The organism is Ignatzschineria sp. RMDPL8A (assembly GCF_029815055.1).
In the GTDB taxonomy this organism is placed as follows: domain Bacteria; phylum Pseudomonadota; class Gammaproteobacteria; order Cardiobacteriales; family Wohlfahrtiimonadaceae; genus CALZBJ01.
Genome location: NZ_JAPPWA010000002.1, coordinates 980,413 through 1,038,083, shown reverse-complemented (window position 1 = coordinate 1,038,083; position 57,671 = coordinate 980,413). Strand labels below are relative to the sequence as shown.

General features: G+C 45.1%; 59 protein-coding genes (2 of these 59 only partly in view). 16 read left to right on the top strand and 43 right to left on the bottom strand.

What is annotated here, in order from left to right; translation table 11 throughout:
* Positions 1 to 2, top strand: a 2-nt sliver of a protein-coding gene (locus OXI21_RS06275) for a nitrilase-related carbon-nitrogen hydrolase (RefSeq protein WP_279618707.1). 1,606 nt of this gene lie to the left of the window's left edge; just 2 of its 1,608 coding nucleotides fall inside the window; its start codon lies beyond the left edge, outside the window; the stop codon is cut by the window's left edge — 2 of its three bases fall inside, at positions 1 to 2.
* A 116-nt stretch (positions 3 to 118) separates the two neighbouring features.
* Here the strand turns inward: OXI21_RS06275 and OXI21_RS06270 are convergent, their stop codons facing one another.
* From OXI21_RS06270 to arcC, 21 genes are all read right to left on the bottom strand, one after another.
* The gene (locus OXI21_RS06270; RefSeq protein WP_279618706.1) at positions 119 to 1,015 is read right to left on the bottom strand and encodes a hypothetical protein; all 897 of its coding nucleotides are present in this window, start codon (positions 1,013 to 1,015) and stop codon (positions 119 to 121) included.
* A gap of 17 nt (positions 1,016 to 1,032) precedes the next feature.
* Complete coding sequence (locus OXI21_RS06265; RefSeq protein ID WP_279618705.1) at positions 1,033 to 1,674, bottom strand: Maf family protein; 642 nt, start codon at positions 1,672 to 1,674, stop codon at positions 1,033 to 1,035.
* Complete coding sequence (kdsA, locus tag OXI21_RS06260) at positions 1,675 to 2,487, bottom strand: 3-deoxy-8-phosphooctulonate synthase (protein ID WP_279618704.1); 813 nt, start codon at positions 2,485 to 2,487, stop codon at positions 1,675 to 1,677.
* A gap of 42 nt (positions 2,488 to 2,529) precedes the next feature.
* Positions 2,530 to 2,829 carry a hypothetical protein gene (locus OXI21_RS06255; protein WP_279618703.1) on the bottom strand — a complete coding sequence of 100 codons (300 nt, stop codon included), beginning with the start codon at positions 2,827 to 2,829 and terminating at the stop codon, positions 2,530 to 2,532.
* A gap of 15 nt (positions 2,830 to 2,844) precedes the next feature.
* A complete protein-coding gene (bamE, locus tag OXI21_RS06250; RefSeq protein WP_279618702.1) occupies positions 2,845 to 3,171 on the bottom strand; it encodes an outer membrane protein assembly factor BamE in 327 nt (108 codons plus the stop codon).
* Positions 3,172 to 3,190: 19 nt separating this feature from the next.
* Positions 3,191 to 5,116 carry an ATP-binding cassette domain-containing protein gene (locus OXI21_RS06245; RefSeq protein ID WP_279618701.1) on the bottom strand — a complete coding sequence of 642 codons (1,926 nt, stop codon included), beginning with the start codon at positions 5,114 to 5,116 and terminating at the stop codon, positions 3,191 to 3,193.
* 15 nt (positions 5,117 to 5,131) lie between these two features.
* Complete coding sequence (locus OXI21_RS06240; protein WP_279618700.1) at positions 5,132 to 6,589, bottom strand: AAA family ATPase; 1,458 nt, start codon at positions 6,587 to 6,589, stop codon at positions 5,132 to 5,134.
* The gene (gene aroB, locus OXI21_RS06235; RefSeq protein ID WP_279618699.1) at positions 6,589 to 7,665 is read right to left on the bottom strand and encodes a 3-dehydroquinate synthase; all 1,077 of its coding nucleotides are present in this window, start codon (positions 7,663 to 7,665) and stop codon (positions 6,589 to 6,591) included. The genes OXI21_RS06240 and aroB overlap by 1 nt, the downstream gene beginning before the upstream one ends.
* Positions 7,662 to 8,183, bottom strand: coding sequence for a shikimate kinase (locus OXI21_RS06230; protein WP_347815492.1), 522 nt, complete (start codon positions 8,181 to 8,183; stop codon positions 7,662 to 7,664). Before OXI21_RS06230 ends, aroB begins: the two co-directional genes overlap by 4 nt.
* A gap of 68 nt (positions 8,184 to 8,251) precedes the next feature.
* The gene (gene pilQ, locus OXI21_RS06225; RefSeq protein ID WP_279618698.1) at positions 8,252 to 10,294 is read right to left on the bottom strand and encodes a type IV pilus secretin PilQ; all 2,043 of its coding nucleotides are present in this window, start codon (positions 10,292 to 10,294) and stop codon (positions 8,252 to 8,254) included.
* 28 nt (positions 10,295 to 10,322) lie between these two features.
* Positions 10,323 to 10,913, bottom strand: coding sequence for a pilus assembly protein PilP (locus tag OXI21_RS06220; protein ID WP_279618697.1), 591 nt, complete (start codon positions 10,911 to 10,913; stop codon positions 10,323 to 10,325).
* A gap of 18 nt (positions 10,914 to 10,931) precedes the next feature.
* Entirely contained in the window at positions 10,932 to 11,591 is a 660-nt protein-coding gene (gene pilO / locus OXI21_RS06215; protein WP_279618696.1) for a type 4a pilus biogenesis protein PilO, read from the bottom strand.
* A gap of 3 nt (positions 11,592 to 11,594) precedes the next feature.
* Positions 11,595 to 12,167, bottom strand: a complete 573-nt coding sequence (locus OXI21_RS06210; protein WP_279618695.1) for a hypothetical protein — start codon at positions 12,165 to 12,167, stop codon at positions 11,595 to 11,597.
* Positions 12,167 to 13,198, bottom strand: a complete 1,032-nt coding sequence (gene pilM / locus OXI21_RS06205) for a type IV pilus assembly protein PilM (RefSeq protein ID WP_279618694.1) — start codon at positions 13,196 to 13,198, stop codon at positions 12,167 to 12,169. Before pilM ends, OXI21_RS06210 begins: the two co-directional genes overlap by 1 nt.
* Before the next feature lie 174 nt (positions 13,199 to 13,372).
* Positions 13,373 to 15,271 carry a DNA topoisomerase IV subunit B gene (gene parE, locus OXI21_RS06200; protein WP_279618693.1) on the bottom strand — a complete coding sequence of 633 codons (1,899 nt, stop codon included), beginning with the start codon at positions 15,269 to 15,271 and terminating at the stop codon, positions 13,373 to 13,375.
* 100 nt (positions 15,272 to 15,371) lie between these two features.
* Positions 15,372 to 16,256, bottom strand: a complete 885-nt coding sequence (rdgC, locus tag OXI21_RS06195; protein WP_279618692.1) for a recombination-associated protein RdgC — start codon at positions 16,254 to 16,256, stop codon at positions 15,372 to 15,374.
* A gap of 2 nt (positions 16,257 to 16,258) precedes the next feature.
* Positions 16,259 to 17,608, bottom strand: coding sequence for a 23S rRNA (uracil(1939)-C(5))-methyltransferase RlmD (gene rlmD / locus OXI21_RS06190; protein ID WP_279618691.1), 1,350 nt, complete (start codon positions 17,606 to 17,608; stop codon positions 16,259 to 16,261).
* 98 nt (positions 17,609 to 17,706) lie between these two features.
* Positions 17,707 to 18,123 carry a hypothetical protein gene (locus OXI21_RS06185; protein WP_279618690.1) on the bottom strand — a complete coding sequence of 139 codons (417 nt, stop codon included), beginning with the start codon at positions 18,121 to 18,123 and terminating at the stop codon, positions 17,707 to 17,709.
* A 63-nt stretch (positions 18,124 to 18,186) separates the two neighbouring features.
* Positions 18,187 to 18,741, bottom strand: coding sequence for a VUT family protein (locus OXI21_RS06180; protein ID WP_279618689.1), 555 nt, complete (start codon positions 18,739 to 18,741; stop codon positions 18,187 to 18,189).
* A 118-nt stretch (positions 18,742 to 18,859) separates the two neighbouring features.
* Positions 18,860 to 19,393: a Smr/MutS family protein gene (locus OXI21_RS06175; protein WP_279618688.1), complete on the bottom strand. Its 534-nt coding sequence runs from the start codon at positions 19,391 to 19,393 to the stop codon at positions 18,860 to 18,862.
* Between the two features lie 170 nt (positions 19,394 to 19,563).
* Positions 19,564 to 20,487 carry a carbamate kinase gene (gene arcC / locus OXI21_RS06170; RefSeq protein ID WP_279618687.1) on the bottom strand — a complete coding sequence of 308 codons (924 nt, stop codon included), beginning with the start codon at positions 20,485 to 20,487 and terminating at the stop codon, positions 19,564 to 19,566.
* Positions 20,488 to 20,804: 317 nt separating this feature from the next.
* Between arcC and mscL the strand changes: the two genes are divergently transcribed.
* Genes mscL through OXI21_RS06155 form a run of 3 tightly spaced genes read left to right on the top strand, consistent with a single transcriptional unit; the run spans position 20,805 to position 22,490 of the window.
* The gene (gene mscL, locus OXI21_RS06165; RefSeq protein ID WP_279618686.1) at positions 20,805 to 21,224 is read left to right on the top strand and encodes a large-conductance mechanosensitive channel protein MscL; all 420 of its coding nucleotides are present in this window, start codon (positions 20,805 to 20,807) and stop codon (positions 21,222 to 21,224) included.
* A 27-nt stretch (positions 21,225 to 21,251) separates the two neighbouring features.
* Complete coding sequence (locus OXI21_RS06160; RefSeq protein WP_279618685.1) at positions 21,252 to 22,187, top strand: glyoxylate/hydroxypyruvate reductase A; 936 nt, start codon at positions 21,252 to 21,254, stop codon at positions 22,185 to 22,187.
* A gap of 51 nt (positions 22,188 to 22,238) precedes the next feature.
* Positions 22,239 to 22,490 carry a hypothetical protein gene (locus tag OXI21_RS06155; RefSeq protein ID WP_279618684.1) on the top strand — a complete coding sequence of 84 codons (252 nt, stop codon included), beginning with the start codon at positions 22,239 to 22,241 and terminating at the stop codon, positions 22,488 to 22,490.
* A gap of 163 nt (positions 22,491 to 22,653) precedes the next feature.
* Here the strand turns inward: OXI21_RS06155 and rlmB are convergent, their stop codons facing one another.
* The 3 genes from rlmB to OXI21_RS06140 all read right to left on the bottom strand — a co-directional run bounded on the left by rlmB (position 22,654) and on the right by OXI21_RS06140 (position 26,086).
* Positions 22,654 to 23,397, bottom strand: a complete 744-nt coding sequence (gene rlmB, locus OXI21_RS06150) for a 23S rRNA (guanosine(2251)-2'-O)-methyltransferase RlmB (protein ID WP_279618683.1) — start codon at positions 23,395 to 23,397, stop codon at positions 22,654 to 22,656.
* 109 nt (positions 23,398 to 23,506) lie between these two features.
* Positions 23,507 to 24,583, bottom strand: coding sequence for a class II fructose-bisphosphate aldolase (gene fbaA / locus OXI21_RS06145; RefSeq protein WP_279618682.1), 1,077 nt, complete (start codon positions 24,581 to 24,583; stop codon positions 23,507 to 23,509).
* Between the two features lie 300 nt (positions 24,584 to 24,883).
* Positions 24,884 to 26,086, bottom strand: a complete 1,203-nt coding sequence (locus OXI21_RS06140) for an aminotransferase class I/II-fold pyridoxal phosphate-dependent enzyme (RefSeq protein WP_279618681.1) — start codon at positions 26,084 to 26,086, stop codon at positions 24,884 to 24,886.
* 179 nt (positions 26,087 to 26,265) lie between these two features.
* Between OXI21_RS06140 and typA the strand changes: the two genes are divergently transcribed.
* Positions 26,266 to 28,092 carry a translational GTPase TypA gene (typA, locus tag OXI21_RS06135; RefSeq protein ID WP_279618680.1) on the top strand — a complete coding sequence of 609 codons (1,827 nt, stop codon included), beginning with the start codon at positions 26,266 to 26,268 and terminating at the stop codon, positions 28,090 to 28,092.
* Positions 28,093 to 28,289: 197 nt separating this feature from the next.
* Positions 28,290 to 28,685 carry a hypothetical protein gene (locus OXI21_RS06130; protein ID WP_279618679.1) on the top strand — a complete coding sequence of 132 codons (396 nt, stop codon included), beginning with the start codon at positions 28,290 to 28,292 and terminating at the stop codon, positions 28,683 to 28,685.
* A 73-nt stretch (positions 28,686 to 28,758) separates the two neighbouring features.
* Here the strand turns inward: OXI21_RS06130 and nagZ are convergent, their stop codons facing one another.
* Genes nagZ through OXI21_RS06100 form a run of 6 tightly spaced genes read right to left on the bottom strand, consistent with a single transcriptional unit; the run spans position 28,759 to position 34,961 of the window.
* The gene (gene nagZ / locus OXI21_RS06125) at positions 28,759 to 29,667 is read right to left on the bottom strand and encodes a beta-N-acetylhexosaminidase (RefSeq protein WP_279618678.1); all 909 of its coding nucleotides are present in this window, start codon (positions 29,665 to 29,667) and stop codon (positions 28,759 to 28,761) included.
* A gap of 37 nt (positions 29,668 to 29,704) precedes the next feature.
* Positions 29,705 to 30,511, bottom strand: coding sequence for a ferritin-like domain-containing protein (locus tag OXI21_RS06120; protein ID WP_279618677.1), 807 nt, complete (start codon positions 30,509 to 30,511; stop codon positions 29,705 to 29,707).
* Between the two features lie 31 nt (positions 30,512 to 30,542).
* Positions 30,543 to 31,553 (bottom strand): Holliday junction branch migration DNA helicase RuvB, encoded by a 1,011-nt coding sequence (gene ruvB, locus OXI21_RS06115; protein ID WP_279618676.1) that lies wholly within the window; start codon positions 31,551 to 31,553, stop codon positions 30,543 to 30,545.
* Between the two features lie 17 nt (positions 31,554 to 31,570).
* Complete coding sequence (folE2, locus tag OXI21_RS06110) at positions 31,571 to 32,350, bottom strand: GTP cyclohydrolase FolE2 (RefSeq protein WP_279618675.1); 780 nt, start codon at positions 32,348 to 32,350, stop codon at positions 31,571 to 31,573.
* Between the two features lie 25 nt (positions 32,351 to 32,375).
* On the bottom strand, positions 32,376 to 32,903 hold the full coding sequence (lptE, locus tag OXI21_RS06105) for an LPS assembly lipoprotein LptE (protein ID WP_279618674.1): 528 nt from the start codon (positions 32,901 to 32,903) through the stop codon (positions 32,376 to 32,378).
* 3 nt (positions 32,904 to 32,906) lie between these two features.
* Positions 32,907 to 34,961 carry an EAL domain-containing protein gene (locus OXI21_RS06100; RefSeq protein WP_279618673.1) on the bottom strand — a complete coding sequence of 685 codons (2,055 nt, stop codon included), beginning with the start codon at positions 34,959 to 34,961 and terminating at the stop codon, positions 32,907 to 32,909.
* A 284-nt stretch (positions 34,962 to 35,245) separates the two neighbouring features.
* On the opposite strand from OXI21_RS06100, the gene lpxL reads away from it, so the two are divergent.
* From lpxL to rimO, 4 genes are all read left to right on the top strand, one after another.
* A complete protein-coding gene (gene lpxL / locus OXI21_RS06095; protein ID WP_279618672.1) occupies positions 35,246 to 36,151 on the top strand; it encodes an LpxL/LpxP family Kdo(2)-lipid IV(A) lauroyl/palmitoleoyl acyltransferase in 906 nt (301 codons plus the stop codon).
* A 255-nt stretch (positions 36,152 to 36,406) separates the two neighbouring features.
* Positions 36,407 to 36,922: a 3-hydroxyacyl-[acyl-carrier-protein] dehydratase FabA gene (gene fabA, locus OXI21_RS06090; RefSeq protein WP_279618671.1), complete on the top strand. Its 516-nt coding sequence runs from the start codon at positions 36,407 to 36,409 to the stop codon at positions 36,920 to 36,922.
* A 22-nt stretch (positions 36,923 to 36,944) separates the two neighbouring features.
* Positions 36,945 to 38,165 (top strand): beta-ketoacyl-ACP synthase I, encoded by a 1,221-nt coding sequence (fabB, locus tag OXI21_RS06085; protein WP_279618670.1) that lies wholly within the window; start codon positions 36,945 to 36,947, stop codon positions 38,163 to 38,165.
* 135 nt (positions 38,166 to 38,300) lie between these two features.
* Positions 38,301 to 39,629 (top strand): 30S ribosomal protein S12 methylthiotransferase RimO, encoded by a 1,329-nt coding sequence (gene rimO / locus OXI21_RS06080; protein ID WP_279618669.1) that lies wholly within the window; start codon positions 38,301 to 38,303, stop codon positions 39,627 to 39,629.
* A 123-nt stretch (positions 39,630 to 39,752) separates the two neighbouring features.
* Here the strand turns inward: rimO and rlmH are convergent, their stop codons facing one another.
* Together rlmH and rsfS are read right to left on the bottom strand one after the other, a co-directional pair.
* Positions 39,753 to 40,223 (bottom strand): 23S rRNA (pseudouridine(1915)-N(3))-methyltransferase RlmH, encoded by a 471-nt coding sequence (rlmH, locus tag OXI21_RS06075; RefSeq protein WP_279618668.1) that lies wholly within the window; start codon positions 40,221 to 40,223, stop codon positions 39,753 to 39,755.
* Complete coding sequence (gene rsfS / locus OXI21_RS06070; RefSeq protein ID WP_279618667.1) at positions 40,223 to 40,543, bottom strand: ribosome silencing factor; 321 nt, start codon at positions 40,541 to 40,543, stop codon at positions 40,223 to 40,225. Before rsfS ends, rlmH begins: the two co-directional genes overlap by 1 nt.
* 128 nt (positions 40,544 to 40,671) lie before the next feature.
* Between rsfS and hemL the strand changes: the two genes are divergently transcribed.
* From hemL to OXI21_RS06040, 6 genes are all read left to right on the top strand, one after another.
* Positions 40,672 to 41,949, top strand: a complete 1,278-nt coding sequence (gene hemL / locus OXI21_RS06065) for a glutamate-1-semialdehyde 2,1-aminomutase (RefSeq protein WP_279618666.1) — start codon at positions 40,672 to 40,674, stop codon at positions 41,947 to 41,949.
* A 25-nt stretch (positions 41,950 to 41,974) separates the two neighbouring features.
* Positions 41,975 to 42,646 carry a ribulose-phosphate 3-epimerase gene (gene rpe / locus OXI21_RS06060; RefSeq protein WP_347815517.1) on the top strand — a complete coding sequence of 224 codons (672 nt, stop codon included), beginning with the start codon at positions 41,975 to 41,977 and terminating at the stop codon, positions 42,644 to 42,646.
* Positions 42,647 to 42,845: 199 nt separating this feature from the next.
* The gene (locus OXI21_RS06055; protein ID WP_279618664.1) at positions 42,846 to 43,892 is read left to right on the top strand and encodes a type IV pilus twitching motility protein PilT; all 1,047 of its coding nucleotides are present in this window, start codon (positions 42,846 to 42,848) and stop codon (positions 43,890 to 43,892) included.
* 111 nt (positions 43,893 to 44,003) lie between these two features.
* On the top strand, positions 44,004 to 44,240 hold the full coding sequence (rpmB, locus tag OXI21_RS06050) for a 50S ribosomal protein L28 (protein ID WP_279618663.1): 237 nt from the start codon (positions 44,004 to 44,006) through the stop codon (positions 44,238 to 44,240).
* Between the two features lie 10 nt (positions 44,241 to 44,250).
* A complete protein-coding gene (rpmG, locus tag OXI21_RS06045; RefSeq protein ID WP_279618662.1) occupies positions 44,251 to 44,406 on the top strand; it encodes a 50S ribosomal protein L33 in 156 nt (51 codons plus the stop codon).
* Between the two features lie 159 nt (positions 44,407 to 44,565).
* Positions 44,566 to 47,319 (top strand): valine--tRNA ligase, encoded by a 2,754-nt coding sequence (locus OXI21_RS06040; RefSeq protein ID WP_279618661.1) that lies wholly within the window; start codon positions 44,566 to 44,568, stop codon positions 47,317 to 47,319.
* 76 nt (positions 47,320 to 47,395) lie between these two features.
* On the opposite strand, the gene OXI21_RS06035 is transcribed toward OXI21_RS06040, so the two are convergent.
* The 11 genes from OXI21_RS06035 to OXI21_RS05985 all read right to left on the bottom strand — a co-directional run.
* Positions 47,396 to 48,235, bottom strand: coding sequence for a carbon-nitrogen hydrolase family protein (locus tag OXI21_RS06035; RefSeq protein WP_279618660.1), 840 nt, complete (start codon positions 48,233 to 48,235; stop codon positions 47,396 to 47,398).
* Between the two features lie 93 nt (positions 48,236 to 48,328).
* A complete protein-coding gene (coaBC, locus tag OXI21_RS06030) occupies positions 48,329 to 49,540 on the bottom strand; it encodes a bifunctional phosphopantothenoylcysteine decarboxylase/phosphopantothenate--cysteine ligase CoaBC (protein ID WP_279618659.1) in 1,212 nt (403 codons plus the stop codon).
* A 106-nt stretch (positions 49,541 to 49,646) separates the two neighbouring features.
* Positions 49,647 to 51,149 (bottom strand): ribonuclease G, encoded by a 1,503-nt coding sequence (gene rng, locus OXI21_RS06025; RefSeq protein WP_279618658.1) that lies wholly within the window; start codon positions 51,147 to 51,149, stop codon positions 49,647 to 49,649.
* A 6-nt stretch (positions 51,150 to 51,155) separates the two neighbouring features.
* Positions 51,156 to 52,331, bottom strand: coding sequence for a phosphoglycerate kinase (locus tag OXI21_RS06020; RefSeq protein WP_279618657.1), 1,176 nt, complete (start codon positions 52,329 to 52,331; stop codon positions 51,156 to 51,158).
* Positions 52,332 to 52,352: 21 nt separating this feature from the next.
* Positions 52,353 to 53,306, bottom strand: a complete 954-nt coding sequence (gene trxB / locus OXI21_RS06015; RefSeq protein WP_279618656.1) for a thioredoxin-disulfide reductase — start codon at positions 53,304 to 53,306, stop codon at positions 52,353 to 52,355.
* A gap of 111 nt (positions 53,307 to 53,417) precedes the next feature.
* Positions 53,418 to 53,780, bottom strand: coding sequence for a roadblock/LC7 domain-containing protein (locus tag OXI21_RS06010; RefSeq protein ID WP_279618655.1), 363 nt, complete (start codon positions 53,778 to 53,780; stop codon positions 53,418 to 53,420).
* A gap of 44 nt (positions 53,781 to 53,824) precedes the next feature.
* On the bottom strand, positions 53,825 to 54,460 hold the full coding sequence (locus OXI21_RS06005; protein ID WP_279618654.1) for a hypothetical protein: 636 nt from the start codon (positions 54,458 to 54,460) through the stop codon (positions 53,825 to 53,827).
* A gap of 3 nt (positions 54,461 to 54,463) precedes the next feature.
* The gene (locus OXI21_RS06000) at positions 54,464 to 54,988 is read right to left on the bottom strand and encodes an ATP/GTP-binding protein (RefSeq protein ID WP_279618653.1); all 525 of its coding nucleotides are present in this window, start codon (positions 54,986 to 54,988) and stop codon (positions 54,464 to 54,466) included.
* 17 nt (positions 54,989 to 55,005) lie between these two features.
* Positions 55,006 to 56,490 carry a hypothetical protein gene (locus tag OXI21_RS05995; protein ID WP_279618652.1) on the bottom strand — a complete coding sequence of 495 codons (1,485 nt, stop codon included), beginning with the start codon at positions 56,488 to 56,490 and terminating at the stop codon, positions 55,006 to 55,008.
* A gap of 15 nt (positions 56,491 to 56,505) precedes the next feature.
* Complete coding sequence (locus OXI21_RS05990; protein ID WP_279618651.1) at positions 56,506 to 56,877, bottom strand: hypothetical protein; 372 nt, start codon at positions 56,875 to 56,877, stop codon at positions 56,506 to 56,508.
* A gap of 411 nt (positions 56,878 to 57,288) precedes the next feature.
* On the bottom strand, positions 57,289 to 57,671 hold the 3' end of the coding sequence (locus OXI21_RS05985) for a polyamine ABC transporter substrate-binding protein (RefSeq protein WP_279618650.1). The gene runs 697 nt beyond the window's last position; only the last 383 of its 1,080 coding nucleotides appear in the window; its start codon lies beyond the right edge, outside the window; its stop codon occupies positions 57,289 to 57,291.

The window sequence follows — 57,671 nt, the reverse complement described above, 5'->3', positions numbered from 1 at the left end:
AGATAGTTCAGCTAGACTAGATAGTGAATATTAAAATTTAATCACACGACATAAAAAAACACCCAAAGAGCCATTCATCGATCCTTTGGGTGTTTTTATTTAAATCTTAAAACACAAACTAATTGAGGCGCATGGTTTCTAAATAGCGTTTAAACTCATCTTCAAGCTGCAAGAGTTCACGATGATTTGGCATCACTACTAGCCCCACCTTAATAAAGGTCTCTGCATTGGTGAGATCCCCTTCATAAAGCGCTTTTTGCGCATTTTGGAAGTAGAGATTGGCAATGTCATGAAGCCCTGCTTTCGCGACTGGATTCTCGACATCTAAAAAGAGTACTTGCGTATAAAAATAGTACGCATCATCATGATTCACGCCAACATAACGCCCCTCAGACATCGCATGTTGCGCTTGATCGATAAAACTTTCGATTTGAACTTGCGCCCGTTCCAACTCAAAATCTTCAGCATTTGCATCATTCAGTGCATCACTACCAACAGAGGTAAGTGATAACTTAGGGAGCGAATCTTGATCATCAGTTGCAGTTGATGACCCTTCACCTTGCCCCACTGTTTCCCCTACACTTGAGAGTTTTAGATCAAAATCAGGGGCTTTGGCAATCTGCTCGATCTGCTCGAGCTCTTCTGCATTGATCTCCTCTTTCACCGGTGGCACATAGATATAACTTTGGCGCACCTCTTCAGGAATTTGCGGATTAAAAATCACCTGACCGTTATCCGTCGCTTGATCGAGCACATATTTTGGCAACCCTTGATGACGATTTTCACCGCCCACCATAATATAGGTCACAATGCCGAGCCCGAGCAGGATCACAAAGGTTAAAAATAGATTAAATCCTTGGAAAAAACCCCATCCGAGCGATGAGCCCGATGCTTTACGCTTCTTCTTTGGCTTACTCGCTTTTTTTTGAGCTTCAGGACTCTGCTTTTGACTGGCAGTGGTCACGCCATCGGTTTTCGCTTTAGGGGATTGCTTGGGCGGTGTAACTTTTAACATATCAACTTAACATCTCATCAGTTTTTAGCAATTTGAATGGGATAATTATACCCTAACTCGGCGAGTGCTTCCCTTAATTCATAGAGCGGCAATCCCATAATGGCATGAAATGAGCCTTCAATCTTTTCAATCATCGGCGCCATCAGTCCTTGGATCGCATAACCACCGGCTTTATCCTGCGGCTCACCGGTTTCCCAATAATATTCGGCAAACCCATCTGGAAGCGTCATAAAGGTCACATGATTTTCGCTTAACTTAATAGAAGAACGAATTGTGCCATCCTGATCATCCTCAATGCCATAGAGTGCAATCGCTGAATAGACAATGTGGGTGCGCCCTGAAAGACGCGCCATCATCGCTTTAAAATCAGCAAAATCGACCGGCTTGCCTAAAATTTCATCATCAATCGCAATCGCGGTATCTGACGAAAGTAATAATTCATGACTCTCTAATCCTCTTCCCTCTTTTTTAAGCGTATCTAACGCAAGCTCTGCTTTGCCGCGCGCCATCGCTAAGACATAGGTTTTAGGATCAGTAAAAGGCGCAGTATCTTCGTCGATCTGCGCCTTTAATACCTCGAAGGGCAATCCCATCAACGCAAGAAGCTCCCGGCGTCGTGGGGATTGCGAGGCTAAAATAATGTGAGGAACCGTACCCAATTATAACCCTTTTACAATGGCATCAATGGCTTTAATCTGAGTTAACAGTGCTTTCATCTCAGATAGAGGCATGGAGTTTGGCCCATCTGAAAGTGCTTCATCAGGATTTGGGTGCGTCTCCATAAAAAAGCCCGCAACCCCGACCGCTGCCGCAGCGCGCGCAAGTGGAGGAACAAATTCACGTTGCCCACCTGAGGATGTGCCTTGCCCGCCTGGAAGCTGAACCGAATGGGTTGCATCATAAACCACGGGACAGCCCGTCTCTTTCATAATTTCAAGCGAACGCATATCAGAAACTAAATTGTTATAGCCAAAGCTAACACCGCGCTCACACACCATAATTTCATCATTACCGACGCTACGCGCTTTTTGTACCACATGCTTCATATCCCAAGGCGCTAAAAATTGCCCCTTTTTGATATTCACCGGTTTCATTGTGCGCGCCACATTTTGGATAAAATTAGTTTGACGGCATAAAAACGCGGGCGTTTGCAGAACATCCACAACAGACGCCACTTCATCGAGCGGGGTATCTTCATGCACATCGGTCAAAATCATCACCCCGAGCTCTTTTTTCACTTTCTCTAAAATCGCAAGCCCCTTTTCAAGACCTGGGCCACGATAGCTCTTTTCAGAGGAGCGATTCGCTTTATCAAAAGAGGATTTATAGATAAACGGAATGCCCAACTCATCGGTGAGCTCTTTAAGCGCCGCCGCAACATCAAAGGTCATCGCTTCTGATTCCACTACACACGTTCCCGCAATGAGGAAAAAGGGGGCATCGTTACCAATCATCTCATAAAATTTACTCATCTCTTTGCTCTCCTAGCCTCGTCTCTACTTAAAATAGAGCCGTTAATTTAATACCTGATCCATCTCGGTAACCGCCGCGTTGATCTCTTTTTCATCGCGTACCGCTTTTCCATCGATCAGCAATTGCACGTCCAATCCAATTTTCCGACATGCAACAAAATAAGGCATCACATCGCCACGCTTCTCACCGGATTTTATGCAATAACTCGCTCCATCGAACAGATAGCGAAGTTGCTCTTTTTTAACATTATAGAGCGCCGCTAGTCTACGAAGAGCCGTCATTTGATTGATGGGAGGAATCAATTTCCCCTCAAAAATTACCTGATAACGTTTATCTGTCATACCTATTCTCTCTTATTATGAATCGAGATCTTCTTGATTCACACTCACAACACGACGATTTTTATCGAACTGAACCGCGATGCGATAATGTTCTAATTTTTCTCCGTCTGAACGATAATGTGCAAAGACATAATGCCATACTGTATCATCAAAACTATCTTTAATCATAGGGGTACCGAGAATATGAAGCACTTCACGCTCACTCATTCCCGGCTTTACATTTTCAAGGCGCGATGCGTCAACATAGTTGCCCTGTAAAATATCAAACTGATGCATCCCAGGCATTTTAGCGCATCCCACTAAAAGTACGGCGAGGATTCCAATCATTCCGATTTTTTTCATATTATCTCCTGTGATATCGCTATCCAACACGACTCTCTAAATCTAACCAGCGCTCATATTTTTGTTCGAGCGTTTCGTTTAATTCTGTTAAATGATGCAGACGTTCTTGCTGATACGCATGCGATGTTTCGTAAAATTCGACGGTCTGAACCTCATTAGTAAGCACCTCAATTTCACTCTCTAAATTCGCGATAAGCTCCGGCAAACTTTCAAGCTCGCGCACCTCATGATAGGAGAGCTTTTTCCCTTGCGATTGAGTAGGTTTCGCCTCATTCACAGACGTTTTATGCTCAGCTTCCGTCTGTGTCTCTGATTTTACTCTATTTTCAGTGCTCGATTCTGCTTTTTTATCGCGCGCATCACGGTAGGCTTCCCAATCGCTATAACCGCCAATCGATTCAGTAATTTTACCCTCGCCCTCTAAAATAAGGAGCGATGTCACCACTTGATCGATAAAGGCGCGGTCATGGGAGATTAACAGGAGCGTGCCATTAAATTGTAATAGCAAATCTTCAAGTAGCTCGAGTGTCTCAATATCAAGATCATTCGTCGGCTCGTCCATTACTAAAAAGTTGCACGGTTTCGTGAAAAGTTTGGCAAGAAGGAGGCGATTTCGCTCACCGCCTGAAAGCGCATTCACGGATGATCGAGCACGATCTGGGGAGAACATAAAATCTTGAAGCCAGCCCATCACATGGCGTTTTTTACCATTAATCTCGATAAAATCACTGCCTTCACCCACATTTTCCAGCACCGTTTTATCAAGCTCTAAATCCGAACGAAGCTGATCAAAATAGGCTACTTCAAGTTGCGTACCTAATTTTACCTCACCCTTATCCGGCGATAATTGACCAAGAAGCAGTTTAATGAGTGTCGATTTCCCCACACCATTGGGGCCAATAATTCCGATACGATCACCGCGCATTACCGTTAAATTGAGCTGATCGACAATGGTTTTCCCGCCAATTGCGTAACTCATATCGGTCGCTTCAATCACTTTCGCACCAGTCACGCCTGCCTCTTCAAAATGAAGCGTTGCCGTTCCCTGACGATTGACGCGCTCCGCCCGCTCTTCGCGCATTTTAAGAAGTGCCTGCACGCGAGCTTCACTACGAGTTCTTCGGGCTTTTACCCCTTTTTTAATCCATACCTCTTCACTTGCAAGCTTTTTATCAAAGGCTCGATTTTCTTGCTCTTCGTTATACAGTTCAATTGCTTTACGCTTGAGATATTCATCATAATTACCCGGATATTCGCTTAAATTACCGCGATCGAGCTCCACTATTTTGGTCGCGATGCGCCCTAAAAAAGCTCGGTCATGGGACACAAATAAAATCGCGCCTTGATGCACCTCAAGTAGACGCTCTTCAAGCCAGCGAATCATCTCAATATCCAGATGGTTTGTCGGCTCATCAAGTAGAAGGAGATCGGGCTTTGATACCAAGGCTTTCGCAAGAAGTGCCCGGCGAATCCAACCCCCAGATAGCGTATTGAGACGAGTTTTCCCATCGAGTTCAAGACGGGTTAAAATCTCATCAATGGCCTGATCGCTATTCCAACCATTTAATTGATCGAGCTCTTGTTGCAAGATACCCAGCTGATTGAGCGCTACATCTGTTGTCGCATCCTCTAATAGTGCGTAATAGGCTTTTAGCTTTTCACCGATAACGCCGAGCCCCTCCGACACAAGCTCATACACCGTACCCGTTAAATCAGTGGGAATCTCTTGCTCAAGTGTAGCGATTTTTAAATTTTTATCAAAAATAAGACGACCATCGTCCGGCGTAATGCGTCCACCCACCACTTTTAAAAGGGAGGATTTTCCTTCGCCATTTCGTCCAATAATCGCAATCCGATCGCCCCGCTCAATCGAGAGTGAAGCGCCGTTTAAAAGGGGCGTAGAACCATAAGCTAAATGAATGTTATGTAATTGGATTATTGACATCGTGTCTCTTTAAAATTATTCACCAATTCGATTGCCTGAAACAACCGATAAATTAAGGGCCTTCACACTGCTCGGAAGATGCTGAATACCCGTTTTAGCCAGAGCTTCACTGCCGTATGGCCCGATCACCGCAACCCATCGATTGCCCACCTGTTTAATAATTGGCGCACCGGGAATGGTTCGCCCTTTCAGATGATTTTCAACGACTTGTTTACTATTTCCTTCCGCAAGTTGAATGTAGTATTTGGAATCAGTCGCTGGTTTTGTCACCGGTTTTGTCACCGATTTTGCTACTGTCTCTTTAAGAAGCTTCGTCTCAGTTTGTCCTCGATTTACCACTGACTCGTCCGGCTTTTCCTCCTGTTTTACCGTAACTGTTTCTTGAGGCTTCGCCGTTTGAGAATCGCCTTTTATCGCCACCACAATGGGAGCTTTTTTAACGAACTTTTCTTCATCAGATTCAGGCGCGCGATCCACTTTAATGGTCTCAATTTTAACCGGCAACATCGCAGGAGGATTATTCGCTTCAGCCTCAATTGTTTCTACTGTAGCAACCTGATCAGCATTTCCGGCATTTCCGTTTTTTTCATTATTTCCCGCTAACTGTTCTACGCGCGCTTTTACATTGGGCTCATCGCCATCCACCACCGAGCTCACGGTAACGTTGGCATTTTTTTTCTGCTGCGCCATCGCATCGGTAATTTCTGGTTCTTTAATTAGATAAAACCACGCCGTTCCCGCAATTAACAGCCCAAGCACAATCACCGATGCCATCACATTGCGCAGTGTTAAAAATCGTTTCGGTTGAGGCGTAATTAATTTAAGCACACGCCCCGGATAACCATAAGAGAGCGAATGAAGCCGGTTCACTTCGGCATGGCTAAGCTCATCATCCGTTTTACCGAAAAAGGCATTGGCATGATCAATGAGGCGTTTTAACTGCATCGCATTAACCGGCGATAGCGTATAGTTCGTTGAGCGATTTAAAATGCGCTTAATAAAGAGATCTTTCTGGTGGATATCCATAAACAGAAAGAGGAAGAAGTGGCGGGACTGCTCATTACAAGCAACGCGAAGTTGGTCGAGAAGTTTAAGCTCGGTAGCATTTAAATTCTCGGAAGCATCAATCAACAGGACGATCTTTTTACCCTCTGCAATAAGCGCTTGCAAAATCGACAACACATCATCACGCAGGAAATTCGATTGAGTCATCTCATCGCCAAGGGAGCGACGAAAAAGCGTTAAGACATCGGTCTCTTCACCATTAATCATGGTCAGCACAATCTCGTCATTTTGACGTAGACGCTTACCCAGCTCGAGCATCATGCGGGTTTTTCCCGATCCCGATGCCCCATGCACACTGCAAAAATCATGCCGACCCGACATGATATTTTCATAAAGACGATCCAATACGCGTTGCGTCGGCATTAAATCGAGCCACGGCAAATCGCGCAGTAACGTTACTCTACTCATTAAACCATTCCGTATTTGATTGCTGCTAAAATTAGACCTTCCTCTATCGCATCAACTACCTCAGCCGATCCCATTGATTTTAGGAGAACAAAGCGAATTTTTTTATCACGATTTTTCTTATCAAGACGCATCGCGCTCATCATCGCATCCATCTCAATCACCGTTTCTTGACGAATAGGTAAACCAAATTCATCAAGGAGTGACTCCAATCGAGCAAAATCCGCATGAGAAATAAAGCCTGCAAGCTCAGAGAGTTTCCCAGCCATTACCGTACCAATCGACACCGCTTCGCCATGCAAAACGCCTTGATACTTCATATTTCGCTCAATCGCATGCCCAAACGTATGCCCAAGATTGAGGAGCGCACGAACGCCCTGCTCTGTTTCATCTTGATTGACCACATCTCGCTTAAAACTACACGCACGGTAGATCATCTCAGAGACCACCTCAAAATCAAGCGCTAAAATTTTCTCACGATTGACCTCGAGCCAGATTAAAAACTCATCGCTTAAGATAAAACCGTACTTTAAGACTTCGGCTAAACCACTTAAATATTCCCGTTTGGGGAGTGTTTTAAGAAGCGTGAGGTCCATTAAGACAGCGCTTGGCTGATAAAAACTGCCGATCATATTTTTCCCTAAAGGGTGATTGATCGCCGTTTTCCCACCTACAGAGCTATCGACTTGCGCTAGAAGCGTTGTCGGCACTTGAATAAAATCAATGCCGCGTTGATAGATACTTGCAGCAAAGCCCACAAGGTCACCAATCACGCCACCGCCAAAAGCAATCAGCTGACTATTTCGATTAAATTCAAGCGTAAGAAGTTCGGTTAAAATTGTATTGAGCGATTCGGCGCTTTTATAACGCTCACCATCAGGCAAAATCAATACGCGCGAAGCATCTTGATCCACCAGTTTTAAAATAGTCTCTTTATGATAGTCATAAATCGTATCATTGGTAACCACTAGACGCTGTGATGGGTTTAAAAAAGAGGTGATCTCTTCACGCTCCAATAAATTTTCAGCCATCAAAATGGGATAAGAGCGCGTGCCTAAATCGATCGTTAATTTTTTCATCTATTTATCTCAACTAACCAGTCAGGGTAAGGTCTATCATTGTTTATAATATGCTCTATAATACCATCAACCACAACTTTCGGAGGCAGTTTATCTGAAAAGATCATATAATTTGAGCACTCACGATAAAGCGGATCACGGATGCTATAGAGCGTTTCTAAAACCTTCAGCGGATCCTCATTTTGCAAAAGCGGGCGATTGGTATCATATCGCACTCGATTAAATTGCTCTTGTGGCGACACATTCAGATAGATCACCTGCCCACGTGCCTTTAACAGCTCACGATTTTCTTTAGTGACGACCGCGCCACCCCCGGTTGATAAAATCATCGGAGATATTTGCGTAAGCTCATCGATCATCGCCGTTTCTCGTTTTCGAAATCCGACCTCCCCTTCCACATCAAAAATATGGGGAATGGTGACGCCTGACCGCTCGACAATCGCTTCATCACTATCTTTAAATGTGCACTTTAACCGGCGTGCTAGTAGCTTCCCAATAGTACTTTTGCCCGACCCCATTGGCCCTATCAAAAAAAAACTGTCTTCCAAAGGGAAGACAGTTTGATCATTTGTATACATCATTTCGATTAATACTCTTGAAGATCAATAATATTAGGGGTTACAAAGATAAGTAACTCAGCCTTACGATTGCTGTTCTCTTGACGTTTGAAGAGATTTCCTAAGATCGGCAAATCACCAAAGAAAGGTACTTTACTATCAATCTTAGAGCTCTCTTGTTCATAGATACCGCCTAGAACAATCGTTTCTCCATCAGAAACCAGTGCCTGAGTTTTTAACTCTTTCTTCGCAATAATTGGCTCTTGGTTTTGTGCATACCCTGCAAGCTCATCTTTAGTGATCAAAAGATCCATAATAATTTTATTATCAGGGGTGATCTGTGGCGTTACGTTAAGCTCCATAACCACTTCTTTAAACTCAACATTTGCTACCCCATCATTCGATGTCACACTATATGAAATCTCAGAACCTTGCTTAATATACGCTGTTTGACGATCCGTTGTTAATACAACTGGCGATGCTAAGGTCTCACCTTTATTTTCAGTCTGCATCGCAGAAAGTTCTAGGCCCAACTGAAGTTCTTTTCCTAAAACCATATATTGAAGTCCAAAGGTCTTATTACTCGCGCCCAGATTAATCCCTGTATCAAGTCCACCTAAAACGCCACCTTCAGCTCCGTCACTTTGTAGGCTTCCGCCCCCTTGTGCTTTACCTTTTTGGTAACCGCCCCCCCAAACAACACCTAAGTCGCGAGCAAAGTTATCAAATGCCGCTACGATTTGTGCTGAAATTTGCACTTGACGTACAGGACGGTCAAGCTCTGCAATTAAATCTTTAATGATTTTAATTTGACGATTGGTATCTTGGATAATGAGCATGTTTGTGCGACGGTCAACGCTCACCGATCCATGTTTTGATAATCCAGCACCCACTGCATCTACGTTTTGTTGCGCGCCAACACGGGTTGCAATCACTTGTGCTAAATCAGATGCATCAGCATAGTTAATTTGAACCAGCTCAGTTCTTAAGTTAACGCCTTCAAAACGAGTTAATTGATCTTGCGGAGCGATAAAAATTACATTTCCATCACGGGCTTGACCTAAACCTGAATAGAGAAGAACCGTATCAAGCGCTTGGTCCCAAGGCACATTGGTAAGTTTAATGGTAATGCGGCTGTTAACGGTATCGCTCACTACAATGTTTAAGCCAGTGTAGTCCGCAATAATTTGTAGTACCGCACGCACATCAATGTCTTGGAAGTTAATAGAGATCGGCTCACCAGACCATTGGTCACGTTTAAGCGCACTGCCCTCATCAAGACTTGCCACTTTCGCTTCAATCTTCGGTGATACCGTTAAACGATATTTATTTCCGTTAATTTGTTGCGCTGTGTAGTCATAGGATGAATGCGTCATGATATCAACGTAAGCACGTCCTGCAATATTCACCACTTCAACCGCAGATACCGGCGTTGCAAAATCCGTCACATCAATACGACGATTTTGTGATGGATCCCAAGTATGTCCACCTACCATTAAGCGAATCTTGTTACGCTCTTCTACAACATTAACCGGTGTTTGACTGCTAGGTAAAAACACATCAATCACGCCCGCGCCTGCTGAATTGCGCATAAAGTTAATATCGTTTAATGGCGCAACGTTATCAACTTTTTGGTTTTGGTCAACAAGGTTGTCCCAATTCGCTTTTGTTAATTTTGCAGTGTTAGTTAAGTGAACCGTGACTACATTGTTTTTTACTGCGACTGTATAATCGGTTTTGCCACTTAGATTCACCGTTGAACGAAGACGATTATTCATATAAACGTTTTGAACGTTATCGATTAAACGCGTATCAAGCACTCGGTTTTTTGCATTTTGATAAACGCCTTTTGCGTTAAAATCAAATACAAGTACATCGCGCTCTTTAATATAGTAATGGCTTGGCGCCGCTACTGACTGATCAAAGTAATATTTTAATGTTTGCGTTCCGTCTTGCAAATCAACGGCTTCAACGTTTTGAAGCGTCTGAGCAGACGCACTTAAAAACCCGCTTAACAGCAGTAAAACCGCACCGGTTTTTGTGATATTAGATGCATATCTTTTCAATAACATAACCAACAGCTCCTAAATACAATAGCCTTTACTTAATCTCTAAATTAATAATTCGTTCTTTTGCTTCCCAACCTTCTTCGGTCTTATCTGAAGCAAATTTCTCTACAATTCGCACATATTGATCAGGAACAATCTGCACTACCCGTCCAAAATTGGTTCCCATATAATCACCAAGTCCAACGGTTTGTGTCGCCAGTGGATTTTCACCCATCACCTTCACCAACACTTTTGGATTCTCGGTCGTTCCAATAGTTCCTATTAGAGTAAGCTCTTGTAAGGAGTACTGTTCTAATAAGCCAGGAATATAACCCTCTGGGCGCTCTGGATCCACATTCAGTGTATGCGTTCCATAGCTATCAGGCCCCCCTTTCGGATTTAAGATATCGCTTAACTCAGCCTCAATCTCAAAAGGATCTGGATATTCCTTTCCTTCATAGGGTCTTGAGAAATTTTCAATCTTCATCGGAATGATTGGCTCACGTTTGACCGTAAGATTCACTTGTTGTGACGCTTTTTGAAAGCGCTCATTAATTAATTCCTCTACATCGGGCTTGTCTGTATCAAAAAAACATCCCGTTAATAAGGCAGGTAGAGCCACTGCTATCAATACTTTTTTCATATCTTTTTTCACCCTCGACTACTCTACGTATTTATAAGTAGAGATGGTCGCTGAAAAAGGGTAGCCTCCCCCTACTTGCTCACAGTTGACGCGATTAGACACACGAATATTGACACCTAAATTCCCAAAACTCACCTGACGATTATTTAATAGATCAGGATCGCTCATCGTAAATTCATCGAGCGTAATAATCCGTTGTAAGTTAGATAGATTCGCAACAAAGTCACCAATGCGGTGATACGATGCACACCCTTCAATCAAAACGGGAATCTCTTCAACAAAGCCACTTTTATGCTTTTTCATCGCAAGCGGGGTACGGCGCGTAAGATAGATATCATTTTCAGTTGCGTTACGATGAAGTTCCGCCATGAAGTTCGATGCTTCAACAGTCTCTGGCAACATCAATTTAATCTCATCAAGCGTTTTTTCCGCCTCTTCGATCGAACTCTCGTAGTGCTCAACTAATAGAGATGCGCGTTGACGGCGTTCTAACTCATCAAGCTTGCTCTCCTCATCACGAGCTAATTGCTCAAACTTTTCAGGATAAGCACTGTATGAATAGATCAATCCGAGCGCCGCAACTACCGCACTGATAATAAATACCACAACCACCACACCATAACGAATCGGCGCTTTCAGTTTTGCAAGGCCACTTAAGCTTAATATATCTTTATTCACGGCTTACTCCTTTGACTCTGCTTTTTTACGTTTAACTTCGGGGTGAATTTTGATCCCAAACAGGGTCAATTTTGCATTTCCCACACGATGCTCTTGAGAGTAAGGAATTGGCGCAAGTCCAACCTCTGTTTCAAGACGCTCTGTAAATGAAATTAGACGCTCTTGAGACAACGCCGCCCCTACAAAAGAGATCTCTGTAGGTTTAAAGTCAAGAATGTGAATCGATACACCGCTCTCTTTTGACGACGCGAGTTGCTCTAATATAGTCACCATCTCAGCCCGTTGTGTATTAAGGCCATTCAACACCTCAAGCTTATTCGATAGATCCTTAATCAGTGCCTCACGCTGTCTTAAGTTGGCAGCCGCTTGCGCATATTTAGGCTTATTCATCTCAGTTTCAATAGTGGTAACGCGATAGGTTTGGCTGTCATAATACATGCCAGCCGCATACCACGCCGCAATCCCAATTAAAATCCCAAACAGTACCGCTACTGCGAGCGTTTTCTTTAAGCGGTCTTCGCGTTCGAACTGAAGCGCTTCACGCCAAGGCAATAAGTTAATCCGAATATTATTCATTAGAGCATACTCCTTACCGCTAAACCGCACGCAATGGCAAATTTCTCAGCTTGAACGCCAGGTACATTAAATTGAACCATATCGCTCGGATTGATTCGCTCAACCGCGCGATCAAGGGATCCTGAAAGCGCTTCAACAAAGCCCGGTACCAGCGCGCCACCACCGGTTACAAAAATCTGTTTTAAACTCACTTGTGGGTTATTGGGCACATAGGCATGCATTGCAGATTGAACCTGAATCACCATCTCTTCGATAAAGGCCTCTTTGCATTTCGCTAAGATCGGATTGCTTTCCCAATCGGCATTCAGTTTTTGAATTTCCGCATCATCCATAGAGATATCAAGCTCATCTGAGATCATCTCTGTTAAACGGTCACCGCCAATCGGCATCTCACGCGCGTAGATTGTTCCGTCACCTTTTAAAATGAAAAATCCAGTACGAAAAACGCCCGACTCGATGTAGACAATCGCATCTTGTTTAATAAAATTTGAGAAATCATATTTAAGCCCGAGGAGCGTTGTGAGCGCATAGATATCCGCATCCACAATTTTAACCTCAAGCCCTGCAATTTCTGATGAGAGCGAGCGTGAGTTTACAAACTCTTTTTCCGCTGCAACAATGAGCACTTCATTTTTATACTCTTCTTCAATTGATGAGCCAATAATCTGGCAATCCATCATTACCTCATCGGCCGAAAATGGGATATATTGCCCTAAGTTCGCTTCGAGCGTAGTAAATAGCTCATCGCCTTTAAGGTTTTCATCGATCACCGCGTTATAGGTCATAATTGCAGTGGAGGGCACAGACATTGTCACCTCTTTACTGCCGCCAAGCTGTTTCATCGCCCGTTGTAGATGGATCCCTAAAACATCCACTTCTTCCGGAAGACCGTCTCGCATGACTTCTTCATTAAACATATATTCATACGCACGATCGATCGAGAAGTCTGTTCCTCGTCGGTTTCCTTCGACTATTCGGATCGAAGTCGTGCCGATATCGATTCCTACAGCTTTATTAGGTCGTCTTGCCACAGTGAATTTCCTTACAAAATAAATTGATAAAATTCTTTATTTAAAATTTTAAAATAGCTAATTCTAATTATCTTATTTCTTGCATTGTGATGATACTATCGAAGTCAGGTAAAAATCAAACACTCAAGTCAATATAATCATCAGTTTTCAAAAGGTATTTACATTTCTTTAGTTTTAGTTAACTACTTGAGAAAATTGAGTATCTTCGATCCAACGTTTCCGCGCTTCACGTTCTCCGCGAGCGAGCAACTTATCAAATACAGAGGACACATCTTTGAAATCTTCGACAGTCAATTGAACTAACCGTCTAGTCTTATAATTCATCGTTGTTTCACGCAATTGAATGGGATTCATCTCCCCAAGCCCTTTAAATCGGGTAACCGTGACTTTACTGCGAGACCCTGCATTCTTATGCATTATCTGATTCTTTTCTTCCTCATCGAGCGCATAAAAGACCTCTTTTCCCACGTCAACGCGATAGAGTGGTGGTAAAGCAACAAAAATATGACCTGACTCAACTAATTTTTCGAAATGTTTCACAAAAAGTGCACAAATTAAGGTCGCAATGTGAAGCCCATCGGAATCCGCATCCGCCAATATACAGATTTTACCGTACCGAAGCCCAGAAATATCGTCGGTATCAGGATCAACCCCAATGGCAACAGAAATATCATGAATCTCTTTTGACGCTAAAATCTCCGAGCTCGCCACTTCCCAGGTATTTAAGATTTTCCCGCGAAGCGCCATTACTGCTTGCGTGTCACGATCTCGCGCCTGCTTTGCCGATCCGCCTGCCGAATCCCCTTCCACTAAAAAGAGCTCGGTGAGATTCACATCGGTACTAACGCAATCTGCCAATTTTCCCGGAAGTTTTGGCCCTTGTGAAACCCGTTTACGGGAAACGGTTTTGGAACTTTTAAGACGGGCTTGCGCACTTCGGATTACCACATCAGCGATCGCTTCTGCCTCTTCCACATGATTATTGAGCCAAAGTGCAAAAAAGTCGCGCACCGCATTGGTAATCACGCCCGCAATATCGCGCGAACTTAGACGCTCTTTCGTTTGCCCTGCAAATTGAGGCTCTTGCATCTTGACTGACAATAGATAATTGAGCTGCGCAAAGAGATCGTCCGGCGCAATTTTCACCCCGCGTGGCAGTAGACTTCTTTGATCGCAAAATTCACGAAGCGCATCAGTTAATCCGGCTTTAAGACCGTTAACGTGCGTTCCGCCAAGCGTTGTAGGAATGAGGTTTACGTAGCTCTCTGCCATCACCGGCGCGCCCTCTTCATTCCACGCCAATCCCCAAATAATCTCTTCATTGTCGGCTTTAAATTCGCCGAAAATAATTTCACTTGGCACATGATCGACATTTTTGAGTGAATCATAAAGATACTCTTCAACGCCCGATTCATAATGCCAAACAATCTCTTGTTGATCCGATTCTTTTGCGGTCTCATCGATGAGTTTAATGGTGAGCCCTGCGCATAAAATCGCTTTAGCTTTAAGGAGATCGCAGAGCGACTTTTTAGCAATTTTTGGGGAATCAAAATATTTGGGATCGGGGAGAAAACGGATATCGGTCCCGCGATTATTTTTCCCGACGGTGCCGATCACTTCCAAATCACTGGCTTTATTTCCATCGTTAAAGACGATCTTATGCTCTTTTCCATCGCGTTTAACATAGACCTCAAACACCTCGGAAAGCGCATTCACGACCGAAACGCCAACCCCGTGAAGTCCGCCTGAAAACTGGTAGTTATCACTATTGAATTTCCCGCCGGCGTGAAGCGTTGCTAAAATCAGTTCAACCCCGCTGACACCGTGCTCTGGGTGAATATCAACCGGCATCCCGCGCCCATTATCTTTCACCCCTAAAAATCCATTTTCATAGAGCGTTACCACCACCTCATCGGCATATCCTGCGAGCGCCTCATCGACGGAGTTGTCGATCACCTCCTGCAAAATATGATTCGGACGCGACGTGTCGGTATACATTCCTGGGCGTTTGCGCACAGGATCGAGACCGGATAACACTTCTATCGACGTGGCGGTATACTCTTTATTGCTCATAGTTGTTTGTAACTCTTACTCTTAAAGTCGTTCATTGATCGGATAAAAAAAGCGATGCAAGATCGCTTTCAGATGGGATAATCTAGTTATTTTACGTGATTTATGGATGGCAAAGCTGATATAGCTCACTCATTAATTCACGAAACATTAAAACTTGTAATTGCGCACTGCCGGCAGCGATGGTGTAGAGATCATCACTCTCATCAAGCTCTTCATGAAAGGTCTCTAAATATTTAACGCGTTTTAAAATGAAATCTTCCCCGAGTGAAAAACTCACCGCTTCATTAAACAAAAGTGATAAACGCGTCACATCCCAACCATCTTCAAGATTTTGTAAAATCTCTTTTGACATCGCCGGAATGCCTTTATAACGCGCCGTACCGCCCTCTTCTTTAGTGAGCTCTTTCATCTCAATTTCATCAAGAAGGGTGAATCGCTCATTGGTAATCCCTTTTTGCACCCATTCGGTCATCACGCTCGCAAGCGCAACTTTTGGCGCAAGCGCAACAACGGGCAGTGTGCCGAGCGTTTTACGCAAAAGCCCGGTTAATTCCGATGCCTTTTTCACGCTCGTTGCATCGATCACGAGCCAATTTTTGTCGATATCGATATAGGCCGATAGCGAGCTACGCTCCGGAAGTGCATTAGCCATCAATTCATTAATAATGACCTCTTCCACCTCTTTATATTGGCTGCGCGTTTCGATTTTAAGCTCTCGCTCTTCCGCGCGCTTTTCAACGGCGGTTTTAATCGCTAAACGGGGCAGTTTTTTACGCTCAACGCCCATGCGAATAAAATACGCGCCATCCACGGCCTCAACAAAGGTTTTTCCGCTATTGAAGGCCGTTAGCCAACCAAAGGATTCCATCTCCTGCTCAAAACATCCCACAAGAGGACGCTCGGCAAGGGCTTCTTCAAGCTCAGACAGCGTGAGCTCAAGCGGTTCTTCAAATTGGTAGACTAAAAAGTTTTTAAATAGACGCATAATTATTCATCTTTCACTAAAAGTGCCATTGATTCCACATGGGCGGTATGCGGAAACATATCCATCACGCCGGCAGAAACGAGCTTATAAGGATGCTCTTTGGTGAGCAGGCCCAAATCTCGCGCAAGCGTTGCCGGATGGCACGATACATATAAAATTTTCTTCGGCGCAAGCTGACCAATATAAGCCATCATCTCAAGCGCACCGGAACGAGGCGGATCGATCAATAAGACATCGTACATCTGATTCATCCACGGCTCTGATGATTGATCTTTCGTTAAATCCGCACAATGGAACTCAACGTTATCAATGCTGTTAAAGCCTGCGTTACGCCCTGCCCAATCGGTAAGACTCTTATCGCCCTCAACGCCGATCACAGATTTTGCCTGTGTCGCTAACGCTAAGGTAAAATTCCCAAGGCCGCAGAAAAGGTCGAGCACATGTTCATCGCCTTTTAGATCAAGAAGGTCGAGCGCTTGACGCACCATCTTATCATTCATCACAGGATTGACCTGCGTGAAGTGATACGGCTTAAAGTAGAGCGTTAAGGAATCGAGAAGCGAATAGGAGATCGCCTGATCCGACTCACCCCGCTCAGAGAGCGACACGGTAGTCGATTCATTGCCAGGCTGCAGATATAAAATGAGATCGTGCTCTGCCTCAAAGGCTTTTAAAATTGCAAGATCCTCTTCCGTAGGCGTTTCTAAAACCCGCAGACTTAACGCATGGACCGATTCACCGACCGCCACTTCAATTTGCGGAAGCGCGCCGGCAATGGTGAGTTTGCCAATCATTTCAGAGAGCGGTTCAATAAGTGAATCGATCTTATCTTCCAAGATGGGGCAACGTTTCATATCCACAATAAAGGGCGTTAAACGCTCACGAAAACCGACTAACACCCGCCCTTTCGCCGGAACATTTTTAACGCCAAGACGGGCTTTATAACGATAGCCTTCTGACGCACTTCGAAGAGGCGCTAAACGCTCATATTCGGTTAATCCCGCTTGTCTTTCGAGATTACTCTCAAGTTGCATCGCCTTAAATTCAATTTGACGATTCGGATCTAAATGTTGCAGTCTACAACCGCCACACATGCCGTATACATCACAAATCGGCGCCACGCGATCTTCAGAGGCTTCTAACACCTCGGTCACCTGCGCTTCATCATAATCTTTACGCGTTTTTGTGTATTGACACACCACACGCTCGCCGGGCAACCCGCCATCGACGAAGATCACCTTTTCATCCAACTTGGCAACGCCTCGCCCATCGTGGGCAAGGTCCTGAATGACTAATTCAATCGGCTCTGCCGGCACACGATTGCGACGACCGCGTCCTCTTCTTCGACTCACGCTATTCTCTCTTTGCTAACAAATTCTAAAGAAGAGCATATTATCATAATCATGCTTCAAAGATAAAAATTGCGCAATTTTTCAAACCTACACAAAAATTAGCGCGCTGATAACGCCTCAGGCGATGCCTCAACTCGGACGATTTGACGTTGATTAAGCCCCGCTAAATTCACCGTCGCCGTCACTTCCACTGGCACTTTCAGTGCATGAGCCGTTTCAAGTGCGGCCACTTGCACTAAATACTCAATATCCCGCACCTCCATATGATTAATAAATCCCTTAATATAGTTTTCAAGCGCGAAGAGTTCTAAAAAAGTCTCCCCCGCACAATATCGTATCGAAAGGGTTGAGCCCGCTCCCGGATTTTTACTCGCGTGGCATAAGATCGGCAGATCAATCTCGTGAATCTCTTCCGCCTTTAAGGTTGGGAATCGATTGCGAATTAGATCAATCGGATAATCGTGATATCGAGAAGGGTATTGAAGCACAACGGTGCCAATAATGGGCGCTTTCATAAGATATAATCCTAAAAATAGATAACAAAAAAGAGAGAAACACAGAGTAATCGATCGTGATGATTAAGCCGATACCGACAATTTTTGCGGATCGGAGTTAACCGGCTTTTTCCGCCAATCTTTAAAGAGGGCACGCCCCATAACGCTTGTGGCGATCAGATATTTAGCGATCACATCGGCAAAGATAATCTCAATCATCATGGAAAACTCAAACACGCCTAAAAAGGCGATCATGGTGAATAGCGCACTATCAAGGGGCACGCTCACCGCATTACTTGCCAGCACTTTCACCGGCCACGTCCTACCGCGTAAGCGTTCGAAAATTGCCGTATCGGCGAGCTCACTGAGTAAAATTGAGAGAAATGAGGCGATCAAAAATCGCGGGGGAATCTCAAACCAGAGGGAACAGAGTGTATTGACCACAATGGCAATGGCGATCCCAAGGAGTGCAAATTTAAGCCCATAGCGATGAAGGTGATCGCGCAAGGTAAAGACAAAGGCGAAAAAAATCGTACCGTAGCTTAAAAGACCAAACATGGGGAGTTCAATAAATCGATCGAGTACGAGGTTCGCAATCAAGATCGAGCCGACATAAGCGGCCAAATAGATATAACGCATCTTTAAACCTTTTTATTTAGATTTGGGGGTGAGGGAACCCAAACGTAATTGCAATGAATTACCGTAAAACAATGTATGTGAAATCGTATTCTACTCGTTTTTAATCGAGTGTGCGACCTTAAAACTCATAACCGCGACGAAGCAGCACGAGCGTTGCCCCGCGTCCGCCCATATATTGAGGAGCATTACTAAAGGCGAGCACCTCATTTTTAAGGCGTAGCCACTTATTGACAAATCCGCGAATAATAGGCCCTTCCGGCGAATTATAGCCCTGCCCATGCACCACAATAACGCAATAACAATTATCTCGTAGCGAATCGTATAAAAAGGCACTCAGTTCATCGCGCGCCTCTTCCACCGTAAGCCCGTGAAGATCGATCCCTGCTTCCGGTTCAATCCGCCCTTGCGCCAGTGTTTTCAAGAGCCTGCGCTGAATGCCCGGTTTTGCGTAACGCATCTCCACATCGGGATCAAGATCAAGCCAATGGGAGGCATCGCTCATCATATCGATCGTTTTTTGATTTTCCGGCAACGCACGACGCACCTTCACCGAAATTTTTCGGCGCGCGTGAACCACTTTATCGTTTTTGATCGGCTTAATACTGCCGAGCGTGGTGCGAAAAAGCGCTTTATCGTCATCTGAAAGAGCCATAGCAATCGTGTAATTATCTCGAGATTTTTAAATTTTAAGTTTAATACGTTCAACCCCGCGATCGGGGCAAACTGAGCAAATAGTAGCATATATTTGGCGCACAAAAAAAGCCAGCGCATGAAACGCTAGCTTTTCTCTCGGTTCTGATTCTTGATTGATTAGATCAATACTTAGGCAATCACCACCGTTCCGGTACGTCCTGCTAATCCATCTTTGGCTTTTTCAAGGGAGGTAATCAGCGCTTTACGGCCCGGTTTACTATTGGCAAAACTAATCGCCGCTTTCACTTTAGGGAGCATTGAGCCCGGCGCAAATTCACCGCTTTGGATAAATCCTTCCGCTTCACCCGGCGTTAAAACATCGAGCTCCACTTGATTGGGTTTCCCAAAATTGATCGCCACTTTTTCTACCGCAGTTAAAATGACTAGATAATCGGCATCGATAATTTCAGCAAGTTTCGATGAGGCGTAATCTTTGTCAATTACCGCAGGTTTGGTATCGGTGATGCCACTTGAAACCGTCACCGGAATCCCGCCACCGCCGACGGTAATCACAATTTCACCGGCATCAATCAGCGCTTCGATCGTTTTCTTTTGAATAATATTTTGCGGAATCGGCGATGCCACCACGGTACGATAACCACGGCCCGCATCTTCAATCATGTTATAGCCTTTTGCCATCAATTGATCGGCCTCTTCTTTACTATAAAACGCGCCAATCGGTTTTGTCGGATTCTCAAACGCGGGGTCATTCGGATCCACTTCCACCTCGGTAATCACAGTAACCACTTCTTTATCAATACGGCGTCGTGCTAGTTCGTCTCGTAGGTAGCGCTGTAAATGATAACCGATATACCCTTGGCTCATCGCCCCACACTCGGTGATCGGCATGGCCTCTGCATTAATGTGTTGGGTGGCAGCATCCATCGCAAGTTTAATCATGCCCACTTGTGGCCCATTTCCGTGCGTAAACACCACATCATGCCCATCAGCGATCAAATCCACTAAGGGAACCACGGTGCTTTTTAAGTTTTCATGCTGCTCTGAAACGCTGTATCCGAGGGCGTTTCCACCTAATGCCACGACAATTTTCATTCTTCTTCCTTTTTAGTATTGATAATTATTCTACGAGACGAATGTTTTTACGCGAGGATTCTTTTTTCATCAAATTCGCGCTCAAACACCCTATCTTCCTCCCTAATCTATAATTTCGTCAAATAAAAAAAATAAAAATCATAAAATGGAGTGAATTGGCTTCAAATTTGCTTCTATATCTCCTTTTTTAACCCAAAACGTGCAAATAGTGAGCTGTTTTTAGGCGAATATTTCTTATAAAATTTACGAAATTTTACGTTTATTAGCTACACTACGAGCGTTATTTCCATTTATTTATTTTATCAAAGGATTTTTCAATGAAATTATTTAAAGAGTTCAAAGAGTTTGCGATGCGCGGTAATGTGATCGACCTCGCCGTTGGGGTGATCATTGGGGCGGCGTTTAACAAAATCGTCTCCTCACTCGTTGCGGACATTATCATGCCCCCACTCGGGATTTTAATTGGCGGAATCGACTTTAAAGATTTCTCGCTCGTCTTAAAAGCCGCCACCGAAGAAGCGCCGGAAGTGGTGCTCAATTACGGACTCTTTATCCAAAATATCTTCGACTTCACCATCGTTGCCTTCTCAATCTTTATTGCGATTAAAGTGCTCAACAAGCTCCATAGCAAAAAAGAGGAAGAAGCGGCTGCAGCGCCTGCAGAACCAACCCCTTCAAAAGAGGAATTGCTTTTAGGTGAAATTCGCGATCTACTTAAAGAGAGCAATCAAAAATAATCATCTAATGTAAATTAAAGGAGTGCCATGCGGGTTCTATTTACCTCGACAAACGAGAAGAGTTTTGCGCGCTGGAGGGACCAACTTTCAGCGCTCGATTCACGGATTCAACTGGTCAATCTCACGGATAATCCCGATCTTGATTCGATTGAAATCGTCCTTGCATGGCAACCTCCCGAAGGGGTTTTCCCTCAGTTAAATAACTTAAAATTGATCCAGTCGCTCGGCATGGGCGTCGATCATCTCTTTAAATGCCCCGATCTTCCTAAAGATATTCCCATTAGCCGCATTATCGACCCCGATATGACCGAGCAGATGTGCGAATATGCCCTCTACGGCACGCTCAAAGCCTTTCGTAAATTTCATCTCTATCAGCGTCAACAAAAGGATCAAATCTGGGAGCCGCTTTCGCGGAATTTCCACGATCAATTTTCCATCGGGATTTTAGGTTTTGGAGAACTTGGCTCTGCCATTACCGCACGGCTCTATAAAAATGGATTTACCAATCTGCACGTCTGGTCGAGAAGTAAAAAACGCACCAAAATGGCGCTCTCTTATGCCGGAAGTGACGAGCTCAATGCCTTTTTAAATGAGCTTCAGGTGCTGATCTGTCTATTACCGCTCACCCCCGAAACGACGGGCATTTTAAACTGCGATACCTTATCAAAATTAGCGCCCGGCGCTTTTTTAATCAATCCCGCCCGCGGCGAACATCTTGTTGAAAATGATCTTCTTGAATTGCTCGATTCTGGTCACTTAAGTGGCGCACTTCTTGATGTGTTCAATGAGGAACCGCTTCCACAAACACACCCTTTCTGGCAATACCCCGATATCGAGATGACCCCGCACATTGCAGCGAGCACTAATCCTCGTACTGCAGCAGAACAGGTCCTGCAAAACATCCATCAAATTATGGAAAATAAAGCGCCATTAAATTTGATTGATGCCGTGAAGGGCTATTAAAAATTATGCTATAGTAAGAGCCGTTCTCACCGCAGTGTAAAGGCGTTCGTTATGTTAAAGTTTAATATGTTTGTCTATTATCTCGGCATTATTCTCACCACCGTTGGGTGCGTTTTGGGCTTGCCGATGCTGATGTTCGGAGAGAATTTCATCTATGAGATCGGGAAATATATGGTCACCATGGTGGTGCCCTTTGGATTTTTACTCTGGTTCTCAGGCTTTACCGCATACCAATTGATTCGCCCGAATGAGTATCGTAAAGAAGATGAAGAGAAGGTGTATCATCGCCAAGTGCCCGATTAGAGATGCGATCTTCGCACCGATAAACGGCAATCCGACAAAGGCAATCGACATAAAATAATCATCATTTTAGATGAAATAAAAAAGCACATGAATTCCTCAATTTTGAGGTCAACCATGTGCTTTTTTAGTGTTTCCAATAATTACTTATTGAGTAACTGACAACCTATAAGCCTTGGCGCTGACGGTACGCTTCACCCAGAGTAACCGCCGTTGCAACCGAGACATTTAAGCTCTCAATTTTGCCTTCCATCGGGATTTTTACGATGAAATCGCACTGCTTTTCCGTTAATCGGCGCAGCCCCTTTCCTTCTGACCCCATCACAATCGCAACCGGACCGCGGAAATCGGTGGAATAGACCGTTCCTTCGCCGCCGCCAGCCAATCCATAGGTCCAGATACCCTGCTCTTTAATGCTCTCTAAAAAGCGCGAGATATTAGTCACTTCCACAAAGGGCACACGCTCAGAACTACCACTTGAGACTTTACGCACAATCGGCGTTAATCCACAGGAATTATCTTTCGGAACAATCACGGCATCGATCCCAAACGCCTCTGCCGTACGCAGACACGCGCCCACATTATGCGGGTCTTGCACTTCATCTAAAATGAGTAAAAAAGGCGGATGACCGATCGATTCAAGTAAGTTATAGATAAAATCTTCATTTTCTGGCGCGCGCACTAATACTTCCGCCATAATGCCTTGGTGACGCACATCGTCTGCCGTCTCATCGAGCAATCTTCCATCGCCATAATTGACCACAACGCTCTTTGCATAGGCTTTCTCTAAGAGCTGATTCATCCGTTTATCGCGGCGCGTTTTATCAATCACCACTTGTAAAATTTCGCCCTCATCGAGTGCGGCTTCGATCGCGTGGAATCCAAAAATCCACTCTTTTTGCTTCATCATTGTTAACTCAATACCCGTAAAATAAAAAACCGCCCTCATCGAATCACTCGCGAGGACGGCTTATAGTGTAAAGGATTTACCGTTTAATTAGAATCTAATTAGACTTAAATTAGAAACGATTCATCGCATTTAGATCTTCAAATGCTTTCAATACGCGATTCACCATGCTCTCTTGACCGGCACGTAACCAAGTGCGTGGATCATAGAATGCTTTGTTCGGCGCATGTTCGCCTTCAGGGTTACCGAGTTGGCCTTGGAGGTAATCTTTCTTCTCGTTATAGAAGTTTAATACCCCTTCCCACGTTGCCCACTGTGTATCGGTATCGATATTCATTTTGATCACGCCGTAGCTGATCGCTTCACGGATATCTTCTAAGCTTGAGCCTGAACCGCCGTGGAATACGAAATCAAGTGATTTTGCAGGAAGATCAAATTTCTCAGAAACATATTTTTGTGAATTGTCGAGAATGATCGGAGAAAGCTCTACGTTACCAGGCTTATATACGCCGTGGACGTTACCAAACGATGCCGCAATCGTGAATCTGTGGCTCACTTTGCTAAGCGCTTCGTACGCGTAAGCAACGTGCTCAGGTTGCGTGTAGAGAAGGGCGTTATCGATCGCAGTGTTATCCACGCCATCTTCTTCGCCGCCGGTAATACCAAGCTCGATTTCAAGCGTCATATCAAGAGCATGAAGTTTTTCCATATACTCAACACAGGTCGCGATATTATCTTCTAAAGGCTCTGCCGATAGGTCGATCATGTGTGATGAAAAGAGTGGTTTGCCCGTCTCTTCTTTGAATTTTTTACCCGCTTCTAAAAGCCCGTCAATCCATGGAAGGAGTTTACGCGCTGCGTGGTCGGTATGTAAAATTACCGGAACGCCGTACGCTTCCGCCATCATGTGCACATGTTTTGCACCGGCAACCGCGCCTAAAATAGCCGCTTCATCGCCATCAAGTTTAAGACCACGGCCGGCATAGAATTTTGCACCGCCGTTTGAGAACTGAATAATAACCGGTGATTTGGCTTTTGCTGCCGCTTCTAAAACGCCATTCACAGATTCTGTGTTTACAACGTTAATGGCAGGAAGCGCAAATCCGTTTTCTTTCGCGATTTTAAAGACTTTTTGAACATCATCGCCATAGAGAACGCCTGGCTTTACTACATCAAGAATCGTTGACATACTACATTTCTCCTACATAAATTTAAAACACCCATATTCTACCGTTTTATCACGCCAAACTTCAACCAAAACGCCTAATTTATTCCTATGATTTCATCTATTTACTACAATTCAATTACATAGCGATTCAATTGTCCGCTCGATTCGATTTTTTGTGGTTTTTAACGGATCGTTTCACCGCGTTTCCCCATAAAATTTTGCTAACAAAAAAAGGCCATCGAGTTCCCTCCATGACCTTTTCTTTTTTCCGCTACATTCTTAATCGTTTAACACGACTAAGACCAGTATACACTTATATACTTACGCCACAACGCCATCTTTTTCAAACATAGCGCGAATGCTCTCTAACGCAATCGCAGTGCGCTCATCATCGACAATTAAGCCTAAACGCACAAAATGATCGCCCTTCTCACCAAACCCAATCCCGGGAGAGACGGCAACGGACGCTTCGTTAATCAGCTTTTTAGCAAACTCCATCGAGCCCATGTCGCGATAGGCTTCCGGAATTTTCGCCCAAACAAACATCGACGCTTTCGGTTTTTCAACAGGCCAACCAATCGCATTTAATCCATCACAAAGCACATTACGGCGATGCTCGTAAAGATCAGAGATCTCTTGCACACACTCTTGCGGGCCGGTGAGCGCTTCAATCGCAGCCATTTGAATCGGGGCAAAGGTGCCGTAATCAAGATAAGATTTCATTTTCGCAAGCGCGGCAATTAAGATGGGATTGCCCACCATAAACCCAACGCGCCAGCCAGGCATATTATAACTTTTTGATAGCGTAAACGATTCCACCGCAATCTCTTTTGCCCCTTCCACCTGCATGATGGAGGGCGCTTTATAGCCATCAAAGGCAAGGTCGGCGTAAGCAAGATCGTGCACAATCCAAATGCCGTGCTCTTTGGCGATCTTTACAATACGCTCAAAAAAATCAAGATCGACACATTCGGTCGTCGGATTACTTGGGAAATTGAGAAACATCATCTTCGGTTTAGGGCTTGCTGATTCAATCGCTTCTAAGAGATTTGCCTCAAAATTTGTATCGGGGCCAGTTTCTACATGAATTACTTTTGCACCTGCTATAATAGGTCCGTACGGATGGATCGGATATGCAGGATTTGGTGCTAAAATGGTGTCGCCCTCAGAGAGCGTTGCTAAAGTTAAATCCGCAAGCCCTTCTTTCGAACCGATGGTATAGATGGTTTCCGTTTCCGCATCGAGGGCAACATCGAAACGTTTTTTATACCAAAGAGCGATCGCTTCACGGAGTTCTAGCACCCCGCGCGATTGAGAGTAACGGTGATTTTCACCCACCTTGGCGGCTTCAATTAAGGCATCCACAATATGCTTTGGCGTAGGTTGATCTGGGTTACCCATACCAAAATCGATCACTTCCTGTCCGGCGGCTTTGGCTTTGGCTTTGAGTTCATCAATCACGCTAAAGACATACGGAGGAAGATTATCAATTCGTTTAAAGGAAGTGGATGGTTTGACGGACATTGTTAGCCTCTCTAATTAATAAAATAAATGATCCATATCAATAGCAAAGTTACAAGCGTTTCGAGACGTTGTCAACTCTCTAAGCCCCCTATTCTTTACCATTTTTAGAGAAAAAAAATGAAAAAAAGAGTAGAATATGGAGCTGGTAGTTTTTTATACAAATAACATAAGATATTTAGATGATACAAAATTTACGAAATATAGCCATTATTGCCCACGTTGACCATGGTAAAACAACGCTGGTGGACCAACTTTTAAAACTTTCGGGGACCTTTAAGGAACACGAAAAAGTTGCAGATCGCGTAATGGACTCAGGTCAAATCGAGAAAGAGCGCGGCATTACCATTCTTGCTAAAAATACAGCGATCGAGTGGAAAGATTATCGCATCAACATTGTGGACACCCCAGGTCACGCCGACTTTGGTGGTGAAGTAGAACGCGTTCTCTCCATGGTCGATTCGGTATTATTACTTGTGGATTCTGTTGAAGGACCGATGCCACAAACCCGCTTTGTAACGCAAAAAGCGTTTGCAATGGGCTTTAAACCAATCGTGGTGATCAACAAGATTGACCGCCCGGGCGCGCGTCCTGATTGGGTGCTTGACCAAACGTTTGAACTTTTTGACAAACTTGGCGCAACTGACGAACAGCTCGACTTCCCTGTGATCTACGCATCGGGCCTCAATGGCTTTGCAGGCCTAACTTCTGACGTTCGCGATGGCAACATGGACCCGCTTTTCCAAGCGATTATCGACCACGTTGATCCACCGAATGTGGAAGTGGATGCACCGTTCCAATTACAAGTATCATCGCTTGACTACAACTCATACGTGGGTGTTATTGGGGTTGGCCGTATTCAACGCGGTAAAATCACTAAAAACTCACCGGTTAAAGTGATCGACCGTGAAGGCAACATTCGTACCGCGCGTATGCAACAAATTTTGGGCTTCCGTGGACTTGAAAAAGTCGAATTTGAATCGGCGCAAGCAGGCGACATCATCTCCTTTACCGGGATTGAGCCGCTCTATATTTCAGATACGCTCTGTGATCCTAATCACCCTGAAGCGCTGCCTGTATTAACCGTTGACGAGCCTACCGTATCGATGAGCTTCCAAGTCAATACCTCACCATTTGCCGGTAAAGAGGGTAAATTTATTACCTCACGCCAAATTCGTGAGCGTTTAGACCAAGAGCTTGTGCATAACGTTGCGCTTCGCGTGGAAGATACCGATAACCCTGACCGCTTTAAAGTGTCCGGTCGTGGTGAGCTTCACTTATCAATCTTAATCGAAAATATGCGCCGTGAAGGCTATGAATTAGCCGTGGGTCGTCCTGAGGTTATTATTCGTGAAGAGAACGGCGTTAAAACCGAACCTTACGAAACATTAACCTTTGATATCGACGAAAACCATCAAGGGGCAATCATGCAACAGATGGGTGAGCGTTTTGCAGAACTGCAAGATATGATGCCGGACGGAAAAGGCCGTATTCGTATCGATTACATCATTCCATCGCGTGGTTTAATCGGTTTCCAAACGGAATTTATGACGCTCACTAGCGGAACGGGCTTGATGTATCATAACTTCTCACATTATGGCCCTTATAAAAAAGGGGAAGTCGGTCGCCGTAAAAATGGGGTATTAATCTCAAACGGTGAAGGGAAAGCCCTTGCTTACGCCCTCTTTAACTTACAAGAACGCGGTCGCCTCTTCGCATCACATGGGGATGATATTTACGAAGGCCAAATTATCGGGGTTCACTCACGCGATAATGACCTTGTAGTCAATGCCCTTAAAGGTAAACAGCTCACCAACATGCGTGCCGCGGGAAGTGACGAAGCTTTAACGCTTTCACCGCCTATTAAGTTAACGCTTGAGCGCGCCATCGAGTTTATCGATGACGATGAGTTAGTAGAAGTAACGCCAAAATCAATCCGTATTCGTAAGCGTTACCTCACCGAGAACGATCGTAAACGTTTCTACCGTTCACACAAAGACGAAGATTAATCTACAAAATTGATCAACGTATCTGATCATCATATTTGATCAGCGTTCATTTAAATGCCTTTGAATCTTGGGTTACCCCCTAAGTTCAAAGGCTTTTTTATGCCCGTTCGGTGGGTGCTTTATTCTGAAACACCCCCTCTCTTTCTGCTACAATCGCCTGTAAATACCTCTCTTACATATCCAACAAAGGAATCCCTATGAGCGATGCTGAAATGGTCTTAATTGATGGGGAAGAATATCCCCGTGAAGTCGATGGAATGGTGCTCGTCGATGTGTTTTACATTATGAAAGAAGATGTGGAAGCCTACACCGCCGACCGCGAACATTACGCCCAAAAAGCGCTGCAGTTTTTTGCCACGTTTTGCCCCTATCCCGAGCGTGATTGGGCCGGCACCGAAGATGGTGAGGCAGTCTTAGGGCTTAATTATAACGGTGAAATTCGCGCCATGGTTTATCTCGATCCCGACGGCATTGATGGCATGAAAGAGGCCGATGAAAAAGATGAATTTGAAGCGCATCTGCTTGAGATTAATGAGATCACTCCTGCACAGTTTGAGCACTTCCAACAAGAAGTGATCGAACGCGGTAATTAACCCTACCCACAAAAAACAGACATTAAAAAGCCCGAAGTGTTAATGCTACGTTCGGGCTTACTCTGGCTTTTATCTAAGCTAAATAGGCTCGAATCGCATCAAAATCATTACAGAGCAACACAATATCGATGCCGGCATTAAAGCACGCCGCGACTTTATCGTGCACATCGCCAAGCGCATCCGCCGCCTTCATATCGAGATCATCACTAATAATAACGCCCTGAAAATCGAGCTCTTCCCGCAGAAATGCCATGCATTTTTTCGATGACACTGCACTATAATCCGGATCGATCGCATCATAAATAATGTGCGACGGCATCACTCCTTCAATCCCGGCGTTAATAATTTCACGAAATGGAATAAGATCAAATTGCCACAACTCATCGAGGGTTCGCGTATCGCGCGCTGTCTCTAAATGTGTGTCAGCGGCTACATATCCATGCCCCGGAAAATGTTTTGCAATCCCCACTGACCCAGCTCTGTTAAGCCCTTGATGGAGCGCAATCGTGAGTTTTGCCACCACATACGGATCATAATGAAACGCGCGATCACCAATGGCACTATTGAGCCCAAAATCAAGATCGCATACTGGCGTATAACTAAAATCAACCCCCACATCTTGCAGCTCCCGCCCGATCGTTTCACCATACTCTGTCGCCTCTAACAGCGCTTTTTCAGGATCAAAATCATAAGCGTCGCCAAGCGTTCGCATTGGCGGAATGTGAGTAAATCCGTCCCGAAAACGTTGCACGCGCCCGCCTTCATGATCCACTGAAATAAGAAGTTCTGAACGCACCGCTTTAATCGAATCGGTGAGCGCTTTTAACTGCGCTTTTGACTCATAATTCCGGGCAAATAAAATCACCCCACCCACTTTCTCTGAGCGTAGCCAGTTAGCCTCTTCCTCTGTGAGCGATAGCCCTGAAATCCCGATAAAGACTTTACCGGTGAGCGATAATAATTGTGATTGAATGGCGTTCATTGCATCCTCTTACTCTTAAATAGCGGTGGGAAGATCGTTATAGGTCGATCGACTCTAACAACAGCGCGATCTCCTCTTCGGTAAATCCTGAACGAAGTCGAGCTTCGGTATTAATCGGCGCGCGAATGGTCTGCTCGTACTCATCAAGCAAGCTAAAAAAGGTCTCTTTGGGATCGAGATTTCGCTCACGACAGAGATATTGATACCAGCGATTGCCGATAATCACATGCCCTTCTTCTTCCCGCACAATGCGCTTAAGCATGGCAACCACACCAGTTTGCCCCACCTCTTTTAAACGATTAATAATTCCGGGAGTGACATCAAGGCCGCGCGCCTCAAGCACTCTAGGCACCAGCGCCATGCGGATAAGGGGGTCGTGAGCGGTGCGTTCCGCCGAATCCCATAAACCATTGTGCGCGGTAAACGCGCCATAGCTTGAACCCACCGAAGTTAGATAATCCGCTAACATCGAAAAGTGATCCGCCTCCTCTTTCGCGACCAAAAGCCAATCGCGATAGAAACGCTCCGGCATCGAACGAAAGCGATACGCCGCATCAAGCCCCAAATTAATGGCATTAAATTCAATGTGACAGATGGAATGAATGAGCGCATGCACGCCCTCTTCTGAGCCAATTTTACGGCGTGGCACATCCCGCGGGGAGACAAGCTCCGGCTTTTCCGGTCGTCCTGAAGGTAAAATTTCGGTTAAATCATCGGCCGCATAAGGCGCAATCTCGCCCTGAGTAATAGCATCATATAGCGCATAGACTTGCGAGAGTTTCGCGGCGACATCGGTTTCATAAAGGGCCTTGCCCACCGCCACATAAAAATCCGGTTGAGTCATATCGTTTCCTTACGAGATTCGATCGGTAAAACTATTCTCCGTCAGGGGTTAATCCAAAATATTCCCAACAGGTTTTGGTGGCAACGCGTCCGCGAGGGGTGCGCATAATAAAGCCTTCTTGAATGAGAAATGGCTCAATCATATCTTCGAGCGTCCCTTTCTCTTCCCCAAGCGCCGCTGAAAGTGTGTCGATTCCAACGGGGCCGCCATCAAACTTTTTCACAATCAAGCGAAGAAAATTACGGTCATGCTCATCAAACCCATATTTGTCGATATCGAGCATATTCAGCGCCGTATCGGCAATATCACTGGTGACGTTACCATTCCCTTTTACTTCAGCCACATCTCGAACGCGGCGTAACAGACGATTGGCAATTCGAGGGGTTCCCCGTGAACGGCGACCAATCTCATGAGCGCCATCATCGGTGATCGCCACATTTAAAAGATTGGACGAGCGTTTGACAATGGTGGTGAGCTCTTCATGGGAATAGAACATAAGGCGCGATACAATGCCAAAACGATCTCGAAGCGGTGAGGAGAGTAGCCCCGCCCGCGTGGTGGCACCAATTAGGGTAAAGTGTGGCAGATCGATCTGAATTGAACGGGCTGCCGGCCCTTCACCAATCATAATATCGAGTTTGAAATCCTCCATCGCAGGATAGAGCACCTCTTCGACAACGGCGCCTAAGCGGTGAATCTCATCGACAAAGAGAATATCGTTTTCTTGAAGATTGGTTAAAATCGCTGCTAAATCACCCGGTTTTTCTAAGACAGGTCCTGAGGTTTGTTGCAAACCGACTCCCATCTCGTGGGCAATAATGTGCGCAAGTGTAGTTTTTCCTAAACCTGGCGGGCCGTAAAGAAGCACATGGTCGAGCGCCTCTTCACGGTTTTTTGCCGCCTGGATAAATATTTTTAACTGCTCACGGATACTCGATTGCCCCGTGTAATCGTCTAAGGTTTGGGGGCGTATCGCCCGATCAATCACCTTTTCTTCAGGCAGTGAATCACCACTGACCATTAAACGATCCGATTCAATCATAGAGGTATCCTAATTGGTTATTCAAATGAGTAGACGATTTCCGCGTACGCCTGATGATTATGAATCGATTCAAAATTCTCAGATTCCACCGTAAACGACGCTAAATCTTCGCGCTCTTTTAAGATTAACACAAGATCACGCACCAGATCCTCCACAAATTTGGGATTATCATAAGCGTGCTCGGTCACATATTTCTCATCTTCACGTTTCAAAAGCGGATAGAGTTTGGATGAACCGATATCTTCCATCGCGTGGAGCATCTTGTCGATCGAAAATGCGCCAATTGATGCGGCATCTTTAAAGCGAAGCTTAATCTTCAAATGCGAACGTTGTGAGTGCGCACTAAAGCGCGAGATCTCTTTAGAGCACGGACAGAGGCTTGTTACCGGCGCCATCAAAGTAAGCTCGTAAAGATTACGACGTTTATCCGCGCGGATTTCACACTCAAAATCCATAATGCTCGCGACATTTGTCACCGGAGAAATACGCTCATAAAAGAGCGGGAATGCCATATGGCACTGCGCATTTTCCGCATCTAAACGCTCAATGAGTTGATCGAGCAGCTCGTCAACGCGCGCAAGGGAAAATTCATCGGTAAAATTGTGCCACGTCTCAATAAAACGCGACATGTGAGTGCCTTTACGCTCCGCCTGTAAATTAACGGTGAGCTCTGCTTCCATCACGGTGTGATTTTTGACCGTATCGTTAACAAAAACAAGCGGCAATTTAAGCCCTTTAATGCCTACTTTAGTGATCTCAATATTGCGTAGATCTTGGTACGCCTGTACATCATTCATTCTTGCGAAAATCCTTTTTCACGCTCTAGTTTTTCAAAGGTTGATTGGGGGTCGATTTTAATACCGCGCTGAGACGACGCACAAACATCATTCCCATCTCGTCGGCTAACTCTTTTTTCAATTGATTTTCACTCGCTGCGCGCCCTAATACATCGCTCTCAGCATGAGTGAAGGCCTTGCTCTTTTGGAAGACTTGATCCAAAACGATCTCATCATTTTGGTCTGTCACTTTAACATCGGCCACATAGGTTTGCGTATATTCACGGGTTTCACCGCCGGCGTTACTTGCGAGCGTACGTGAATGATAGCTCTCCTCGATCGAGACATATAGATCGGCATCTTCAGGCGTATCCACCACGCGAAGTGCTCGGCCTAAGCGAGTTTTAATCACATTGGCCATATTGGAACTATCGTTTAAATTATTATTGCTCGTCACATAGAGTGTTTGATACTCAGGCGGCAGTGCAATATTCCCGCGCAGATGAAAGCCACAGCCCACCAAAAAGGTCAGCAGTAGCGTAAGCAGTGAAAAGCGTTTTAACCACTGTATCATTATTTAAATCACCATTTGGTCGAAATCAAAATCAAGACTGTCCGACGGCTGTCCCAGCATGCGCCCACTTGCCAGAGGAATCGCATATTCCCACACCATCGCCATCGCCGATGGATTGTCTACCCCTTCTGCCATTAGCATCACGTTGCGGTTTTCAATATCGCTAAAAAGCGACACGATTTTCTCTTTCATACGGCGATCGGTTAAACGGCTCAAGCGCGATACAAAGTTCGATGCAAGGGTCACATAATCGACAAAGTTTAAGCCTTCTAAAATCTCATCAACAAAATCTTCGTTATCGCCACCATAGAGCACCCCTTTAATGCCACGCGCTTTCATATCACGGAGGAACGTTAATGCTTTTTCACGGTTGGTTGTGAGCAGATCCTTATTGATTCCAACCACAATCGATTTGCCTTCAATGGCGCTAAAGACGCGATTGGCCATCTCTTTTTCATCCACAATGCGCGCCGTTAATAGGCAAAAGACCTCTTTCTCTTCATTACCGGGCTCGGCAATGCGTGCAAGTGCGGTATTTAAAATGAGTAGGTCAAGTTCGCCCCCTGCGGGGTTACTTAAACCGTAAAGATGCGCTTTGTTCCACGATAAAATATTGCCGTTTGCATCATAAATTTCATATTCAGCGAGATAGCGATCTTTCGCTTCGCCACTAAAGCCTGAAATCGGACTAAAAGCCACTTTAACGCGATTCTCTTTAAGTGCATCGCCAAGCACCGAGAAGACCCCGAGGTTATCGCCCTCTAAATCTTCCGTACTTTCGATCTCAACCACCGCGCCGGTTTGATCAATAAGCTCTGCCGGAATGATGCGCGAGTTACGTTCAATGGTACGAAGCGCATCAAAAATTTGATCTTCTTGAATCGCTAAACTGGTGTAGGTGTAATCACTCTCTGACTGAATCTCTTCACCGTTAAATTCGAGCACATGGCTACGCACGGTATTGGAGATGGTATTGCCGATTCGGTCGATCGTGGTGATATCACAATCATTAATAACCATCAATAACGCGCCGGCACTGTAACGCACCATATTAAGATCGTGGAATTGACCTTTAATATTACTCATCACGCCTTGGAAATAGCTCTCAAAGGCTTCCACCCCTTTTTGCCCCCAAATGCGGAGATAGTCGGTCATGGTGACGCAAAGAAGCCAGTTTCCTGACCCTAAATCATTTTTAATCGATTTGATAAAATCAAGTTTCGTCGGAACGCGTACGCCCCCTGCAGTACCACTCTGTGCAGTTGTCGCTGGCGCTGATTGATCTTCATCCAATACCGGAATTGAGATCTCAAGACGCATCTCGCCTTCATAATTGACCATGCGGGCAATGTAATCATGGCTAAAGAGCGCACCTGTTTTCAGATTTTTAAATTCCCCTTTCTGTTCAACCGGTTTTTCTGAACGGCTCACCTTACGGTTCACTTTCTTAAACTCGGAGAGGTAATTGGGGCTAAATAGATCAAGCAGTAAAATACCCGAGAGTTTCTCAGCGTTTTCGATCCCAAAGAGATCTAAAAAGGCCTCATTGGCGTAAACAAAAAGTCCATCGGTGGAGTACGCGATGGCATTTTTAGTTTTACTTAAAAACTGTTCCGATTGTTCTCGAAGTTGTACTAATTCCCGTTTCGTTTCACGAAAATCAAGGCGCACTTTTCGAGTATGAAGGGAGTAAACCACATATTTGTAGAGTGCATTAGGCGTTGCGAGCGTGGTGACAAAATCGGCGCCCTCTTCAAGCAAGAATTGGCCCGCTTCAAGCTCGCCTTTATTAACAATTGAGAAGATCGACACATTGGTAACATCAACTAGCGCACTCACCTCTTTCACCGAAGGGAGTCCATCGGCGTGTTTTAACAAGAGCAGATCACACCCTTGAGTCTGGATATGTTGATCAATATCAGAAAGTTGGCTAAAACTCGCGACATCGATTAAAAGATCACTATTTATGCCGTAGGTACGGATAATCTGCTTTAATCGGGTAATGGCTGCTTCGTCCGTATCGACGTAAATTAGTCTATATACTTTCTTTTCACTCATAATGGTTCACTAAAAATAATGGATAATTGAAGGGCGAGAACCTGGCAACCCTGTTGAGAATTACCCGTCACCGCCCACCAAAGATAGAAATTTTGAGATTATTATAGACCATAATTGGCACTCCATCACATATTTCTCTTGCGTCTAAAAATTAACCATTTGATTTTTGCATAGATTCCGTCCTCAAATACAATGACCATTTTTTCACCTAAAGAGTGTGATATCATAATTTGTTTTAATCATTTTATTTTATAGGATCGATAACGATCTCGCGTGATTTGTGTATGAGTAACCGTATTCCACCAAAGGCCTCTGATCATAAGCTCCTCGCCTTTGGAATTTTTTGTGCCAAATGGGTAGCGCTCCTGCCGATGCCCTTTCTGCTCTGGCTAGGTCGCCAAATTGGGCGCGCCTCCTATTATGTCGCGAAAAGCCGTCGGCGCATTGTTGAGCGCAATATTGAGCTCTGTTTCCCCGATCTTTCCAAAGATGAGCAAAAAGCCCTTGTGAAAGCCAATTTCCGCGCGATGGGCATGGGGATTTTTGAGGTAATTGTGGCGTGGTGGAAGCCGGATCGTCAAATTAAAAAACTCTTTGTCTACGAAGGCCTTGAGCATGTGGAAAAACTCCGCGAAAGTGGCCAAGGCGCGCTGCTTTTAACCGCTCACTTTTGCCCACTTGAGATTGGGGGACGAGGAGTGAGTCTCATGACACCGGTACGCGGCATGTATCGCCCGCATGAAAATGAATATTATGAACATGTGCAATATCAGATGCGTTTTGATCAATCAGGCCTTGAGCCCATCACCCGCGATGAGACGCGCCGGTTGATTAAACTGCTACGTAAAGGGGATCTTATCTGGTATGCGCCCGACCAAAACTACGGCAATATCGATCACGTCTTTATCCCTTTTTTTGGGGTGAATACCCTCACCATTACCGCCACCTCAACGCTCACCCGTTTAGGAAAAGCGAGAGCCTTGCCCTATTTTTGCATTCGTAAAAATGGCAAATATCATGTGAAATTCTTAGCACCGCTCGAAAACTTCCCAACCGATGATTTAGAGGCCGATACCTTACGCCTCAATCAAATGTTCGAAGAGTGGATTATGGAAGCGCCGGAGCAATATCTCTGGGCGCACCGACGTTTTAAATCTCGTCCTGAAGGCGAGAAAAGTCTCTACGACTAAGGGGTTTGCGATCGGATTGAAACAGAAACGTTAACTCGCGACATTAAAATTTTGATCGCAATCCATAAAAATTTCTTTTTAGGTAAAAGATTGAAATCACACCAAACCACACCATTATGAGGACGTGGGCAAAAGAGGGAATTTCTGACTTTTATCTTAAATTAAACCTAAGGGAATGATAATATTAGGGGTCTTGCATACAGGGGCTCTGTCATCCCTACCCGTACAACTTATATATAAAGATAGGAACGAATAGTGACTAAACAATCAAGCTTTACTCGTGAAGAGTTAATCGAATGCGCACAAGGTAATCTTTTTGGCGAAGGCAACGCACAACTTCCCATGCCTCCGATGTTAATGTTCGATCGCATCACCTCAATCACCGAAGATGGTGGTAAATACAATAAAGGTTCGATCACTGCTGAATTTGATCTTAGCCCCGATCTTTGGTTCTTCCCATGCCATTTCGTTGGCGATAACGTCATGCCTGGCTGTCTTGGTTTAGACGCAATGTGGCAGCTCGTTGGCTTCTATTTAGGCTGGAAAGGCGGTCAAGGTCGTGGCCGTGCACTTGGTGCTGGGAAGGTAAAATTCTCTGGTCAAGTGCTCCCTACTGCCAAAAAAATAACCTATAGAATCCATATGAAACGTGTTATTTTAAGACAACTTACCATGGGAATCGCGGATGCGACTATGGAAGTTGATGGAAAAGAAATTTATGTTGGTGAAGACTTAAAAGTAGGTCTTTTCACATCAACAGAGAATTTTTAATAAATTTAGGAGTTAAACTATAATGAAACGTGTCGTTATCACAGGCCTTGGTATTGTATCAAGCATCGGTAACAACAAAGCGGAGGTACTAGAGTCTCTTAAAGAGGGGAAGTCTGGTATCAAGTTCTCTGAAGAGATGGCTGAGATGGGTTTTCGTTCCCAAGTTCACGGCGCACTCGACATTGACCTTCCGTCGTTGATTGACCGTAAAACCTACCGCTTTATGGCAGACGCTGCCGCATATGCTTACATTGCAATGCAACAAGCGATCGAAGATGCAGGATTACCTGAAGAGCTCGTTTCAAATGAGCGCACCGGAATTATCGTCGGCTCAGGCGGTGCATCTACGAAAAACCAAATCGATGCGATCGATACTCTACGCAAAAACGGCTCTACACGCCGTATTGGACCATACATGGTCACTCGTACCATGGGCTCAACGGTGTCAGCGTGTTTAGCGACACCTTTCAAAATTAAAGGCGTGAACTACTCAATCAGTTCCGCTTGCTCAACCTCAGCACACTGTATCGGAAATGCCGTTGAACAGATTCAACTCGGTAAACAAGATATCGTATTTGCCGGCGGCGGTGAAGAACTTCACCCTTACATGAGCGCGATGTTTGACGCGATGGGCGCACTCTCATCAAAATACAATGACAATCCTTCCGTTGCCTCACGTGCCTACGATAAAGATCGTGATGGCTTTGTGATCTCAGGCGGTGGCGGAATCGTTGTGGTTGAAGAACTTGAACACGCTCTTGCTCGCGGCGCAAAAATCTATGCAGAGATCACCGGTTACGGCGCAACTTCTGATGGATATGACATGGTTGCCCCAAGCGGTGAAGGCGCTGAACGCTGTATGCGTCAAGCAATTGCTACCGTTGATGGCGAAATCGATTACATCAACGCACACGGTACGTCAACTCCCGCTGGTGACTTACCGGAAGTTCGCGCGATCAATAAAGTATTCGGCGATAAATTCCCGAAACTGACCTCAACCAAATCACTTACCGGTCACGCACTTGGCGCAGCTGGAGTGAATGAAGTGATCTACTCACTTTTAATGATGGAAAACAACTTTATCGCAGCAAGCGCGCATATCGATGAGTTAGATACTGAAGTGGCTGAGTATCCAATCGTACGTGAGCGCATCGATAATATCGAGCTCAATAATATCTTAAGCAACAGCTTTGGATTTGGTGGAACGAACGCGTGTGTTGTTCTCAGTAAATACAAAGGCTAAGCCAGAAACAATCTGGAATTAATCCTCGTTAATCAACGCCCCATTTATCATAAAGTGGGGCGTTTTTTTGTCCGCCCTTTTTAATTTATAGTATGATAGAGCCCTATTTTTCAACAACGATGTAAGCAACGTTCTATGCAAAGCAATACCCCAAAAGTTGGTTTTATCTCCCTTGGTTGCCCGAAAGCCCTTGTGGATTCTGAATATATTTTGACGCAACTTCGCACCGAAGGGTACGAGATTGTGCCCGATTATGAATCGGCGGACCTTGTGGTGGTGAACACCTGTGGATTTATCGATTCGGCCGTTCAAGAGAGTTTGGACGCGATCGGCGAAGCCCTCGATGAGAATGGTAAAGTGATCGTCACCGGTTGCCTTGGCGCCCGCTCAGAAGAGATTCTCGCAAAATATCCCAACGTTTTAGCCATCACCGGCGCGCACGCGTTCCAAGAAGTGATGCATGCGATTCACATGCACCTGCCCCGCCCGCACGATCCATTTACCGATTTAGTGCCTGAAGGCGGGATTAAGCTCACCCCACGTCACTACGCCTACCTTAAAATTTCAGAGGGATGCAATCATTCCTGCACCTTCTGCATTATTCCAACGATGCGCGGAAAGCATCAATCTTACCCGATTGATCGTGTGTTAACGCAAGCAAAACAGCTCGTTCATGCCGGCGTAAAAGAGCTATTAGTGGTGGCGCAAGATACGAGCGCTTACGGCGTTGATACGAAATATGAGCTCGGATTTTGGGATGGCCGCCCGGTTAAATCAAACATTCAAGAGCTTTGCGAACAGCTTGCAACGCTCGGTGTTTGGGTGCGCCTCCATTATGTTTATCCCTATCCGCACGTAGACAGACTGATTCCACTGATGGCCGAAGGAAAAATCCTTCCCTATTTAGATGTGCCATTACAGCACGCCTCTCCGCGTATTTTAAAAGCGATGAAACGCCCCGCCAATAGCGAAAATATGCTCGAACGCATTAAAAAATGGCGCGAAATTTGCCCAGAAATTGTGATTCGCTCCACCTTTATCGTCGGCTTCCCGGGCGAAACGGAAGAAGAGTTTGAAGAGCTTCTCGATTTCCTCCGTGAAGCGAAACTTGATCGCGTGGGCGCCTTTAAATATTCACCGGTTACTGGCGCAAAAGCGAATGATATTGCTGAGCTCATCGATCCTGAGATCCAAGAAGAGCGCTTAGCTCGCTTTATGGAAGTGCAGGCAGAGATCTCGGAAGCGAAACTTGAAGCGCGCGTTGGCACCACCATTGAAGTGATCATTGATGAATATGACGCTGAAGGCGCGATTGGTCGCTCAAAAGCCGATGCTCCCGATATTGATGGTGTCGTATTTGTGGATAATGCACCGGATAATCTTGAGGGCAAAATCGTCCTTGCCCGCATTGATGATTATTCATCACACGATCTGTTTGGTGAATTTGTTGGAATTAAAGAGTAACATCCCTATACCCCATAATAAATATTTAGGCAAAAAAAAGAGAGCGAAGGATGATTCCCCGCTCTCTTTTATTTTGACCACTTCGATCATTGTTTATCTTGTACAGCTATAACCACAAACCCATCATTCACGATGATAGGGATGATTGTGAATAATGCTCCACGCTCTAAAGAGCTGTTCGGCGATAATCACGCGCACCATCGGATGCGGCAGCGTTAATTTTGAGAGTGAGATACTTGTCTCAAACTCTTTTTTAATCTCCGGATCAAATCCTTCGGGCCCGCCAATTAAGATGGCGACATCGCGCCCCATCTGCATCCAATTTTCCAATCGCTGACTTAACTCCGGCGTTGAAACCGCTTTACCGATAACATCAAGCCCAACGATATAGGCATTTTTCGGAATCGCTTTACGAATTCGATCGGCCTCTTCTTTGAGAATCTTCTTCGGATCGCTCTTTTTCTTTCGCGGCGAGGGAGCGACTTCAATCAATTTAAGTTCCACCTCTTGTTTTAGACGCGAGGCGTACTCGTCATAGCCCGTTTTTACCCACGCCGGCATATTTTGACCGACGGCAATGAGATAGATGACCATTACACCATGAAGAGTTTTTCAAGTTGATAAAAATCGCGCTTCTCTTCACTCATCACATGAAGCACCAGATCGCCAAAGTCGATCAAAATCCAGTCTGCCCCACGTTGCTGACCTTCGATTCCGATCGGTTTATAGCCCTCTTTAAGCATTGCCTCTTCGGCTTTACGAATCATCGATGCAATGTGCGCGCCTGATGTCCCTGATACCACTAACACCCAATCGGCATAACTCACAATATCTTTAACATCATACGCTTTCGGGTTGATCGCTTTCATCTCATCGAGCGCATTTAAGAGTGCATCTTTAATATTTTCGTCCATATAGTGTCCTTATCTAAATAACTCCGCCTATTGTAGTGAATTTAATCGCATTGAACAAATGGAGTTTTCCCTTCATAATATTGTCAGAGAATTTATCGATTCATCGTTATAAAAAGGATTAATTGAATATGAGTCATTTTGATAATTTATATGCAGAAGCCCAAAAATACATTCCCGGCGGTGTGAACTCTCCCGTTCGCGCGTTTAAACAGGTGGGTGGCGCGCCGATCTTCTTCAAAAAAGGAGAAGGTCCTTACATTTACGATGAAGAAGGTAAAAAGTATATCGATTATGTCGGTTCATGGGGTCCGATGATCGTTGGGCATGCTCATCCTGAAGTGATCGATGCGGTGATTGAAACGGCAAAAAACGGCCTCTCATTTGGTGCGCCAACGGTATTTGAAACCGAGCTTGCAAAGCGCGTCATTGAGATCATCCCTTCGATGGATTCCGTGCGCATGGTAAGTTCTGGAACGGAAGCGACCATGAGTGCGATTCGTCTTGCTCGCGGATACACCGGACGCGATAAAATCATCAAATTTGAAGGGTGCTATCACGGCCACTCAGACTCGTTACTCGTTAAAGCGGGCTCGGGCCTTCTAACCTTTGCCGAACCCTCATCACCGGGCGTTCCTGCCGATCTCACTCAGCACACGCTCGTTTTAGAATATAACAACATTGACGATCTCAACGCCGCCTTTGAAAAATATGGCGATACCATTGCCTGCGTTATTGTTGAGCCCGTTGCCGGAAATATGAACTGTATTCCGCCGGTAAAAGGCTTTTTGGAAGCGATTCGTCAAAACTGTACCGATCATGGCGCGGTCTTTATTATGGACGAAGTGATGACCGGTTTCCGCGTGCACAAACACTCAGCACAAGGCTTATATAATATTACCCCCGATCTTTCCACCTTCGGAAAAGTGATCGGTGGCGGAATGCCTGTTGGCGCATTTGGCGGAAAACAGGAGATTATGGATCACCTCTCACCAAACGGTGCCGTCTATCAAGCTGGTACCTTATCCGGAAACCCCGTTGCGATGGCAGCCGGTTTAAAAACCTTAGAACTTGTGTCAAAAGAAGGGTTTTACGATGAGCTTAAAGCGAAAACCGATTACCTCATCGAAGGCATCAACAAGGTCTTTGAAAAACATGGCAAAACCATCTCAACCAATCACGTTTGCGGAATGTTTGGACTCTTCTTTACCGACCGTAAAGTAGAAAGCTACAAAGACGCGATGAGCTCCGATATCGAGTTTTTCAAAAAATTCTACCACGGCATGTTAAATGAAGGCATCTACCTTGCGCCAAGTGCGTTTGAAGCGGGATTTGTCTCAAATGCGCACAGCTATGATGATCTTGATGCAACTATTAACGCGATGGATCGCGTACTTGCATCGATCTAACGATAAACATTAGGAGATTTAAATGATGAAACAGACGCCTTGGATCGCCCCTTCCATTCTCTCAGCGGACTTTGCTCGCCTTGGAGAGGAAGTGGATGCGGTGCTCAATGCTGGCGCAGACATTATCCATTTTGACGTAATGGATAATCACTATGTGGAAAACTTAACCTTCGGCCCGACGATCTGTAAAGCGCTACGCAATTATGGCGTGACGGCTCCGATCGATGTGCACTTGATGGTCTCTCCCGTTGATCGCATGATTGAAGCCTTTGCTAAAGCGGGCGCGACCTATATCACCTTCCACCCTGAGGCAAGTCTTCACGTCGATCGCTCGCTTCAATTGATCAAATCACTCGGCTGTAAAGCGGGGTTAGTCCTCAATCCAGCCACACCAATTCATGTCTTAGATCATGTTTGGGATTACTTAGATATGGTACTAGTAATGAGTGTTAATCCTGGCTTTGGCGGACAGAAGTTTATCCCCTCAGCACTCGATAAACTCAAGACATTACGCACGATGATTGATCAACAAGATCGCGAGATTCGTCTCGAGATTGACGGCGGGGTAAACCTCGATAATATTGCTGAAATTTCAGCCGCGGGAGCCGATACCTTCGTCGCCGGCAGTGCTATCTTCGGAAGTGAGCTTACATATCAAGATGTTATCGGACAGATGAAAAATAATGTAAAATCTTAGTAAAGAAGTGCTAATATTTATGTTGTTTAAAATTAAGCCATCACTCCTATTGAGTGGTGGTTTTTTAAGTCAATAATATCTGCGCCGCCGATAAGAAGCATACGATCAATTTTTTGTGACTTTGTCTCCTACGCGCAATATTTAAATGATAACATATTGTCTTAATTGCATTATTTAGCTTACAAAAGGTTTTCTATTTATGAATTTAGCGGATTTACTTGCCTTCGTGGTCAAGCATAACGGTTCGGACCTTCACTTATCTGCAGGCCTGCCTCCGATTGTGCGGATCGATGGGGATATTACTCGTATTAACCTACCGGCGCTTAGCCACGATCAAGTTTATGACCAAGTCTATGGCGTCATGAACGACTCGCAACGTAAAACGTTCGATGCCAACATGGAAGTCGACTTCTCGATTGAAATCCCTGGAATTGCTCGTTTCCGTGTTAACGCATTCCAACAAAGCCGTGGTATGGGTGCGGTATTTAGAACGATCCCAACCGACATTATGACCATGGATGAGCTCGGCATGCCGGCGATCTTCCGTCAAATGATCTCGGTTCCTCGCGGATTAATCTTGGTAACAGGACCAACGGGTTCGGGTAAATCAACCACGCTCGCTGCGATGATTGACTACCTCAACCGCAACAATCCTTACCATATCTTAACCGTTGAAGACCCGATCGAGTTCGTTCACCCGCCCCGTAAAGCCCTTATTAACCAAAGGGAAGTTCATAGAGATACGCTAAGCTTTGAAAACGCGCTCCGCTCCGCACTTCGTGAAGACCCGGACGTTATCTTAGTTGGGGAGCTTCGTGACTTAGAGACCATTCAGCTTGCGCTAACCGCTGCCGAAACCGGTCACTTAGTATTCGGAACCTTGCACACCACATCAGCTGCAAAAACCATCGACCGTATTATCGACGTATTCCCGGAAGGGGAGAAATCGCTCGTTCGTTCGATGCTCTCAGAATCGCTTCAAGCGGTTGTTTCTCAGACTCTTCTTAAGAAAATTGGGGGCGGACGAGTGGCGGCTTGGGAGATCATGGTGGGAACGAATGCGATCCGTAACTTAATCCGTGAAGATAAGATTGCACAGATGTATTCAACGATCCAAACCGGACAATCATTCGGAATGCAGACCCTTGACCAACATCTTGAACAGCTTGTAAAAGCAGGTCTTATCACGGCAGAAACCGCGGCAAGTAAAGCGAAAAACCCAAGTCTCTTTGCAACAGGGAAATAACCCACGAGATTTAATTTGTATTAAGCTCTATTTTCAATTACAATAATGACGTTTAGTTCGTTCGTAATTTTTGTGATAAAAATTATCATTAGTTAAGGTTAGTGAATCATCATGAGTAAAGTATGCCAAGTAACTGGGAAAAAGCCCGCAGTCGGCAATCACGTATCCCACGCAAATAACAAAACGCGTCGTCGTTTTCTTCCCAACTTACAGACTCATCGTCTTTGGGTTGCGAGCGAGAACCGTTTTGTATCATTACGTGTATCTCCAGCAGGTCTTCGCACAATCGATAAAAAAGGCATTGATGCGGTTTTAGCTGAACTTCGCGCGAAAGGCGAAAAAATCTAAGGAGTAGACCATGAGAGAAAAAATTAAATTAGTATCATCAGCAGGTACCGGTCATTTCTACACAACGACCAAAAACAAACGTACTATGACTGAGAAATTAGAACTTAAAAAATACGATCCTACGATCCGTAAACACGTTCTTTACACTGAAGCGCGCTTAAAATAATCGCAAATTTAGTGATCAATAGTGAGAAAACTAGCTTTTATAGCTAGTTTTTTTTGGCCTAAAATAATCTGAATTCCCCCACCACCCCCTCTTAAATGATATACTTTTAAGATTAATTTTAAGAGTACATTTCGTTTATCTTTAGATTTGGAATATCAAATGGAACAGACCTATCAACCCCAAAATATTGAGAAAAAGTGGTATCAATATTGGGAAGAGAAAAATCTCTTTAAACCCACCAATGACGAGAATGCACCGAATTACTGTATCGTAATTCCCCCGCCGAATATTACCGGTAGCCTCCATATGGGCCACGCATTCCAAGATACTATTATGGACCTTTTAACGCGCTATCATCGTATGCAAGGCTACAACACGCTCTGGCAACCGGGAACGGACCACGCGGGCATTGCAACGCAGATGGTGGTCGAGCGTCAACTCAATGCGGAAGGAAAAACGCGCCACGATCTTGGCCGTGATGCCTTTGTTGATCGAATTTGGGAATGGAAGGAGCAATCCGGCGGAAACATCACTAAACAGTTACGCCGTATGGGCGCAAGCCCCGACTGGACGCGCGAACGCTTTACCATGGATGAAGGTCTATCGGCGGCGGTGCATAAAGTCTTTATTGAGCTCTATGAAGAGGGCTTAATCTATCGCGGTAAACGCCTTGTTAACTGGGACCCTGTTCTTAAAACCGCTGTGTCGGACATTGAAGTGGAATCCAACGAAGAGCAAGGCTCGATGTGGCATCTACGCTATCCGATCGCAGGCACCGATGAGCATATGATCGTAGCAACTACGCGCCCTGAAACCATGCTCGGGGATACTGCCGTTGCGGTTCATCCTGAAGATGAGCGCTACGCAAGCTTTATCGGAAAAATGATTGATCTTCCTTTCTGCGATCGTCAAATCCCGATCATTGCCGATGAATATGTCGATCCTGAATTTGGTACCGGCTGCGTTAAGATCACCCCTGCGCACGACTTTAATGACTATGAGATGGGCGTTCGCCACAATCTCCCGCTCATTAACATCTTTACCGATGATGCGAAAATTAACGATGAGATGCCGGAAGCCTATCGCGGACTTGATCGGTTTGATGCACGTAAACAACTCGTCAATGACTTTAAAGAAGCCGGCCTTTTAGAGAAAATTGAGCCACATACGCTGATGATTCCACGCTGTGATCGTACGAACCAAATTATCGAACCTTACCTCACTGACCAATGGTTTGTGGATGCGAAAACGCTCGCTAAACCGGCGATCGATGCGGTTAAAAATGGCGACATCAAATTCATTCCTCAAAACTGGGAAAATACCTACTTTGAGTGGATGAACAACATTCAAGATTGGTGTATTTCGCGTCAGCTCTGGTGGGGTCACCGAATTCCTGCGTGGTTTGACGAGGAAGGCAACATCTATGTAGGCAAATCAGAAGCCGATGTTCGCGCAAAATATGATTTAGGCGATATCACTCTTAAACAAGATGACGACGTATTAGACACTTGGTTCTCATCGGCGCTCTGGCCTTTTTCAACTTTAGGCTGGCCCGATAAAACCCCTGAACTTGAGAAATATTATCCTACTTCTGTGCTTGTGACCGGGTTTGATATTATCTTCTTCTGGGTGGCGCGCATGATTATGTTTGGCCTCCACTTTATGAAGGAAATTCCGTTCAAAGAGGTCTATTTCCACGGACTCGTTCGCGACCAAGAAGGTCAAAAAATGAGTAAGTCGCGCGGAAACGTGCTCGACCCAATCGATCTTATCGACGGAATCGATCTTGAATCGCTCGTGCAAAAGCGCACCACCGGCCTGATGCAACCACAAATGGCGCCTCGCATTGAAGAAGAGACTCGCCGTCACTTCCCTGATGGGATTAAAGCATTCGGAACCGATGCACTCCGCTTTACTTTTACCTCGCTTGCAACAAATGGACGCGATATCAACTTTGATACCGGCCGCGTTGAAGGCTATTCAAACTTCTGTAACAAGATCTGGAATGCCTCACGCTTTGTCTTTATGAATGCCGAAGGAAAAGCGATCAAACACGATGAGAGCAAACTGTCGCACATCGACAAATGGATTCTCTCACGCCTTGATACCACGCTCAGCGAAGTAAAACGCTACATCGAATCCTATCGCTTTGATTTGGCCTCTCAAGAGATCTACGACTTTACTTGGCACGCCTTCTGTGACTGGTATTTAGAGCTCACTAAACCAATCTTAAACGGCGATTTTAGCGAAGATGAGAAAGCGGCAACGCGCCACAATCTCCTCTTTGTTCTCGATGCGATTTTAAAAGTGATGCATCCCTTTATGCCTTACATTACCGAAGAGATTTGGCAAAAACTCGTGGTAATTGCACCGCAATTTAAAACTACAGAGAGTATCTCGATCGCCCCATTCCCAAGCGTTAACGCGAAAGATGCCGCGCTTGAGAAAGAAGTCGATTGGCTCCAAGAAGTTCTGCTTGCCGTACGCCGTATCCGCGGTGAAATGAACATTGCACCAAGCCGTCCGCTCGATGTTCTTTTTGAAAATGCGAGTGCTGATGACCTTAAACGCATCGAGAGCAACCTCCTCTTTATTAAACGCATGGGACGCATTGAGTCACTCACTGCGTGCGAAGGGGATGCGCCTGAATCAGCGGTCGCCGTTGTCGGTCGTATGCGTCTTTTAATTCCGCTTGCGGACTTAATCGATAAAGACCAAGAGCTTAAACGTCTTGAGCGCGAGATCGCTAAAATTGAGCCACAAATTAAAGGTCTTCAAGGCAAACTTGGGAATCCTGGATTCTTAAATAATGCCCCTGAAGCGGTTGTGGCCGGTGAAAAAGCGAAGCTTGAAGATTTCGAGAATAAACTCGCTGAACTTAAACAGCAATTTGAGAAAATCAAAGCGCTTTAATCGGCACCTATTACTGATTAAATAAACGTAAAACTAAAAAGGCATCGAGCGGTTACCCCATTCGATGCCTTTTTCTTTACCGCTTTTTAAGCGCCAATTCATAGAGATCATCACGGCGATTTGGTAACGTCATCACTTGATTGCGCACGCTCTCAAGATACGCAAAATCGATCTCCGCCAGAATCACACCGGGCTTATCCGGCGCTTTAGCAATCACATTTCCCCACGGATCCACCACAAGCGATTTTCCATAGGCAGTAAATGCTGGCTTCACCCCACATTGCGCAGGCGCGACCACATAACAGCCATTTTCAATCGCACGCGCACGAAGCAACGCCTCCCAGTGATCTTTTCCCGTATTTAAGACAAAGTTCGCCGGCACAAATAAAATCTCCGCACCTTGCAGCGCCATTAATCGAAATAGCTCACCAAAACGAAGATCGTAACAGATCGAAAATCCTAAATGCCCAACCGCGCCCGTATCAACGGTAACAATCTTATTGCCTACCGAGATCTGATCCGATTCGCGGTAGCTTGGTCCCTCTTTTAGCTCCACATCAAAGGGATGAATCTTGCGGTACACACTCACAAGCGCCCCATCAGGATTAATCAGCATCGTGCTATTAAAAGGTTTAGCGGGATCTTTAGGGTTAATCTCATAGATACTTCCCCCATGAATCCAGAGCTGATGCTTTTTGGCAAGCGCCGAAAGATGTTTAAAGGTCACCCCTGTCGCAAGTTCTTCCGCTTCATCACGAAATCCGCGCCCGATAAAATTTGCCATCTCTGGCAATGCAACCAGCGATGCGCCCTTCTCTTTTGCCTCACCGATAAATCCTGCAATCGCCTCTAAATTTTTCGCTTTATCATTCTGCGTATCGAGCTGGATCACCCCGATCGTTATATTTTTTCTCATCACTCCTCCCTTTGATTCACCCATAAAAAAAGACACCCTCTTAAGATGTCTTTTTTTGCAATAAACTGCAATCTTTTAACGCTAAAAACCTGCTTATGCCGGATTCAATTGCGCACTCACTAGCGTAATAATTTCATCAGCAATCGTCTCTTTTGAGGCTTTTTTAAGGAGGTATTCTCTATCGCTTCGATCAAGAATAATCATCTCGTTACTATCTTGCCCGAAAACTTTACCGCCGGAGACATCATTAATGCAGATCATATCGAGGTTTTTACGCGCACGCTTTTCTTTTCCGTGCTGAAGTACGTCATTGGTTTCCGCGGCGAACCCGATACAAAAAGGGCGTTTATTTTGGGGAAGGCTTGAAACGCTTGCTAAAATATCAGGATTCTTTGTGAGTACGAGCGTCATTGTGTCACTATCATCGGTCTTTTTAAGTTTTTGCACAGCGGGATTAGCAACACGATAATCCGCAACAGCAGCGGCGGCAATAAAGATTCCATCAGCATCAACACTTTTGAGTGAGGCATCTAGCAGTTCTGCAGCCGTTTTAATTGAGATAAACTCAACGCCCGCAGGCGGTGTTAACGCAACAGGCCCTGAAATTAATGTCACCTCAGCACCGGCTTTTTTCGCACTTTCCGCGAGCGCATAGCCCATTTTCCCACTGGAATAATTGCTGATGTAACGTACAGGATCGATCTCTTCAACGGTGGGCCCTGCGGTAATCACAACGCGCTTTCCCGCCAATAGAGTCGCGCGTGCTTGCGCTTTTTTACCGTAATGACCCATCAGATAATCCCGAATTTCGAGCGGTTCAGGCATGCGCCCTTTTCCCACTTCACCACAGGCTTGCGAGCCACTGCCGGGCTCCATAATATCAAGGCCACGCTCACGCAAAAGCGCTAAATTATCTTGAATCGCCGGATTATCCCACATGAGCCGATTCATTCCCGGAGCGATCACAATCGGGCATGGCGCCGCTAAGCAGATCGCGCCCAATAGATCATTGGCAAGCCCGCAGGCGAGTTTAGAAATCGTATTGGCACTTGCTGGCGCAATCACAATTAGATCCGCCCAGCGGGATAATTCAATGTGCCCCATCCCCGCCTCATGAGCAGGATCGAGAAGATCATAGACCACTGGATTTCCCGATACCGCCTGCAGTGTGAGTGGCGAAATAAATGCACGCGCACCATCGGTCATCACCACGCGCACCTCGCAATTTTGCTCTTTTAAACGGCGCACTAAATCGGGGGTTTTATAGGCGGCAATGCTGCCCGCAACACCAACAACAATCTTCATTTTCACTCCTTTTTAGAGGGGCAATCTTTTTCTGTTTTCTAGCTTTGTTTCTATTTCTGTTTTTTATTGGATCAATCCAACGAGATCGCAACAATTCGATCGGAAACTACATCGGCACAATATCGAACTGCTCGACACTGTAGAGCTCTTCCGGTTGCAGACGAATATTGGTATCGATAATATTTTGCAATTCCGCAACGCTATGAGCTTCCTCATCAAGAAGCCTTTCAACCACTTGCGTTGATGCTAATACTAAAAATTCTTTCACATTTGGATACTGGCGCGACTCACGTAATAGCTCACGAAATACCTCTAAACAGACCGTTTCACTCGTTTTCACATAGCCTTTCCCTTGGCATTTCGGGCACGGCTCACAGAGTACATGTTCAAGGCTTTCTCGCGTACGTTTCCGCGTCATCTGCACAAGTCCTAGGCTCGTCACTTCACTAATTGTGGTGCGCGCGTAATCTTGCGAGAGATAAAAGGCAAGCTCATCAAGAACGCCCTGTTTATGCGCCTCACTCTGCATATCGATAAAGTCGATGATAATAATGCCGCCGAGATTGCGTAATCGCACTTGGCGAGCAAGGGCTTGCGCCGCCTCTAAATTAGTCTTAAAAATGGTCTCTTCGAGATTGCGATAGCCGACAAATGCACCGGTATTCACGTCGATCGTCGTCATCGCTTCGGTCTGTTCAATCATCAGATATCCGCCCGATTTAAGGGGAACGCGTTTTTCAAGCGCGCGTTCAATCTCTTCTTCAATATTGAAAAGATCAAAGATCGGACGAGAGCCTTGGTAGACCTCAATCCGTTCGGTTAATTCAGGTAAAAAACTCTGAGTAAACTCGATCATATTCTCATAAGCTTCATGAGAGTCGATGCGAACGCGCTTAATATCTTTACTGATATAGTCACGCAAAATGCGCATCTCAAGCGGGAAATTCCCATAAATAATCTCACCGACTTTCGCCTTTTTCATGCGGCCGGTGATATTTCCCCAAAGACGGCTTAGAAACTGCATATCAGCACGCAGCACCCAAGGATCAACCCCTTCCGCTGCCGTTCGCGCAATATAGGCTCCGCCAATCTCTTCTTGGAAAAACTGGAGCGAGGTTTTAAGACGATCGCGCTCCTCTTCGTCATCAATTCGGATAGAAACGCCGATAATATCGGAATCCGCAAGATGGACTAAATAGCATGAGGGAATCGAAATTTGCGTCGTAATTCGCGCCCCTTTCGTCCCGAGCGGATCTTTAATCACCTGTACGATAAGCTCTTGCCCTTGACGGACGAGCTGGCTAATATCGATCGGTTTTTTGGGCTCCTGCGAACCACCAAGCTCATGCTCAAGCGTCTCTTTATCATCCGTTAGATCAAAGCGTTTTTGGATATCGCTTACATGCAAAAAGGCAGCGCGTTCAAGGCCGATATCGACAAACGCTGCCTCCATGCCAGGCAAAACGCGAACAACGACCCCTTTATAAATATTGCCCACTAGACCACGCTTCTCTTCGCGTTCGATCAATATCTCTTGAAGGGTTCCGTCGGTAATTACCGCTGCACGCGTCTCTTTAGGCGTAATATTAATGAGGATTTCGTTGTTCATAATCACTTATTTTGCTCTTTTTTCTAACATTTCAACTGCAGGCAATACTTTTCCTTCCAATAACTCAAGGAATGCACCGCCCGCCGTTGAGATATAGGAGATATTCTCCGTCAATCCAAAGGTTTCAACCGCCGCAACCGTATCGCCACCGCCGGCAATGGAAAACGCATCACTTTTTGCAATCGCTTCGCCCAATACTTTGGTACCGTTGGCAAATTGCGGGAATTCAAACACACCTACAGGACCGTTCCAAACGATGGTTTTCGCATCTAACATAATTTTTGCGTAAAGTTCAGCGGTTTTTGGCCCAATATCGAGAATCATCTCATCGTCCGCGACATCGTCAGCGGCTTTCACAATCGCTTCTGCATCTTTTGAAAACGCTTTTCCTACCACTACATCGATTGGAAGGGGGATCTCTTTGCCTTGCGCCTCTGCTTTTGCAAAGAGGGCTTTCGCATCATCCACTAAATCCATCTCAACCAAGCTATTGCCAACGCTATAACCTTTCGCCGCGAGAAGCGTATTGGTAATTCCGCCGCCTGGAATAAGCGCGTCAACTTTATCTAAAAGATGATTTAACACAGTGAGTTTTGTCGAGACTTTCGCGCCGCCTACGATCGCAACCATTGGCGATTTCGGTGCGTGAAGCGCTTGTCCAAGCGCCGTTAATTCATCGGCTAAAAGAAGGCCCGCCGCCACTTCGTCGGCGTAAAGACCGACACCATAAGTCGATGCTGCTTTACGGTGCGCCGTTGCAAATGCGTCCATCACATAGACATCACACAGCGCGGCCATTTTTTTAGAAAGCGCCTCATCACAGGCTTTTTCGCCCGCTAAGAAACGGCAATTTTCTAATAATTTAACCTCGCCGACCTTAACCTCAACGCCGTCGATCCACTCTTTAACTAACGGCACGTCAAAACCGAGTGCATTTGAAAGCCATGCCGCCACAGGAGCGAGGGAAAACTCATCACTATACTCCCCTTCCGTTGGGCGACCTAAATGACTCATCACAAGGACACCCGCGCCCATTTCAAGCGCTTTTTTGATGGTCGGAAGGGAGGCCACTAAGCGTGCATCTGAGGTAATCGCGCCATTTTCAAGCGGAACGTTTAAATCTTCACGGATCAGAACGCGCTTGCCATTTAAGTCTAACGCGGTTAATTCATTAAATTTCATCTAGTTTTCCTTCTGGTTACATTACTTTTGACGAGCTAAAAAACGTTCAGCATCCAATGCTGCCATACATCCTGTTCCTGCGGAGGTGATCGCTTGACGATAATTAGAATCCATCACATCGCCACATGCGAAAACGCCGGCTAAATTGGTTGCCGTTGCATTTCCATTAATGCCCGATTGCACCACGATATAGCCATCGCGCATCTCTAAGGCATCGGTGAAAAGATCGGTATTGGGCGCATGGCCGATTGCAATAAAGACCCCTTCAAGGTCGAGCTTTTTAATCGATTCATCGTTAACGTTGCGGATATTGATCGCCGTAACAACGCTCTCATCCCCTAACACCTCATCAAGCACTGAATCTAGGTGAAGTTCGATTTTACCTTCATTAACACGATCCATCAGTTGATCGATCATAATTTTTTCCGCACGGAACGTATCACGGCGGTGAATTAAATGCACTTTTGAGGCGATATTACTAAGATAGAGTGCTTCTTCCACAGCGGTATTACCGCCGCCCACAACCGCGACTTCTTGATCACGATAAAAGAATCCATCACAAGTTGCGCATGCGGAAACGCCTTTCCCCATATATTTCTCTTCAGAAGGAAGGCCAAGATATTTTGCTGAAGCGCCCGTTGCAATAATCAGCGCGTCACAGGTGTAGGTACCGTAATCACCCACAAGGGTAAAGGGGCGTTTTGAAAGATCAACACTTGAGATCTGATCCATCACCATTTCAGTGCCAAAACGCTCGGCATGAGCCTGCATATTTCCCATTAATTCTGGGCCTTGAAGCCCCTCTTTTCCACCTGGCCAGTTGTCGATATGGGTGGTTGTGGTGAGTTGCCCGCCCATCTGCATACCGGTAATTAAGAGCGGATTAAGGTTCGCACGCGCCGCATATAGCGCCGCAGTGTAACCCGCAGGTCCCGAACCAATAATAATAAGAGGCGCATGACGTTGAGTACTCATAATCGTTTATTCTTCCTGAAATTTTACAAAAATTGAAACCCTTATTATACAATAAAAAAGCCTGCAAATCGCAGGCTTTCAAAAACTCTCAGGACTTCAGAAAAATCCCAATTATAATAGAGGTTTAATCGCTTCTGATGCTCGTTTGATATCAAGGAAGATTAGACCTAAACGTGCATTTGATTTAGCCAATACAGAGAGTACTGCATCTGGGCCGGCCGAGGTCAAAATCACATATCCTTGCGATCCTTTTACCAATACCTGCTCGAGTTCACCACGAACAAGCTCTTCAGATGTGCGGATACCAAGTGAGAGCATCGCAGCACTCATCGCTGCTACGTGGTCCTCATCCACATTCGATGGTAAAAGTGAACTAATAATTAAACCATCCGTTGACAGAATAGCCGATGCTTCAACATCCGCTGATGTTCCGTTCAATTCACTTAAAATTGATGTTAATACTTCTTCGCGCATACAAACCTCATATTAATTTATGTAAATTTTACCCTCAAAAATTATTATACTACAGAATTGCCATAACGGTAGGTTAAAAGCCAAACGATGTCTCTAAATGTTCGTTGATTTAAAAAGGGAGTATCCCCAATCGTGAGCGTAAATACTACGCCCGAGACATCTAACATAACAAACCCAAGTTTACTAATTCCTTGGTTATTAACTACGGCCGTTGCAGCATACTCCTTGTTTAACGATTGCGATAAGAAGTTTTTGTACGTTGAGAAAATTGTACTGAACTCACTACTCACGACCGCTAACTGTTCAATATCTTCAGGAGCAAATCCTGTACTACTAATTTGAAAACCGTTACTGTCGATTAAAAGTGTCTTCCCTGAACTTGAAAGAAGACGTAAAAGAGTGGGTAATTCTTTATGAATATTGATATCAGGAACTCCAACTGGCTCACTCTCTGCTTGCACAAAGTGGCGCACCTGAAGCTGATATAGAACCGCTTCCGCGAGCTTTTCATCATGAAGCTCGGTAAGTTCTAACAGCGATTCTTGAGTTAATTTAGGACTCACTTTCATATTCAGAAGTTTCATTAAGACCTCTTTGGTCTTACTCTCTTCTGTTGTACTTGTTGCAAACAGTGCGCCTCGCGGGGTCACCGTTAAATATTGAGCTTCCTTTTTTTCCATATCTTACTTAACCCGTAATACGATCTCTTCAACCAGTCTTGCCACCTCAGCACGACTCCGAGGATCCACACAACGTGTTAAATCCTGCCCACCATAGCGATTATTGAGCGCTCCGCAATACTGTTCTGCGACCGCTCGGTCCACTAAATCGACGTGGGTAAATCCTACCATAAATGGCATACGTTCGATAAAGCGTGTATACTCGCCTACAATTTTGTAGAGATGCTCTTCTGATGTGACGGTTGAAAGATCTACAAGAATAATAACCCCAAGGCATCCTTCGGAAAGGATATCGAGCATAAATTCAAATCGCCCTTGCCCTGGCGCTCCATAGATATGAAGCTTTTTTTCACTACCAAACGGAAGCGTACCATAATCCATCGCTACCGTAGTTTCATGTTTAATATTTTTAACATCGTCTGTAGGCTTTACCTCTGTAGTTAACACATTATCGCCACATAATGTTTTAACAGCCTCTGTTTTTCCCGAGGCTACCGGTCCGACAAATAAAATCTTATATTGCTTCATCTACCCAATCCTACAATCTACAATTGTTTCAATTCTTCTAATAACATGTTCAGGTCATCTTGCTTATTTTGCTCACGCGCAGCTTCTTCTTCGAGCTCAGCGGTGCGATCACGCTCGTTAAAAAGCCCTAAGATCGCCGCCACAATATAAAATGAAAAGATATATCGCTGTGGAAGAAGCAACTGCCCTACGAGCTCTTTTAAGGTCATTGGTGCATTTGCCCAAGCCTCTTTCACTCGATTAATCTCGGGAAGTTTCAGTTGCGTAAAGATCTTGTGATCAGGTTGCAAGAGCTGATAGGGCTCATCAACGCTTGTGCCTTCAGGAAGACGACCACGGGATGACCAGAGCGCTAGTACAGCAATCAGATAATCAAGATTGGAATAATAGACCACATCATACTTTTGGACATATTCCGCTTGTGCCTGAGATGTTTCTAAGATGTCAATTTCAGGGGCATCACGTAGAGGCATCAATGAAATTGCATATAAACTGGTTTCCGGAAGACTGGTGTAAATAGACTGATCTTTTGGATGAATCAGCATATAGTCATTATCAATTGTGAGCACCACAGGACGCATCGCTTCAAGCGCAATTGATTTTGCTTCCGCAACGTAATGACCTAAATAATCGGTCACATTAAAAAATGTTTGGAGCGGGAGATGATCAAGGCTCACATCTTGTGATTGACCACAGATTTTCTTACTGTCTGCTGCTTGTTTATATTCAAATGGATAGAGTCGTACACCATAAAGCGCCGCACCCGGTGAAAATTTATCACGCCCTTTCTCTTTTTCCGCATCCGCCTCTTCTTTAGCAGGTCCGGTGTCAGCAGGGGTAAAACTTGCTGTAGCGAGGTCACGCTTTGCTTGTTCCGCTTTTTCCGCAGCAACTTTTGCTTCAGCTTCCGCCTTACGAGCAGCCTCAGCTGTGGCTTTAGCTACACGCTCTTCTGCATCACGTTCCGCTGCTTCTTTTTCGGCTCGGGCTTTCTCAGCTTCAATCGCAGCACGCTCGGCGGCCTCTTTTTCGGCTTTTGCTTTGGCTTCCGCTTCCGCTTTTAGGCGCGCTTCTTCCTCTGCTTTTTCACGGTCATTTCCCGCTTTATGAGCTTGCTGTAATGAGGCTAAATATTGGTCGCTGTGAAATTTCGCAAAGGGATTGCCTTGCGCTTTCGCTTCACCCGCGCCCATTTCATGATTGGCTAATTCTTTGGAAACATCTAATAATGTCTTGACGAGATCTTCGCTTTTAAGCGGCTTTTGGATTACATGAGAATATTCGTTATAACGACTCACCATCACTGTCATAATGACCGCATATTCCATCGATTCGTCACGAATATAACGAATCCCATCAACCGAGTCCCCATCAATTAAGAGAAGTGATGCGCTCTGATCGATAATAAATTTTTGTTGCTGGTTACGTGACAAGACGAGCTTAATCCCCGCCTCTGTCCGCGAATCGACCCCTACTAACTTAACTCTCACTGCATTACTCATAACTATATCTCAGCCTTATGATGCATAGGGATTGTCAATGAAATTAAAATGACCTTGCACATCTTCAGTAAAGATACTCCATTGGTTATAGGGTAAAACGGTTGCAGAACTAAACTCTTCTTCTAAATTATCGTAAAAGAGAAGCAACCAATCGTCCCCTAACACATTAAGTGATTCTTTTAAAAAGTCGAGACGTTGGAGGTAATCTTTCGGTTTAGAGCAGATGTAATAATCTGTCAGCGCACCGGCGAGCGTCGACTCCGTACCACGCTCTATTTCAAAACGAATTCGAACGGCATGATCTCCCATCGAATCTGCTCGATTGAGGAGCGTATATATAAACGCTTGCCGACGGGCATTGTTTGACTCTGTATGTTTATCTTCCATTCAATATATTCCATCTATTTAAACGATAGATTACCCTACTATAGCCTCATGAATCAAACGTCTATTTATCCCCTTTGATACTGGTCAATAGCCCGCTCGATTCCGCTCTTATTCTGATGACAAACCCATTTATGGCATGGGGAATACAAGGGTGTGTGTCGCCTACCACGTTCGATCTATCATAATCGTTTTTTTAGTTAAGCGGCTTATAATCCATCATTTTACTAATCTATATCATCTTCGTTGCACAATTATGATACTGGTGTAAATTGACTGTTTTTAACAGCATACAACGCCTATCATCTTATCGTAAATTAGGCGCATTTGCCGCTTTATTTTAATTCGATCAAAAAAAGATGACCGTTTCTGGCCATCCCTTTTTACTCCCTCAAATCGAAAGGGTTTTTGTCGTTAATTATTTTTAATTTTAAGCCAAATTTTCATCAATTTTTTCTGCTCGCGCTGCGTGTAGGGCTGCTTCACGTTTAAGTTTGAGCGAATCTCTTCGGGTGGATAGAGATTTGGGTCGTTATAAAGATGCGGTTTCACAAAGGGAAACGCCGCTTCCACAGAGGTTGAATACTCAACGTAATCCGCTGCACGCGCGTTCACTTTCGCATCGAGCAAGAAATCGATAAAGGCATAGGCTTCATCCACATTTTTCGCATCGTTTAAGATCGCAAATTGGTCAAACCAAAGAAGCGAGCCCTCTTTCGGAATGCGATACTCAATCTTAATATCCGGGTTAAACTCTTCTGCACGCGCTTTCGCAAGATAGATATCCCCCGACCAGC

Coding starts and splice junctions, on each gene's coding strand:
- mscL (WP_279618686.1), top strand. CDS start 20,805: ATGAAATTATTTAAAGAGTTCAAAGAGTTTGCGATGCGCGGTAATGTG.
- kdsA (WP_279618704.1), bottom strand. CDS start 2,487: ATGAGTAAATTTTATGAGATGATTGGTAACGATGCCCCCTTTTTCCTC.
- OXI21_RS06020 (WP_279618657.1), bottom strand. CDS start 52,331: ATGAAATTTAATGAATTAACCGCGTTAGACTTAAATGGCAAGCGCGTT.
- OXI21_RS06010 (WP_279618655.1), bottom strand. CDS start 53,780: ATGCGCGAAGAAGTATTAACATCAATTTTAAGTGAATTGAACGGAACA.
- hemL (WP_279618666.1), top strand. CDS start 40,672: ATGAGTCATTTTGATAATTTATATGCAGAAGCCCAAAAATACATTCCC.
- typA (WP_279618680.1), top strand. CDS start 26,266: ATGATACAAAATTTACGAAATATAGCCATTATTGCCCACGTTGACCAT.
- OXI21_RS06140 (WP_279618681.1), bottom strand. CDS start 26,086: ATGTCCGTCAAACCATCCACTTCCTTTAAACGAATTGATAATCTTCCT.
- OXI21_RS06180 (WP_279618689.1), bottom strand. CDS start 18,741: ATGCGTTATATCTATTTGGCCGCTTATGTCGGCTCGATCTTGATTGCG.
- OXI21_RS06100 (WP_279618673.1), bottom strand. CDS start 34,961: ATGAGTGAAAAGAAAGTATATAGACTAATTTACGTCGATACGGACGAA.
- rlmB (WP_279618683.1), bottom strand. CDS start 23,397: ATGATGAAGCAAAAAGAGTGGATTTTTGGATTCCACGCGATCGAAGCC.
- fbaA (WP_279618682.1), bottom strand. CDS start 24,583: ATGTCAACGATTCTTGATGTAGTAAAGCCAGGCGTTCTCTATGGCGAT.
- rsfS (WP_279618667.1), bottom strand. CDS start 40,543: ATGGACGAAAATATTAAAGATGCACTCTTAAATGCGCTCGATGAGATG.
- OXI21_RS06155 (WP_279618684.1), top strand. CDS start 22,239: ATGTTAAAGTTTAATATGTTTGTCTATTATCTCGGCATTATTCTCACC.
- OXI21_RS06130 (WP_279618679.1), top strand. CDS start 28,290: ATGAGCGATGCTGAAATGGTCTTAATTGATGGGGAAGAATATCCCCGT.
- OXI21_RS06120 (WP_279618677.1), bottom strand. CDS start 30,511: ATGACTCAACCGGATTTTTATGTGGCGGTGGGCAAGGCCCTTTATGAA.
- OXI21_RS05995 (WP_279618652.1), bottom strand. CDS start 56,490: ATGAGTAATGCAGTGAGAGTTAAGTTAGTAGGGGTCGATTCGCGGACA.
- rpmB (WP_279618663.1), top strand. CDS start 44,004: ATGAGTAAAGTATGCCAAGTAACTGGGAAAAAGCCCGCAGTCGGCAAT.
- OXI21_RS06240 (WP_279618700.1), bottom strand. CDS start 6,589: ATGAGTAGAGTAACGTTACTGCGCGATTTGCCGTGGCTCGATTTAATG.
- nagZ (WP_279618678.1), bottom strand. CDS start 29,667: ATGAACGCCATTCAATCACAATTATTATCGCTCACCGGTAAAGTCTTT.
- rimO (WP_279618669.1), top strand. CDS start 38,301: ATGCAAAGCAATACCCCAAAAGTTGGTTTTATCTCCCTTGGTTGCCCG.
- folE2 (WP_279618675.1), bottom strand. CDS start 32,350: ATGAATGATGTACAGGCGTACCAAGATCTACGCAATATTGAGATCACT.
- ruvB (WP_279618676.1), bottom strand. CDS start 31,553: ATGATTGAATCGGATCGTTTAATGGTCAGTGGTGATTCACTGCCTGAA.
- OXI21_RS06255 (WP_279618703.1), bottom strand. CDS start 2,829: ATGACAGATAAACGTTATCAGGTAATTTTTGAGGGGAAATTGATTCCT.
- OXI21_RS06270 (WP_279618706.1), bottom strand. CDS start 1,015: ATGTTAAAAGTTACACCGCCCAAGCAATCCCCTAAAGCGAAAACCGAT.
- rng (WP_279618658.1), bottom strand. CDS start 51,149: ATGAACAACGAAATCCTCATTAATATTACGCCTAAAGAGACGCGTGCA.
- lpxL (WP_279618672.1), top strand. CDS start 35,246: ATGAGTAACCGTATTCCACCAAAGGCCTCTGATCATAAGCTCCTCGCC.
- lptE (WP_279618674.1), bottom strand. CDS start 32,903: ATGATACAGTGGTTAAAACGCTTTTCACTGCTTACGCTACTGCTGACC.
- rlmH (WP_279618668.1), bottom strand. CDS start 40,223: ATGGTCATCTATCTCATTGCCGTCGGTCAAAATATGCCGGCGTGGGTA.
- OXI21_RS06230 (WP_347815492.1), bottom strand. CDS start 8,183: ATGGGGTCGGGCAAAAGTACTATTGGGAAGCTACTAGCACGCCGGTTA.
- pilQ (WP_279618698.1), bottom strand. CDS start 10,294: ATGTTATTGAAAAGATATGCATCTAATATCACAAAAACCGGTGCGGTT.
- OXI21_RS06185 (WP_279618690.1), bottom strand. CDS start 18,123: ATGAAAGCGCCCATTATTGGCACCGTTGTGCTTCAATACCCTTCTCGA.
- aroB (WP_279618699.1), bottom strand. CDS start 7,665: ATGAAAAAATTAACGATCGATTTAGGCACGCGCTCTTATCCCATTTTG.
- coaBC (WP_279618659.1), bottom strand. CDS start 49,540: ATGAAGATTGTTGTTGGTGTTGCGGGCAGCATTGCCGCCTATAAAACC.
- OXI21_RS05990 (WP_279618651.1), bottom strand. CDS start 56,877: ATGGAAGATAAACATACAGAGTCAAACAATGCCCGTCGGCAAGCGTTT.
- rpmG (WP_279618662.1), top strand. CDS start 44,251: ATGAGAGAAAAAATTAAATTAGTATCATCAGCAGGTACCGGTCATTTC.
- trxB (WP_279618656.1), bottom strand. CDS start 53,306: ATGAGTACTCAACGTCATGCGCCTCTTATTATTATTGGTTCGGGACCT.
- rdgC (WP_279618692.1), bottom strand. CDS start 16,256: ATGCGTCTATTTAAAAACTTTTTAGTCTACCAATTTGAAGAACCGCTT.
- OXI21_RS06055 (WP_279618664.1), top strand. CDS start 42,846: ATGAATTTAGCGGATTTACTTGCCTTCGTGGTCAAGCATAACGGTTCG.
- OXI21_RS06210 (WP_279618695.1), bottom strand. CDS start 12,167: ATGAATAATATTCGGATTAACTTATTGCCTTGGCGTGAAGCGCTTCAG.
- parE (WP_279618693.1), bottom strand. CDS start 15,271: ATGAGCAATAAAGAGTATACCGCCACGTCGATAGAAGTGTTATCCGGT.
- OXI21_RS06035 (WP_279618660.1), bottom strand. CDS start 48,235: ATGAGAAAAAATATAACGATCGGGGTGATCCAGCTCGATACGCAGAAT.
- OXI21_RS06220 (WP_279618697.1), bottom strand. CDS start 10,913: ATGAAAAAAGTATTGATAGCAGTGGCTCTACCTGCCTTATTAACGGGA.
- OXI21_RS06005 (WP_279618654.1), bottom strand. CDS start 54,460: ATGGAAAAAAAGGAAGCTCAATATTTAACGGTGACCCCGCGAGGCGCA.
- OXI21_RS06040 (WP_279618661.1), top strand. CDS start 44,566: ATGGAACAGACCTATCAACCCCAAAATATTGAGAAAAAGTGGTATCAA.
- bamE (WP_279618702.1), bottom strand. CDS start 3,171: ATGAAAAAAATCGGAATGATTGGAATCCTCGCCGTACTTTTAGTGGGA.
- arcC (WP_279618687.1), bottom strand. CDS start 20,487: ATGAAAATTGTCGTGGCATTAGGTGGAAACGCCCTCGGATACAGCGTT.
- OXI21_RS06000 (WP_279618653.1), bottom strand. CDS start 54,988: ATGAAGCAATATAAGATTTTATTTGTCGGACCGGTAGCCTCGGGAAAA.
- OXI21_RS06175 (WP_279618688.1), bottom strand. CDS start 19,393: ATGGCTCTTTCAGATGACGATAAAGCGCTTTTTCGCACCACGCTCGGC.
- OXI21_RS06160 (WP_279618685.1), top strand. CDS start 21,252: ATGCGGGTTCTATTTACCTCGACAAACGAGAAGAGTTTTGCGCGCTGG.
- OXI21_RS06245 (WP_279618701.1), bottom strand. CDS start 5,116: ATGTCAATAATCCAATTACATAACATTCATTTAGCTTATGGTTCTACG.
- rpe (WP_347815517.1), top strand. CDS start 41,975: ATGAAACAGACGCCTTGGATCGCCCCTTCCATTCTCTCAGCGGACTTT.
- fabB (WP_279618670.1), top strand. CDS start 36,945: ATGAAACGTGTCGTTATCACAGGCCTTGGTATTGTATCAAGCATCGGT.